The organism is Thermostichus lividus PCC 6715 (genome assembly GCF_002754935.1).
GTDB lineage: Bacteria > Cyanobacteriota > Cyanobacteriia > Thermosynechococcales > Thermosynechococcaceae > Thermosynechococcus > Thermosynechococcus lividus.
In genome coordinates, this window is record NZ_CP018092.1 from 1 (window position 1) to 55513 (window position 55513).

A 55513-nucleotide genomic window follows, 5' to 3' on the forward strand; every position below is an offset into this window, starting at 1 on the left:
ATGATTGTTGAACAGCAGTTGGAATCTTGCGCCCCACTACCTGTCAGAGCGATCTACAATCGTATCACTTCTTGCGAGGCACGGGTAGCCATTGCTAGGCTCACCGTGCGGTGGTGGGTTGTCGTTCCTTGACATTGCGATTAATGAGGTTTTTGTGATTAGTTCTGCCGAGGAACTTTGGTGCCAGATGTTAGAGCGGCTACAACTGCTGTTGAGTCGGCCAACGTTTGAAACGTGGATTAAAACGGCAACGGTACAATCCTTCGATGGGAAGGTCTTGAGCATCTGTGCCCCCAATCCGTTTGCCCGTAACTGGTTGCAGAAGTATTACCTGAAAACCATTGCCGATGTGGCGCGTGAAATTGTTGGCGAAGCCATCACCATTGAGTTAGCGATCGCCCAAGGCGCAGAGCACGACACCAGTATTCGCCCCATCAACCGTTCGGAGGTAGAGCCGGGGGTGAGTTCACCAGCGCGGCAGCGGGGCAGCGATCTAAATCCTAAGTATGTCTTTTCCCGCTATGTGGTGGGCCCCAATAACCGCATGGCTCATGCGGCCTGTTTAGCTGTTGCAGAGTCGCCGGGGCGAGAGTTTAACCCGCTGTTTCTTTGTGGCGGGGTTGGGCTGGGGAAAACCCATCTGATGCAGGCCATTGGTCACTATCGTCTCGAAATTGATCCCAACGCCAAAATCTTTTATGTATCGACGGAGCAGTTCACCAACGACCTGATTGCCGCCATCCGCAAAGACAGTATGCAGAGCTTTCGTGAGCACTACCGCGCAGTGGATGTGATGCTTGTGGATGACATTCAGTTTATTGAGGGGAAGGAGTACACCCAAGAGGAGTTCTTCCATACCTTTAACACCCTCCACGAAGCCGGCAAGCAGGTGGTGCTCGCCAGCGATCGCCCCCCCAGTCAAATTCCACGCTTGCAGGAGCGACTGTGTTCCCGCTTTTCGATGGGGCTAATTGCCGATATTCAACCCCCCGATCTCGAAACCCGCATGGCTATTCTGCAAAAAAAAGCCGAGTACGAAAATATCCGCTTGCCGCGGCAGGTCATTGAATACATTGCCGCCAGCTACACTTCCAATATTCGCGAGCTAGAAGGGGCACTGATTCGGGCGGTGGCGTACATTTCAATTTCTGGGCTACCCATGACCGTGGAAAACATTGCACCGGTTCTGAGTCCGGCAACCCGCAAAATTGAAACGTCGCCGGAGATCATTTTGCAAGTCGTCTCAGAGACCCTCAATGTCCCTATAAGCGATCTCAAAGGCAACTCGCGCCGTCGGGAAATTAGTGTGGCGCGTCAGGTGGGGATGTATCTGATGCGGCAATACACTGGCTTGAGTTTGCCAAAAATTGGCGAAGAATTTGGTGGTAAAGACCATACTACGGTCATGTATAGCTGTGATAAGGTGGCGGAACTGCAACGCAGCGATCCGGAAATGGGTAGCCTGCTGCGGCAATTGAGCGATCGCATCAACCTTGCCAGTCGGCCAACAGAACCATAACATCCTTACGGGTGTTCGGTGCTCTAAAATCTGCGGATTTGAGCGACTTGGTGTTCTTGCGCTAGGGTAGAGTTACACTGCCGAGGTTGTTGCCATGACTGCCACCACTGATCTTGAAGGCTGTGCATTTTTAGCCGCTCAAGCAAAAGTCAAGTCCTATTTGGCATCTTGGTTTCAGTTAGGCAAGCGCGTCTGTATTTGGGGTGGGAAACAGCGACTCCTACCGCAGCCAGTGCTGCAGGGCGATCGCTACAGTCAAGCCTTTGAGGCGTGCTGGGCATTCTTAATGTCTGAGCACTCAGGAGACTGTTTTTTAGAAGACACGAATGAAACCATTGCGCAACTGCTGACCCAGTGCTGGGACATTACCCCCTGTGCCCGCTGCCAAATGCCCATTGCCTTGCCTTGTAATGGCTTACCACCGATTCACTGTCCCTGCGCTAGCCTTGGGAACTGGCCGAATTTTGATCTGCCCCTTCCCCGTGCCCCCATCAACCCCCGTACGCATCTGCTGTCGCTACAAAAACGCCTAGGGGTCTAGAGGGAATGGTGTGGGACGCTCCCCTACCCCCCGTGCTGCATCCCCAATGGCAATCTAGGCCACAGGTTTTGAAGCCCCAGTCCCTCCATCTGTGGTGGGTTCTTTTGCCGCGCCATCAACCCCGGCAAGCAGTTCTCCGCCAGTATCTGCGCCTCTATCTGCCAGATCTAGACGAGGCGCCTCTGCCCACCACGGCTTCAGGAAAACCCTATTTACCCCAGTTGAACTTTAATTGGAGTCACTCCCAAGAGATTGCGCTCCTTGCTGTCAGTGGTGCATGGGCGGTGGGTGCTGATATAGAAGTGGTGCGCCCCCACCCCCATCGGCAGGCGATCGCGCGGCGTTTTTTTGGTGCTGGGCTGCAAACAGCTTTAGCGGCTGCGCCTGAGGAGGAGCGCGATCGGGTATTTCTATACGGGTGGACCTACTACGAAGCGTGGCTCAAAGCCCATGGCGGCTCGCTATGGCAGTTGCCACCAGCCCTAGAACCCCACTATGCCTATCGCTTTGGGGTTGGCGATCGCGCTGTGGCTACTGTTGTCACCCTTTGCCCTGATCCGCCCGATGTGCAGTTTTTCCGGCTGCCACCGCACAATTGCGCATAAAAAATGCTGATGAAATGCTCATAGGCTCTCGCTCCCCCGCGTAAGGAACAGTACGATCAATGAGACCGTCCAACCAGCAATAACTGCAGCAAGAACACAGCAGAGCCGTTTAGACGTTTTGAGGAGTTGACCGATGAAACGCTTGCAAAAACTGGGCTTAGGCATTTTAATGATGGCTTGTTTTGGTACGGCTGTCCCCCAGCCGGCTGAAGCAGGAATGTTTACCCAAACGGAGGTGGAGCAGTCGAACTATGTTGTCATGGCGGTTCCCATTGCCCGCGGGGGCTATCGTCTGTTAGTTGTGGAGCAAATCAAAAATACACGTCCCTGCTGGAGTGAATCTGGGAGCAATCCCATCGTTGTGGATCCCCTGTTGACCACCTTTGACTTTACGGGGATCTGTGGCCGTGCTACCGACAGCAATGGCTATTCCATTCGCGTTGCCCAGCAGGACTTAGGGTTGCAGTACAGCTTACGCATCGAGCAAGGCAACGGTGAACTCGTTCTTGTGGGCAGCAGCCACCGGGGTGGGCCTGCAATGGTGATTGGCCGCACCTATGGTATGCAAGAGGGGCAATTTCTGAAATTTATCTTGGAGCCGGGCTGGCGGCTAACCCGGCGTACCTACGAAGGGCGGGTTCTCGGCCATGTTTACTTCACAAACGATTCTTGGGAAGCGGCAACGGGTGCAGCCCCTGCCTCGGTGAGCAACCAAGAGGTACCCCCACCCGTGCCTGTCAGCAATAAAGTCAACCAATTACCGACGTCAGCTGCCCCGATCTCCATCCCTGTACCTAGCCCCCAAAGCTAAGCAACTTGGCGAAAATGCGCCAGAAACTCCTGATTGCCAGCAGGGCCTAAAAGGGGGGATGGGGTCAGCCCTAGGCACGTCCATCCTTGTTCTACCGCCGCTGCAATGACCTGAGCCACAGCGTCGCGCCGTGCTTGGTCATCGCGCACCACTCCCTTCTTGCCGAGGCGATCGCGCCCCACTTCAAACTGCGGCTTAATCAGCGCAATTAATTCTCGCGGGGGCAGCAATAGGTGCCAAAGAGCCGGTAGAACCTTGGTCAAGGAAATAAAGGAGACATCCACAACCCCCAGATCCGGACGCGGATCCTCAGGGGCATAGAGGTCTGCCGCAGTGAGATGGCGCAGATTTGTGCGCTCTTTAAGCACAAGCCGTGGGTCTTGGCGTAGTTGCCAAGCAACTTGGCCGTAGCCCACATCAACGCCATAGACCCGTTTTGCCCCTGCTTGCAGCAAACAGTCGGTAAAGCCGCCGGTTGAAATGCCGCCGTCAAGGCAGACGCGATCGCGCACCACGATGGCAAAGGTCTCTAGGGCATGGGCTAGTTTTTCACCCCCTCGCGACACGTAGGGGGATCGCGCCTTGATCTGAATTGTGGCATCGATCGCCACTAATGTGCCCGGCTTGTCAATGGGAACGTGGTTCACTTGCACGTCGCCCGCCCGAATCCAACGTTGTGCTTGTTGGCGGCTCTCGCACAGGTGCCGTTCTACCAAAAGGACATCGAGGCGTTCTTTTGCAGGGGTCATTGAGCGTTTTGGAGAAGGGCAAAGGAGAAGTACTGGTTCACATCCAGCGCCAGACCGCTAATGCTGGGCTGGCTAAAGAGGGTGGTTTGACTTTGCCACAACGGGATAAAGGCCACGGCCTCAGCATTTAGAACTTGCAGTTGGCGCAATAGCTCATCTCGCCGCTGGGGATTCGTTTCACGACGGCTGGCGGCAATGAGGGTATTGGCCTGGGGACTGTAAAAGAACGACCCCCAAGCGGCACTGGCACCACTGTCGCATCCCGCTGTGGTTGAACCGCGATCGCAGCTTAGAAATGGCTCTAAATAGTTATCGGGATCATAGAAATCCCCATACCAGTCCAGCATAACCAGCGGGTAAGCCCCCGTGTCCAGATTGCGGTAAATGGTGGCAGCGTCAGCACTGTCGAGTTGTACCCGCACGCGATCGCCCAAGTCGCGCTCTAAGGAAGCTTTGAGAACAGTAGCTGCCAAAACATTACTGGGAATGTTGGCGCGATACCAGAGGTTTACGACAAGGGGGTGTTCCGCCGTCACGGCAGCCGCCTCTAGCCACTGAGCCACTGTAGCGGGCTGACCGTCCCCGTAGCGATCGCGAAACACTGGCTCACTCACCGGAAATAAGGTAGGGACAAGGGAATAGAGCGGATCCACTGCCCCAGAAACACCCGTTCCTCCAGCCGTTGGCGATTGATGCTGGCCGCTAGCAGTTGCCGTGCCCCTAACTGATCCCAAGGGGGCTGCCGCAGGTTGAGGCTGAGCACCGTAATGGCATTTCCCTCGCCAGCGATCACCTGCCAGTGGTGGGTGCTGGCCTGCTCCGTGAGGGCGCGAATTTGATTCGGGTCCAAGGCTCCAGCGGCAATATCCACACTGCCCGTGCGAAAGGCATTGTAAAGATTGGCGCTACTGGAAAAGACTTGCAGGCGAATCCCTTGATTGCGAGGGGGATCACCCCAGTATTCCCTAAAGGGTTTGAGGTGCACCCCATCGGTGCCGTAGGCGGCTAATTGGTAAGGGCCTGTTCCCACAAACTGGTTGGGCAGAAAGCGATCCGCTGCCGCTGCGTAGGCCGTTGGCGAAATAGCACACAGGCCACTAAAGGCCAGTAGGTGGGGCAAGGCTACAAAGGGTTCCTTGAGTTGAATTTCAAGGAGATCCTCCCGCAGTGCCCGAATGGCCGCCACTCGCCCCGCCAACAGCGAGGAGGGTTGGCCACCACTGTCCATAAACCGTTGCAGCGAAAACACCATGGCCGCTGCATTAAAATCAGTACCATCGTGAAAGCGCACCCCCCGCCGCAGGGGAATCCGATAGGTTAGGCCATCCGCGCTGACCTCCGGTAACGCTGTTGCTAACTGAGGTACAAGTTCATGGCTGTTGGGGGCATAGGTATAAAGGCGATCGCCCATATTGTAAAGAAGTAACCCGGCAAGGGTTTCGTAGGCATCGGCAGGATCTAAGGTACGCAGGCGAGCCGTAGTGCCAATGACAATGGTGTCGCGCTCTGGAGTGCCCACGAGGCGATCGCCTCCACAGGCCCCCAAAAATATGGTGAAGAACAGCGCAAGGCCCAACCAAAAGAGTCGCTGCCAACAAGACCGAGACATCAACACCAAAAAAAACTTAGACGAAAGGGCGAGCGATGGGATTCGAACCCACGAATGGTGGAACCACAATCCACTGCCTTAACCTCTTGGCTACGCTCGCCATGCTTCTTAAGCTAGTCTTTGATTGTAACATTTTGGCTTTATATTTCTCCATGGCTCTGCCTCTTAATTCACGTTCTTACTATTCATGGTTAGCTGGGGGTGTTGCTCTCACCGCCGTGGCCGCCGGGGTCACCAACCCCACCCCTGCCGATTACCAGCGCCGTGCCACCACAGAAATTAATACGTTTCTGCTCACCCACGTGTGTCCGCAGTTGATGCAGCAAACGACGGCGATCGCGCCGTTAGTCATAGACACCTGCGAAGACTTAGAAGTGGGAGCGGCTGAGGAGATTGAGCGCTACATTGCTTACCATACTCGCGCCTATAATCTTGGGGTGGCCACCCTATTTGTGACCGAGTTACCGATCCAAACCGTTTGGAGCCTCGGTGCCTTTGGCCAGATTGTGCCCCTCCCCCTGAGCTAGCTACGGAACAGCCGACAGTACTGGGTTTCGTGCTGCATACTGGCCAAGGCCAAACCAAGGGTACAACTTCCTAAGTCATCATCCGTGCACTGCACACTCTGCTGCACAGCCGCACCTAACTCACCCTGAAGCTGCCGCAGGAGAACTTGCCCCGCCGTTTGTCCCAAGGGAATCAGTTTTACCCCAGCACCAATGAGGGTGCTCAACCAACTGTGGAGATACCCCAATACCGCCGTTTCCAGAGGAATGGCTGCCATGGCCGCAGCAATACTAAAGGCAATACTCGTATTCCACGGATAGGGATGCGCTGTGGGAAGTTCCGCCGGCAGGCGATCGCCCTCAAGGGTCTGTACCAGTTCCATCAACGCCGTCCCCATCTGCCAGTTCTGCGCCCGCAGTTCCTCAGTTTCCCGCGCCGCCGAAAGCCAGGCATTCCAGTACCGCAGCCGCTCTATATCGGTTGCCATAAACGCTCGATAGGCTCTGACCATCACCGCAGCCTCCAACTGGGCACTGCCCGCCCTCAGCTCAAAGGTCAGCCAGTCTTTAAGGGCATTGGCCGTGGTTAACTGCTGCTGCGCCACTAGCGTTTCTAACCCTTCAGAATAGTTAAAGCCGCCAATGGGTAGCGTTGGACTCACCCACTGCAACAGGGTTAAAAGCGATCTATCCGTGAGCATGGGAGGGGTAGGCTCCGCTTTCGGGGCAAAAGGCAGCGATCTCAAAGGTGACCGTTAGCCCCCGCTGCTCCAGCAATGTTTGCAGTACCGGATCCGCCGCAAGGCGCAAATGACTGGCATGGATCTCGAGGGGCACATGGCGATTGCCCAAATGGTAAGCAGCCTGTAGCAAGGACAATGCATCCGCCCCCTTGACCCGCAGTGTGGGTTCCGGCTTGGCCAGAATTTTGGCCACAACGGTACCATCGTCCGTCGCCACAAACTCTCCGGGGCGCAGGATCGTTCCCCGCGATAACTTTAAATACAATGCCTGCCCCTCCTCGCTTTGGCAGTAGAGACGACTGCGACACCGCTCTTCCGCCGTTAGGGCAAGGTGTAAGCAGCGGGCAGCCGCCAAGGGTTCCGAACAACGTTGGGTCAGCGTTAACATTACATTAAAGTTAATTCGACAATCTTATCAAAGCGAAACCCCTTCACAAGCTGCTGTAGCCCCTCAATCAATATCGCTTCTTCTAGGGAAATATCGGCAATTAATTCCTGAATCCGCTTGCTGTTGAGTTTCTTGGCCGCCTGTTGCAATTCGGCAATCCACGGGCGAGGCATCACCATGAGAGCGGCAGGATCAAGGGTCACCGGCCGGGGCGTGGCAGGAACCGCAGCGATCGCCAGCGTGTCATAGCGATACTCGAGAGCGAGGTGGTGGGCAAGGCGCTCAAGAATCGTTTGGGGACGGAAGGGCTTGGCGATATAATCGTCACAGCCAATGTGGAGCAGTTCTTGCTTATCGTGCTCAAAGCTACTGGCCGTCACGGCTAGAATTTTTGGAGACTGCTCGCCGCCGTGGGCTTTAATATAGCGGGTAGCGGCTTTGCCGTCCATCACTGGCATCCGAATATCCATTAAAATAGCGTGGGGGTGCCAAGCCTGCCACTGCTGAATGGCCTCCTGACCATTTTCGGCTTCGCGGCACTGAAACCCCAATGGCTCCAGCAACTGCACAAGTAGCTGACGGTTTTCCGCGAGATCGTCCACCACCAGAATTCGCACCTCAGCCGTGGGGTCTGCCAACCCAACAATGGAACGGGGAGTTTCCTCCCGTAGATCTTGGGTCTCCCCTAGGCCAACCGTAATCTCAAACGCAAAGTGGCTGCCGTGTCCTTTTTCACTGTGGACGTGAATATCCCCCCCCATCAGTTGCACAAATTGGCGACTAATGGCCAGCCCCAGTCCGGTACCCTCGCTCACTTTTTTTGCTACTGCTGGTTTGCACAAAGGGCTGAAAAAGCTGGCTCACCTCCTCTTCACTCATGCCAATGCCCGTATCGCTCACTTCAAAGGCTAGGCGCGGCGGATCGGTAGCGTGGTAGTGCACCTTGAGCGCCACCCCCCCGTCCTTCGTAAATTTAATGGCATTGCCAAGGAGGTTCACCAAGACCTGACGCAGTTTCATTTCATCAGTTTTGATGGCGGGGGGTAACTCTGGCGGCAGATCAAAGAGCAAGCGCAACCCCTTGGCTTCGGCGCGCACCCGTAACATGTCCCGCAGGGTGTCGAGCATCCGCTGCAAATCAAAGGTCGTTTCTTGCAACGTAATCCGTCCCGCTTCGATTTTGGCCATGTCCAACACATCGTTGATCAAGCCCAGCAGGTGCTCACCGCTGCGATTAATGGTTTCAAGGGTTTTGCGGTGCTGAGCGCCAACGGAGCGATCGCCAAGGAGAATTTGACTAAAGCCGAGAATGGCATTGAGGGGCGTACGCAGTTCATGGCTCATGTTGGCCAAGAAAATACTTTTGGCCTTATTAGCAGCTTCTGCGGCGTCCTTTGCTTTAATGAGTTCCTGTTCTGCCCGTCGTCGTTGATAGGCCGCAAGACTAATGGTGACAATATCCGCCACATTAGAGACAAAGCTGCGCTCTTCCACAAGCCAGACGCGCGGTTCCGCCACCTGCTCAACGCAGAGAATGCCGAGCAGTTGACCATTAAAGACAATGGGGGCATCAATCAGGGAGCGCACGTCATAGGTCAGGGCATAGTCCCGTAGTTCATGGGTGCGGGGGTCAGCAAGTAAATCGTCCACCACGAGTGGTTCGCCCTTTTGCAGCAGCTTGAGATACTCAGGATAGATGGGCTGGCGGTTGTGCTGTGGCTCTTGGCCAGTGGCAGCATCGTACTGAGCAATGCACAGGAGATGATCCCCCTGTAACTCCCATGCGGTCACCCGCTTCACCTTGAGGGTGGTAGCCGTGGCCTGAATAATTTCCTGCAGCGCCTTACGAAAATTGCCTTGCTGAACGTGGGGAGACTGGCTCAATCGCACCAAGGCTTCATTGTGGGTGTACAGAATCTTTTCTTTCTGGAGGAGTTGAGTGTTGGCCGCCGCCAGTTCCGCCGTGCGGTGAGCCACTTCCTCTTCAAGGCGTTGGTTAAAGCGATGAAGTTCGCTGAAATTTGCCTGAAGTTGCCCGGCCATATCCACAAAGGTGCGCCCCAAGTTGCCAATTTCATCTTTGCCAGTGGTATCCACACCCCCACTGATGTCTAAATCGCCAGCGGCAATTTTGCGAGCCGCGCTGTCCAGCTTTTGGATGGGTTGCACCATATAGCCGGTAACCAGCCATGTCACAATGCTAATCAGGCCAAAGGAGGTGACGAGAATCAGTAGGCCAAACCGGGTTTCTTGATGGACAAAGGCAAGAAATTCTGCCTCATCAAGGCGAATGGCTAAGCTCCACTGGGCTTGGGAAATTGGGGCATAAAAGATCCACTGTCGTCGGCTTGAGCTCCAGTCCTGCATCCAGCGATGACCGGTTTGGCCAGCTACCATCGCCGCCCCTAGTTCTTTCAAATCTGACCGATTCTGTGCCTGGGCAACCTCAAAAACAGACTGTCCGATGTAGGTCTGATCGCCATGGAAAATAACCTGTCCCTGATGATCCAGCACAAAAAACTGCGCTTCTTGCAACCCCTCAATATCTATCTGCTCTTCAAGGCTCTCTAGGGCAACATCTACGGTGGCAACACCACGAATTTGGCCGTTGCGACGAAATGGTGCTGAGAAGGTGACCATGAGGGCATTGCCAGCCCCCTTATCAAAGTAGGGTTGACTCCAGCGGGCTTGACCTGTCCGTACAGCCTCGCTATACCACTGCCATTGGGGCTCGGTGTAGTCATAGACTTGCCCTGTGTCCACCTTGCGCAGTTGATTCCCCTGCTTAAACACGTAGGGGCAAAAGAGGCGTTTTTGGGGTGAAAAGCTGTAGGGGGCAAAGGCGATCGCCGACCCGTAGGTCAACGGATTCAGTTGTACGTTTTTTGTTAAGAACTGATAAAGCTCTGCCTCACTAGCCGTGGGAAGCGCTTCAAGGGCATGAGCCGTTGTGCTGGCTAGCTCTGCTATCTGTCTCAAGTTGTCGTTAAACTGCGTCGCATACAGCACCACCAAATGCTGCTGCCATTCCTCGTAATCAAGGGTATTGCGGCGCACGATGCGGGAGCGAATGTACAAAAACAGCCCTGTATAGATCACCACAATGGGTAACAGCGTCCACAGCAAAAGTTTGTGGCGGAAGGATAATTGACCCACCATGGCGATCGCCCTCCAAGGATGCGGCGCAACTGAATGTCTCTATCCTAGGGTGAGACAGACTGCAGGGTGTTGCAAATGCCTACTGGTGAAAAAAGTCGAGGAGAATGCGCTGATGCATACTCCCCAGGGGGCGGGGTTCCCCAAGGGTGGTGGCAAAATGAACCCCCTGCACCACGGACGCATAGGGCACCAAATCCATCCCTTGGCCTTCCTGTAGATCAAGCGCATCGAGACCACAGGTTAAAGGGGCAACAAACACAGACCGCCGCGCATAGGGATCCACATACTCCCCAAAAAACCTGCATTCAGGAAGGCGATAGCCAATTTCTTCATAGACTTCGCGCACCACTCCCATTTCAGGGGTTTCGCCGGCCTCTAAGTGACCGCCAAATAAGCCCCAGTGCCCGGGGTAAAGAATCGTTGCAACGTCATCGCGCAACTGCATGAGGACGCGATCGCCTTGGTAGAGAATAGCAAGGGAAACGTGGATCAGGGGTGATGCGGCCATACATCTGAGGTATTTGGTATCCAGAGACACCTTAACCCATGACTGACATTTGTAAAGTAAAATGGAAGCTATCTATCCCCTAGATGTATCAGACCGTGCAGCGTAATCTTCCCTAACCCCTACCATTGAGACCTGTTTGAGACCCATGCGCTGCCTAGGGACAATCCAAGAAACCACCGTTAAGTGCCCTATCGTTACTCCTCCTATAGCAATTGTTGTACGAACTCATCCCTTGCATAAGATTTTACAAACTGGTATATAGTGGCACACTCTTAAGATTGTCTTAATATTTTCTTGGGGGTTGTCGTATCGGTTTATTCGTTTTGTGGAGTTTGTTGTGTTATGTTTTATCGCTTAGCCGAGCAACATCGCCAGTTTATCCGAGATCTGGTCTTGAATTTGCAAGCCTTAGCCACTGCCCTTGAGCATCGTGGGTTCATGGCCTCGTGCTACACCTGTGGTGGCGAGCTGAACAGTGCCTCCTTCATGGTCAGTTTGGCCGACAACCACCTCATCCGCTTTTTAGTGTCGGACTATGGCATTACCTGGACAGAAATGCGCGATGATCGCGAACTCATGAAATTAGAGGGGGCAGATGCCATTAATCAACTGCAAGAATTAGCCAACCTCTTAAAACAATCCCCCACCGTAGCAGTCACGGTCTAGGCGCTGCCGGTTATTCCTAGGGCTGACCATTCCCTGAGCTAGCAACAACGCTGTAGTGCTAGGTTAGAAATACACCTTGGCCCCTGCGTTGATCCCACGCCATAATCCATGACCGAATTGTCTTTTAATTGGCAGCATCAGTACCTCTACGTTAACCAAGTTCGCCTGCATTACGTCACCCAAGGCACAGGTGATCTCGTCGTTTTGCTCCACGGTTTCCCGGAATTTTGGTACTCGTGGCGATTCCAAATTCCCGTTTTGGCGCGGCATTTCAAGGTGGTGGTGCCAGATTTGCGGGCTATAACGACTCTGATAAACCTAGCCACGGCTATGATCTCGATACCCTCAGTCAAGATGTGGTTGCCCTCATTCAGGAACTGGGCTATGAGCGGGCACATATTGTAGGCCACGACTGTGGCGGGCTGATTGCGTGGCATGTGGCGGCTCGCTTCCCCCAGATGGTGCAGCACTTAGCGGTACTGAATAGTCCCCATCCTTACCGCACGGGTCAAGAACTATGGCAGCAGCTAGAGCAGTTTTGGCGCACTTGGCCACTGTTGGCCTGTCATATTCCTGGGTTGGCAGAATACTGGCTCGGCCAAAATTTACAGGGCTTTCTCCACGATCTGTTTCAGCGGTACTCCATTCGCAAGGCAGCTTTTTCCACAGAGACGCTGCAACTGTACCAAGCGGCTCTCGAAAAGGCGGGGGCGATCGCCGCTGTCCTCAAAAGTTATCGCCACCTATGCTCCCCCCAGCAATGGTGGCAGTTGTTGCAACAGCACAGAGAAGCCATTACTAGCCCCACCCTCGTCCTCTGGGGAGCCGATGATCCCCTTGCGCAACCAACCCTTGCAGACGGTATGGGACAGTGGATTCATGCCCCATGGCGACTCAAGTGGTTGCCGGAGTGTGGCCATTGGGCACAACAGGAAGTTCCCGGCCTCGTCAATCGTGAACTCCTCGCCTTTTTACGGGCATAAAAAATCCCTCCCCCACCTTGGGAGAGGGATGCCTGCCAAGGGTTCAGCCTAAGCTAACCACTCCAACACCGCTTCTTCTTTGGTATTAGTGCGGCGCTCAGGGGTTTCGCGGGTGAACTTCATGTGGATGGCACGGTTTTGCTCGCCATCTGCCGCCACCGCCAAAATTGGGAAGTCAATCAACCCATCTTGGAACGACATCTGGAAGCGGAAGGTGCCATCGGGGTTCAGCTTAATGGGGCGACCACCAATGGTGACGGTGGCATCCGGCTCAGTGGCACCATAGACAATGAGTTCTGCGTCTGCCACTAACCAGAACTTGCGGGGACGGATCGGTGCTGCCGAAGCTGAGAAGCCTACCCCTGACATTGTCAGGCCAGAAACAGTGGGGACTGCCCACAACCCCACGCCCGAGGGGAACACGTAGGAGCTAATGGCCATTTCTGGCAATTGCGAGATAGAACTGGGAACTTGGTGCATAGAACCAAAGAGAGACCCGGCGACCCGTTGTGCCTCTGCCCCTTCCGCCATGGCAAAGATGCCTTCGTAAATGGGGTTGGGTTCTGCGGTACCCGCTAGGGGTGCCCCTAGATCAAAGAGGGTCTTGCCCCGCAAATCCATGTCCCAATCCACGGTAATGAACTGATCCCACACCCAATCGGAGGGATAGGTCGGCGGGATATGAACCGGGGCAGAGCGTGCCAGCACTAACCAGCGCCCATCGGGGCAACGATAGCCAATTTCAACAACATAGTCGCGATCGCTGACGGGGATAGGTAGGTACCACTCCCGTGCCAATTCATCGCAGGGATACTCTTGAACACTGTGGGGAATTTGACGGTCGAGGTTGATATTGGTGGCATCGTACAGGCGCAGAGCCAGTTGCTGCCCGCCTTGGCGGCGCAGATCTTCACGGTGCTCGTTAGGCACATCCCAGTAGGCATAAGCCCACTGCGGATCCCGGGGCATCAGGACAATGCGGCTTTCGCCGTAGCCGCCGGGTAAATCCCCCAGCCCTTCATCCACTGTGGCTAAAAGAACCTCATCTTGAGCAGGACCGAGATCGAATTTTGCTGCTTCCACTTTTTCTTGCGACTCCAATTTAGAGGGGACAGGTTGTACCGGAATCGTAGTTGTTCCGTTGGCTTCTGCCTGTTTTTCACGGATGGCAGCGAGGAGTTGATCTTTACGCATACGGCTATAGCGGGACACTTGCAGTTCACTGGCGACTCGCCGCAACTGCCGCAACGTCATTTCTTCTAAGGGGGGGCGATCTTTCGGCATAGGTGCCTCCTAAGTAGTGTTGATAGACCTTGCTATCCCTTGCCCTTCATATTTGGCAAAAAAAATCCGCGCCGTCAAGGCAATAAAACGTAACATTGACCAACCGATACGTAATTCCCCGAAATTCGGGGATCGTATGTCATGAATCTATGACATTTATAGCGACTGGGGATCACACGCGTTTCATTCCTGCGGCGGCAGGGATGTCGTTGGGGTACGGGGACAAAGAGTATAGTAAGAACTAAGCCGTACCCGCGTGGGTCTATTTCGTTGCTGTGATGGGTTCAACCATGACAATTGCCTCTAGCCGCTGCCTCGCCGATCTGTGCCGCGCTGACTTCCCGATTTTGGCGCAGCGGGTTCACGATCGCCCCTTAATTTACTTTGACAATGCCGCCACCTCCCAAAAGCCTCTGGCGGTCTTAAATGCTCTTGAGACTTACTATCGCTGCTACAACGCCAATGTTCACCGTGGGGTGCATACCCTCAGCGCCCAAGCCACAACGGCCTACGAAGGGGCGCGGGAAACGGTTGCTCGCTTTATCAATGCGTCTAGTGCTGCCGAGGTCATCTATACTCGCAATGCTAGCGAAGCCATTAACTTGGTTGCCCGTAGTTGGGGGATGACAACGCTGGAGGCGGGGGATGAGATCATCCTCTCGGTGATGGAGCACCACAGTAATTTAATTCCATGGCAGTTTGTGGCACAGCAGACGGGTGCTTGCCTTAAATTTGTGGAGCTGACCCCAGAGCAGACCTTTGATCTGGCGCATTATGAAGAGTTGCTCAGCGATCGCACCCGTTTAGTGGCAGTAGCTCATGTCTCGAATACCTTGGGCTGCCTCAACCCCATTCCGGACATTGTCCGCCTTGCCCATGCCAAGGGAGCGCGGGTACTGGTGGATGCCTGCCAAAGTGTACCCCACCTGCCCATCGATGTGCAGCAGTTGGGCTGTGATTGGCTGGTGGCCTCTGGTCATAAAATGTGCGCCCCTACCGGGATTGGTTTTCTGTGGGGGCGGGCGGAGTTATTGCGGCAGATGCCCCCATTCCTCGGTGGCGGTGAAATGATTGCCGATGTTTTTCTTGACCATGCCACCTACGCCGATATTCCCCACAAGTTTGAAGCGGGTACCCCCGCCATTGCCGAGGCGATCGCCCTCGGGGCAGCTATTGACTACTTAAACCAATGGGGGATGGAGCGCATCCACGCCTACGAGCAAGAGCTAACAGCGTATCTGTTTGAGCGATTGCAGACCCTACCCAATGTCACCCTCTACGGCCCAACCGCTGGCGAGCGAGCAGCCTTGGCCAGCTTTACGGTGGCCCAGGTACATCCCCACGATCTCTCGACGATTTTGGATCAAGCGGGGATTGCCATCCGGGCGGGGCACCACTGCACCCAGCCGCTACACCGCTATCTAGGTGTGCAATCGACGGCACGAGCCAGCCTGTACTTCTACAACACCCGCGAGGAAATTGATCAGTTTATTGTGGCGCTTGGCGAAGCCATTGACTTCTTTGGGGAGGTTTTTGCCTAGGGGGTTAAGCGCAGGAGTTCCTTGGCCTGAGTCTCAAAGCCAGCACTGCTGAGGGCACGGTAGGCGCGATCGGCATCTTCAACCCGGAACTGTGCCCCCAAGCGCACGTACTGATGGTGGCGGCCATCGGTCACCTTCACGACCACCGGTACCTTGGGTAGCTCTCCTCCCTGTTGCTTGAGTACCTCCGCCAGACGATTCTGTGTCTGAATGTCACTGGCTTTTTTCAACCGGCAACTGTACGATAACCAGCTTCACCTCTTCCAGCGGTTCGGCATCTTCAATGACGAGTTGGAGGCGCTCATCCCGCTGATCCACGGTGCCCCACACCAGTAAGCGGTGATCCACACGCAAGTGCTCGTGAATCCGTTCGTAGGCTTTGGGAAAGATAACTGCCTCTGCTTGGCCGGTGAGGTCTTCTAGCTGGGCGATCGCCATGCGATCTCCTTTTTTCGTTGTGATCGGCTTTAACTCAGTAATTAAGACAATGGCACTAATCGTGCTATCGGCACTGGCGTGCTCTAAATCCCCCAAACTAACGGGGGCAACCATGGCCGCAGACCGATGTACATCCTTGAGGGGATGGTTCGAGACGTAAAAGCCAAGGAGTTCTTTTTCCTGCCGTAATTTCTCGGATTCGGGCAAATCTGGCACGGGCGGAGCCGTAGGAGCCGGATCATAGCTGCCCGTGGGTTCAGTGCTCGTGCTGCCCCCCAGCAGATCAAAGAGGTTGACCTGGCCAATCGCCCGATCTTTGGCTCGCCCTTGCGCCCACTCCAGCACCAACGGCAGATCCGCAAGGAGTTGGTTGCGGTTCCGTTGCGGATGCAACTCATCCATGGCACCACAGTTAATCAATGCCTCGATGGCACGACGGTTGAGGACACGGCTATCGACGCGATCGCAAAAATCCCCAAGGCTTTGAAACACACCACCGCGCTCTCGTGCTGTCAGGATGGCTTCAATGGCCCCCTGCCCCACATTGCGTACCGCCGATAAGCCAAAGAGAATTTTTTCGCCCACTGGGGTAAAGTCAATTCTGGAACGATTGACATCTGGGGGCAGTACCTCAATCCCCATACTCAAGCACGTGGCAATGTAGCGCTGCACCTTATCTTGATCACCGCTTGTGGAGGTGAGCAGCGCCGCCATGTACTCTACGGGAAAATGAGCTTTGAGAAAAGCCGTTTGGTAGGTGACGTAGCCGTAGGCGGTGGAGTGGGACTTATTGAAACAGTTGGCAGCAACCACCCCGTTGGCCAGCAAGAAGTTATGATCTCCGGCCAAACCAATATCGTAAACTGCCTCCCAGCCAATCACCCGTCGGCCAATAATTTTCATAGGTTTGCCCGCTCCAATAACCGCTGCTCTCTATTCTAGGCATGGCACCGCGGGCAGATCGGGCAGGCGCAGATCCCGCAAGGGCTGACCCGCTAGGCAACAGTAATAGGCCGTGAACCAATCAGGGGTTTGCACCCCCACACTGGCCAATGCCGCCACCGTCGGAAACGGCCACAGCCGATCAAAAATGACCCCCTGCTGCCAGCTAAATTGCAGAAAGTAACAACCGACCGGGGCATTGAGGGCGCTCAGTAATCGCCGCCCAAGACCATAGAGCTGTTGCCGGTCACGATCCGCTGTATGAATTGGCAATTGCCACTGCCCCGCCACCAGACCCAACACCTCGCCAAAGAGCGTTCCCTTAGCCGTTTGGGCAAGGGGTAACTGATAGATACCACCCTCGGCCACCCGAATCCCCCACTGCGCCACCTGAGCACGCAACGCTCCCACTTCCTGACACTGCTGCCACACTGGTAAGGCTAACGGTGCCATAAACGTGAGGCTATAGTCTAGCTGTTCTAGCGAGGGAGTGTAGGTGTTAGGGGCACTCAGCACGCCCACCTCAATTACGGCTGCCGGATGGGCTTGTCTCAGGAGCGGTACCACCTGATCCACCGTCTGCTCGTAGGACAGCTCGTGTTCGCTAGGCTGTGCGCTACACCAAATGTAAATTCTTCTGGCATTCGTCTGATGCATCATGGGCTGTCTCCAGTGTTTAGATGAAAACGTCAGTATCCTTCACCACAGACCCCAATGCAACCTTTTTAGGTGCCAAGAAGCAAGCCTATTGTCGTCTAGTACAGTTGTGTAAACTACTCCCAGCTAAAGCAGGGAGCTTTTAGTAGCCCTGCAGTTAGCAAGCCAACCACGAGCCTCTGGGGTGGTTTACAACACCCCCAATCGACCGTTACCAGTGCCTTGAACAACCGTTTCTGGTGTCCGCAGTACAATTATAACCTAAAACAACTGAAGTTGCTAAAGGAGCTTTCCTACCCGCACTGAAGTACGGGGCTTCCAGCCCTACCCGATGTGAATGTTTTGATTTGCAAAAATGCATCTAAAGCCAAACCAAATGCTATTAAAACATGATCGAGGAGCGCTGTTTCAAGCCTTCATAACCTTGATTGTGTATTTAATCTTAGTGTTGTTAGACAGTCCGAAGATATATCCACAGCAACTACTAAATAAATTGATATATACGCTCATTGTGACACGAGAGGAACAGAACGTGTACCGTTGGGGCAGGCGGTACCTGATAGGGGCTTCACTGTAGTAGAAATATTAAATTTTGTGCAGAATTTAACACCTGTGGTAGGTATCAATGAATTGATGATGACAACTGACACACATGTAATTTTGCTTACCTCCTCTCTTACCATTCTTACAGATATGAGTAGATTGGCATTCTGGGCATTGTATGAGAACTCATCCTAATTTCTCCCTTTATGATGCAACGCCGTATTTTGGGGCTAGGGTAACGATATTTTGCGGTGGGTAACATTCTGTATCGAAATTAGCTGTAATTTTTTTAAGCGTAGCAATCGCTTTACAATAAAGGTATGAACTAAGAAGGATCATGCTTTCTCAAACACTCATTAAATACTTATTAACAATAATTCTTCTGCGGGGGATAAACGTTCGTTCCTAGCTCCCTATAGTCTTTAGTTTCAACAGAAATACTAGGGCTTTTGATCATTTCTCAAACTGCTTTTGAGGAATTGAGGCAGGTAACATACGTCTCCGGCGGGGGAAGGCGGGGGTTACTATGCTGTATTCTATACTTTGGACGGCAGTCGTTTGCCGTGAGCTTTGTGGTGGCTTTATTAGCTGGGTTACAGATGTTCTGCATACCAATGGCATCTAGTCAGAACTCTGCGTCGGGAACCCTTAGCGTTGGAGCCGTAGTCATCAATAGTTGTAATATAAACCACTCGGTGGTGGCGGGATTACAGCGATCGCCCAATAATGATCGCCGTCTTGAATGTTGGCACCCTAGCAATCGCCAAAATAACGCAGTCAAACCGGAGGTTCACTTAATCAATGAAGGTGAGGGGCAACATCGAGTACTGGTGGTTTACTAATTGACCCAGCGGGTTAGGGAAACGTTTTTGCTGAAACGTCCCTCTATAATGCCAAGATACTGAATATTTCTAAGGTTCAAGGGATGAGGTAGCGGAACGTGTTGTTGTCTCAGCATAGTGACCTGTGGCGGCGGGGGGCAGTGCTCGTTGCGGTTACCGCTTCAACGCTATTGGCGACAGCGTCTTTACAGGCGCAAACTCTACAGGGCGATCGCCTCAATTTGAACGGGCGCGATTATCCTGTGGCCTGGAGTCAGTGGACGAACGATCAAAATCAACAGATCACTGGCATTAGCGATGGCGCCCTTGCCAATCGGTTTGGCCTACTCCTAGGTGATACCAGTGATCCGTGGCAGCAGCCCGTGGCTTGGTTTCAAGAGCAATTTAGCCCCTTGGCCGTTCGCTTTAGCCCAAATGGGATGTACCGCTACCTAGACATCACCCCACTGATCCAGCAGCACCAGTGGCAAGTGCAGCCTCAGGGTACAACGCTGCGGATTACTACGCCCCCCAGTCGCATCCTTAGTTGGCGGCAGGGTCGGCAACCCTGGGGCGATCGCTGGGTCTTTGAGCTAGATCGACCAACCCCTTGGCAGGTTAATCGCCTCACCTTTAGTCGCACGGGCACCACCCCCCGGGATCTCAGCTTAACCATTGAAGCCAGCGGTCAGTTGGCCGCTATTGCGGGGGTAAAAATTACAGCGGCAGCCAATCGAACCGTATTGGAAACCCAAATCGGTGGGACGACTCGGCCAGTGGCCTCCATGCTGTTGAACCCACCGCGCCTCGTGATCGATTTCCGCAATGATGCCCCCCCAGCCCGCACAATTCAGTGGGCACCCGGCCTTCGCTGGCAGGAGCAGACCGTCAATTTGGGGGCACGCCAGTTTCCCGTCAGCCTGTTAGTCATGACCCCCCAAACGCCCGGACTGCGAATCCGCCCGCTGTGGATGAATTCAGCCACCGTAGTGGGGCTGGCAACCCTACCAGAACTGGCACAACGCTGGCAAGCTGCGGCTGCCATTAATGCAGGGTTTTTTAATCGCGATCGCCAAGCTCCCCTTGGCGCCATTCGCAGTGAGAACCAATGGATCTCAGGCCCCATTCTCAACCGTGGCGCCATTGGTTGGAATGACACGGGTCAGATCGTCGTTGGTCGTCTGAGCCTGCGGCAAACCGTTACGACGCCGAGCGGTGCACTGCCCATCGTCACCGTTAACTCTGGCTATGTTCAGGCGGGTCTTGCCCTTTATACCCCGGCGTGGGGGGCAAGCTACACCCCCAAAACAGGGACTGAAACAGTGATTATGGTTCGCAATGAACAAGTCATCAGCCAACGTCCCGTCAGCAGCAACCAGCCCCAAGCCGTAGCAATTCCGCGGGATGGTTACCTACTGGTTGCACGCAACTTTGACTCTGCCCTCGGTAACTTTCCCCCAGGAGCTGCCCTCCAAATTAATACGAGTGCTGTGCCCGCTAGCTTCGATGGCTTTGCCAATATTGTGGGTGCCGGACCACTCCTTGTCGAGCAGGGACGAGTGGTTCTCAATGCAGCCCTTGAGCAATTTGGTGCCGGTCTAGATGCCCAAGCTGCCCCCCGCAGTGCCATGGGGAATCGCAGTGATGGCAGGATTGTTTTTGTAACCACCCATAACCGTGTGGCTGGCTCAGGCCCCACCCTAGGGGAATGGGCACAGGTGGTACAGCAATTAGGCTTAGTGAATGCGGTGAACCTCGATGGCGGTAGCTCAAGCGCCCTTTACCTAGGGGGTGTATTGGTGGATCGGCACTCAGTGACAACCACCCGGGTGAATAATGCCATTGGTGTGTTTTGGCAACCTACACCTTGACCCCCTCGGACTCTATCGGGATGACAGGATTTGAACCTGCGACCCTCTGCTCCCAAAGCAGATGCGCTACCAAGCTGCGCTACATCCCGCAACTACCTACCCTAGCTTAGCATTGAACCCACGCAACTCATCGTTGTCTATGGAGAGCTTTAAAAATTTCTGGAACAAGACCTGCCCCTATCCAATCCCGTCTGCGGTATGATAACGGAAGTCTTGCTATCCCAGTGTATGTGTTAGGAGAGTTCGCAATGACAACGGCTACTGCAACGACCGTACTGGACTACACCAGTGACAGCTATAAAGATGCCTATAGCCGCATCAATGCCATTGTCATTGAAGGGGAGCGGGAGGCTCACGATAACTATCTTCAACTGGGTGAACTGCTACCACAGCACACGGACGAGCTGGTGCGTTTAGCAAAAATGGAAGCCCGCCACAAAAAAGGCTTTGAAGCCTGTGGTCGCAACCTGAGTGTTACGCCAAACATGGAGTTTGCCCAAGCATTCTTTGCGCAGCTACACGGTAACTTCCAAGCGGCAGCGGCTGAGGGCAAAATTGCAACGTGCCTGTTAATTCAAGCCCTGATTATTGAATGTTTTGCGATCGCCGCCTACAACATCTACATTCCTATGGCTGATCCTTTTGCCCGTAAAATTACAGAGGGGGTTGTGAAGGACGAATACACCCACCTCAACTTTGGCGAAGTGTGGCTCAAAGCTAATTTTGCAACAGTGAAAGCAGAGCTAGAGCAGGCCAACCGCGACAACTTACCCATTGTGTGGAAGATGCTCAACGCCGTGGAGGCGGATGCCAAGGTGTTGGGGATGGAAAAAGATGCCCTCGTCGAAGATTTCATGATTCAGTACAGTGGTGCCCTAGAAAATATCGGCTTTACCACCCGCGAAATTATGAAAATGTCTGTTTATGGCCTGACTGCGGCATAATGGTGGCTTAATATACTGTTACGTTTAGTCACCCTATATGTTTGGATTAATTGGTCATCTGACGAATCTTGAGCATGCTCAGGCGGTTGCCCATCAGTTAGGCTATCCCGAATACGCTGATCAAGGTCTTGAGTTTTGGTGCATGGCACCACCGCAGATCGTCGATGACATCACGGTGACCAGTATAACGGGGAAAACAATTTACGGTAAGTACGTGGAGTCGTGCTTTTTGCCAGAAATGCTGGCTCATCAGCGGGTCAAGGCAGCGACCCGCAAAATTATCAATGCGATGGCTCACGCTCAGAAGCACAACATTGACATTACTGCCTTGGGTGGCTTTTCCTCAATCATTTTTGAAAATTTCGACCTCGAGAAAATGTCCCATGTGCGGAACATTGAACTCGATTTTCGTCGGTTTACAACAGGCAACACCCACACCGCCTACATCATTTGTCAGCAAATAGAACAGGCGGCTCCGCAGGTGGGGATTGATCTCAAGAATGCTACCGTGGCTGTGTGTGGTGCCACGGGGGACATTGGTAGTGCGGTGTGCCGCTGGTTAAACACGCAGTTAGATGTTCACGATCTGTTGCTGGTGGCTCGCAACCGCGATCGCCTTGAGGAACTACAAGCGGAACTGGGTCGGGGGAAAATTCTTGAGTTGATGGAAGCGCTTCCCCTCGCGGATATTGTGGTGTGGGTGGCGAGTATGCCCAAGGGGGTAGACCTCGCACCAGAGCAACTCAAGATACCTTCCTTAATGATTGATGGCGGTTACCCCAAAAACATGGGCAGTAAAATTCAGCACCCTGACATTCATGTGTTGAATGGTGGCATTGTTGAGCACGCCCTTGATATTGACTGGAAGATTATGGAAATCGTCAACATGAATGTGCCCTCACGGCAGATGTTTGCCTGTTTTGCGGAGGCTATGATCCTAGAGTTTGAAGGCTGGCACACCAATTTTTCTTGGGGGCGCAACCAAATTACCGTTGAGAAAATGAAACAGATTGGAGTGGTGTCTCGCAAACATGGTTTTCAGCCGCTGTTATTCAATATGAATTAGTTCAGTCAATCACTATTACAACTCACGTTTTAAGGAATTGAACGATCTATGGCAAATGAACGCCGCACGCTCCTACTGGAATTTGAAAAACCTCTTGTCGAGCTAGAGGCACAAATCCAGCAGGTACGAGATAAGTCTTCGGAGTTTGGCGTGGATGTCTCGGAGCAAATCCGCGATCTCGAAGAGCGCGCCAAGCACTTGCGCCACGAAATCTTTAGTAAGTTGACTCCGGCGCAAACCCTGCAAGTGGCACGGCATCCCCGCCGCCCCAGTACGCTGGACTATATTCAGGCCATTAGTGATGAGTGGTTTGAACTCCATGGCGATCGCCGTGGCAGTGATGACCCTGCCTTGGTGGGGGGGGTGGGTCGCCTTAATGGTCAACCTGTTGTGATGCTGGGGCAGCAAAAAGGCCGCGACACCAAAGATAATGTGGCGCGCAACTTTGGTATGGCCTCGCCTGGCGGCTATCGCAAAGCCCTGCGGCTGATGGAGCACGCCAACCGTTTTCAAATGCCGATTCTCACCTTCATTGATACCCCTGCGGCATGGGCGGGGGTGGAGGCCGAAAAGTTTGGTCAAGGAGAAGCCATTGCCTATAACCTTCGCGAAATGTTCCGTCTTGAGGTGCCGATTCTGTGTACGGTGATTGGTGAAGGCGGATCGGGCGGTGCCCTAGCGATTGGCGTGGGCGATCGCCTGCTAATGTTTGAGCACGCCGTTTATAGTGTGGCACCACCGGAAGCCTGTGCCGCCATTCTCTGGCGCGATGCCCAAAAAGCACCCCAAGCCGCAGAAGCCCTGAAAATTACCGCCCGTGACCTACTGAAATTAGGCATCATTGACGAAATTGTTCCGGAGCCGGTCGGGGCAGCCCATAGCAACCCCGTGGAAGCAGCCGAGAACCTAAAAGCTGCTCTGCTGCGTAACTTAGCGGATGTTCAAGCCCTTAGTAGCAGTGAGCGGCGCGAGCTACGCTATCAAAAATTTCGCCGCATGGGGGTCTTCAGTCAAGCAGTATGACCCAACAGGTTCTCATTACCGGAGCCAGTAGTGGCATCGGGGCAGCGACGGCTATTGCCTTTGCCAAAGCAGGGTTTAACGTAGTGCTCTTGGGGCGATCGCCGGCCAAGCTAGCGACTGTTCATGCCCAAGTAGTGGCCTGCGGTGTCAATGCCAGCAGCCATACCCTTGACTTTGCCGATCCACTGCCCGTGCGATCGCGCCTTGAAGAAATTTTAGCTGCCGTCGGTGAGGTGCACTGCCTCATCAACAATGCTGGCATCGCACAAACGGTGCCGTTGATTGCGCAGCCCCTAGCGGACTGGCAAACCATGCTCAATGTTAACCTCACCAGTGCCTTACTGTGTGCCCAAGCAGTTCTTCCCCAGATGCGATCGCGTCAGTGCGGTACGATAGTAAACGTGGTGTCGATCGCTGGAAAACAAGTCTTTCCGGATTGGGGAGCTTACTGCGCTTCTAAGTTTGCTTTAATGGGGCTGACCAAATCCTTAGCGTGTGAAGAACGCTCCCACGGCATTCGTGTCACCGCTATTTGCCTAGGCGCCGTTGATACGCCCATCTGGGAACAGGTAGAGGGAACCTTTGACCGCAGCGGTATGCTTACGCCCGACATCATTGCTGACACTATTTTGACTACTGTTTTACTCCCCCAAAACGCCTTCGTTGAAGAGCTAGTGATGATGCCCCTTGGCGGAACCCTCTAAGCTCATGCTGACCTTGCACCTGAATTTGCCCTAGTTTTATGACGAGTTCTTCTTCTAACCGCCTAACTATGTCTGAATCGATCGCCAACGGTAAAGTGACCACTCCCACTGTCCTCCCTGACCGGAACACCCACCAAGGGAAGGAAGCCATTCTCCACCCCCCCCATGCTGAAGCGGCCAAGGAGGAAATGATGGCAGCGGTGCGCAGCATTTTGCTGAATGTGGGCGAAGACCCAGAACGGGAAGGTCTGCTGAAAACGCCAAAGCGAGTGGCAGAGGCCATGCAGTTCCTCACCAGTGGCTACAGCCAATCCTTAGACACCTTGGTCAATGGGGCAATTTTTGACGAAGGCCACGATGAAATGGTCTTGGTACGGGACATTAACTTTTTCAGCCTGTGTGAGCATCATATGCTGCCGTTTATTGGCAAGGCTCACGTGGCCTATATTCCTAACCAGCGGGTGATTGGCCTGAGTAAATTAGCCCGCATTGTCGAAATGTATGCACGCCGATTGCAGGTGCAGGAGCGGTTGACGCGGCAGGTCGCCGAAGCCATTGAAACCGTACTTGATCCTAAAGGGGTGGCAGTCGTGATGGAGGCAAGCCATATGTGCATGGTGATGCGCGGGGTGCAAAAACCCGGCTCTTGGACGGTGACAAGCTCAATGCTAGGGGTGTTCCGTGATGATCAAAAAACGCGGGAGGAGTTCCTTAACTTGATTCGCCACCAGCCCAATTTTTAGCTTGCTGTCCCCAGCAGTTTCATTCAACGGAGCTGGCTTTGGGATTCATTGGAGGTGCCATTGATTTGCGCCGCCACGATTAAAGACTACGCCTATGGCTTGGGCGTTCATCGCGTGGGCATTGTTGATCTACGCACCTACTGCGATGATCATCCGTCAGGAACAGCGGCACTCCGGCGCTGGTTAGCTCAGGGGTACCATGCAGATATGGCGTGGATGAGTGCCCCCCACCGCCAAAACCTGCAAGCGGTATTGCCCGGCGCTCAGTCGGTGATTGCTGTTGCCCTCAATTACTTTCCGGGAGCATCTCCGCCTCAGGGCGATCGCCCCGGAAAGATTGCCCGCTATGCTTGGGGGCGAGATTACCACAAGGTTTTAGGAAAACGCCTCAAGGCGTTGGGACAGTGGCTTAAGGAGCAGGTTCCCGACGTTTCCTACCGCTGGTATGTTGATACTGGACCTGTGCAGGATAAAGTATGGGCGCAGCAGGCGGGAATTGGCTGGATCGGCAAGCACAGTAATGTCATTTCTCGTCAGTATGGCTCGTGGATCGCCTTAGGCGAGTTGATTACAACCCTAGCCCTCGAGGGCGATCGCCCCCACCTAAATCACTGCGGCACCTGTACCCGCTGCCTAGAGGCATGCCCGACAGGCGCCATTGTTGAACCCTACGTCGTGGATGCCAACTACTGCATTGCCTACCACACCATTGAAAACCGCCAACCGGAACTCCCCCCAGCGATTGTCCCTAAATTGGAGGGATGGGTCGCCGGCTGTGACATTTGCCAAGAGGTGTGCCCTTGGAACCAGCGCTTTGCCCAACCAACCGATATTGAGGACTTTGCGGCGCGATCGCCCCTCCTCGATACCAGCCTAGAGCAACTGGCCACCCTCTCCGACGCAGACTGGGATCACCTCACCCGTGGCTCTGCCCTACGGCGGATCAAGCCGGCGCAGTGGCGACGCAATGCCCAAGCTCTTCTGGCTAATGCCCAAAGGGAGACACCCTCGCATCCCTATTAAAGTCAACTAACGTAGCAATCACGGCTACCCCAGATGGTGGTTCGCTCTTTGCGGATGACGCTGACATCTGTGGCCGGGTCGCTATAGGTAGGGGTTGGGCTGGCAAACCCTTGAGCGGTTAGCTGTTTTTGCTCGAGAATGGCTTGCAACCGGGAACGCATATCTAGAGTCCTCAAAACATCTATACCCTTAGGATGCCAAGGACGGCAATAACTGCCAGTGATTGTGCCCTGCTCTCAAGGTGATTTTATCGACAGCAGTGGGTTGCTCCAGATCACAAGGGTAACTCACGCCGCAGGGCAACGGTAGGGCTTTCAGCCCCAGTGGCAGGATCAATGGCGATCGCCATCAGGGCAATGGTTCGAACTGTGGCTGGTACATCGATATGTAGCACCGCCTGCCACAGATCGCCATGGCGGTAAAAGTCAAACTCAACTAGCCAGCGTGGCCCAGCAATTAACTCTCCAGTGGCGGCATTGGTAATCCAAACCTTAACAGAGCATCCTCGCTGTGCTAGCGGCAAGTTAACCTTGAGGTGCAGCGGGGAGACCAGCGGATCGGGGGTAAGGGCGAGTTCGGGCGGCTTGAGCAGATAAGGCGTGGTGGTCGCGGTTGGTCTATCTTCCGGTGTAAAGTCCGGTGGCGGAGCTAACTCCGCTAACTGTTGCAAACGAGACCAAAATCGTTCTTGGCGATCGATCGGGAGTTGGGCTGGAGGGGGCACCGTGACTACTGAAAGAGGTTGACAAAAACTGGGGAGATCAACCGTTAAGGGCACCTTGGTGGGTTGCAATTGTGGTGGCAGTTGAAATTTAGCCGCAGGAACAGGTTCTAAGGGAATATCGGCCAGAATGGGTAACTGTGGGCCTGTGGCGATGAGGGAACGGGAGGCGGGTTCGGGGGAGTCAGGCTCCCTCGCGGGGGTAACGGGTTTAGGGGGAGGGCTAACCGTCTCTTCTGGTACCGGCAGCACCGTCACCATAAACGCCTGTACTTGGCACAGATCATTGCGTTCCAGAGGTTCACTGGGGAAGACCCGCGCTTCCCCCACCATCACTGGATAGGCGGATAGGTTGGGGAGTGTGCACGTAAACACCCATCCCGAGCCTTGGGCGATGGCCGCCACGGTCTGCTCATGCACCACATCGCGGGTAACGGGGTTGCGCAACCGAATGAGCACTGTTCCGGGTACCCCAAGGGTACCAGAAAGACTCAAGGTTTCATCGGCAAAAATCGTGTAGGCACTCTGGGACAGTTGGATAAGGGCTTGGGGCAACGGCGTGGCAGCGGCAACCCTAGCAGCCTCCTCCATCGTTGAACTGGCGGGTGAGGTGGTCGGCGCTGGGGAGGCCTCAGGGACAGGCAGCCAATCCCACTCTTCAACCGGGGCAAGAACATCAAGGCCAATGGTGAAGGTTTCAGGGGTCAGTACACCCTCCTGAGTTGCTCGACACTGAAATTCCCAGCGGCCTCCCTGAAGATAGGTAAAGGGCAAAATCCCCATTAGCCCCGTGGAACTACTGCGGTGAATGCGGCGCTGGTAACGCTGTTTAGGGACGCCATGATCATCGTAGAGGTGGGTAATTTGGACTTCAACGGACGTATCGGGAATTGGACAGCGCGCCATCAAGCGATAGCTACCCTCTAGTACCTCAGCCGATGGCGGCTCTAGGGGCAACCACTCGCGATCGCCCTCCTTTTGTAATAAAAATTCCCATGCACCCATAGTTGAACCATTACTTTCCCACTGCTTACGATATTGCATAGAAGACGCATATTTATGCAATCTTCACTGCAAATTGAGTGTCCTTGCCCGAACATCCTAGCCGGTAGCATGGGCGATCGCCAGAGCTTCAGCAACCGTGCAACTGGGCTTGAACAAGCGACACATCATCACTGCCAAACGCATAGGGAGCGGCATACTGCTGAACTTGGCGAATCAAGGCGGGCAACGAGGGCACGCCGTTCTGCTGATGGGCGTGGTGCAGCAGGTCTGCAAAGGCCTCTAGACCCCACACGGTGCTACTAGGGGTTTCAAACTCATAAATGCCATCACTAAAGAGGTAGAGCACAGCGTGCTCAGGAACCTGAAGGCTGTCTTCGTTAAAACTCATGTTTTCAAACATCCCAATGGGAATGCCTGCGGTTTTTAGCTGTTGGACGGAGCAGGTGTCATCGCCAAGGCTGACCAAAAGGGCAGGGGGATGCCCACCACTAGCGTAGGTGAGGATCCGCGTTTGGCAATCGTAAACGCCATACCAAATTGTAAAGTATTTGTCGTGCTGGTCACTCATTTGAAAACCATTATTCAGTGCTTCGAGCACCTTTGCCGGGTGTTGATAGTCAATGGTTGCCCCTGCATGCCGACTAGTGGCATTGCGCAAGAGATTCAAGACCGACACCGAGGGTAACGCCGCGCCAAGGCCATGCCCAGACACATCAAGGATATAGAGCACAAGATAGCGATCGCCGACCCAAAAGAAATCAAAACAGTCCCCCCCCAACTGGCTCGAGGGTAAAAAATAGTAATTGATTTTCAGGGGAGTATCTTGGGGAGCGGGCAGGAGCGATCGCACGTAGGCAGCAGCTTCATGGAGTTCTGCCTCAAGCAGTTGCGTCTGCTTCAGAAGATCCTGATTGAGTTGATAGAGGCGTAGCCCCGCTTGAATGCGCGCCCGTAACTCATTGGGATCAATGGGCTTGGCCAAAAATTCATCGGCACCCGCATCTAACCCCTGAATACGATCCTCTAATTCCCCCTTGGCGGTCAGGAGCACGAAGAAAATCCGTGATAGATCTGGGTTTTGCTTAATTTGGCGGCACACCTCTAACCCATCCAAGCCAGGCATCATCCAATCACAGATGATGAGCGCTGGTTTTGCTGTGGTGGCGATCGCCAACCCCTCAGCCCCATGACTTGCCACCGCAACACTGTAGCCCAAATCCTTCAGAGTTTTCCGCAGCAGAAGACGAGTGGTGGGGTCATCATCAATCACCAGAATCGTGTAGGGCTGCTGAGCAGGAGTTGGGGGGGTGCCACGCATAAAACCGTGCTGAGGTTGAGGCTCATCTCTACCAGTGTACGGTAGTGCTAAACAGATGAGGATGCATTGTAGTGGTGGACGAAGTACCAACTGGCTCCAATATGGTTCTCCAGCTTTTTGGAAAATGATAGCGTTTTCCTGACTCAACGCGACACTCGCTGACGCATCTGATTTTTCTGCTCAGAAGGTGACACGCTCCCGTGTATCCCCTAGGGATGAGCCTCTGAACTAACGCGATACATTAGGTATGTGCTAATAGCAATAATTAAGATTGAGGCAGCCAAAAGTAATAGGTCTAATGGGGTTTTAACCTTGAAGGAAATAAGCTGCTTAAAAAATGTCACCACCAAAGCCATAACAATAGTTTTTAGTAGTTTATCTTTTAATTTATCTAAGCTCTGGGACTGCATCAAGGAAATATCAGTATTTGTATCTCGAGATAAGCCTGCATCTATCTTAGAAATAAACAGTTCATAAATGCCGAGGGCAAATAGTAATAGAATAATCCCAATTAAATAAAGATCGATTCCGGTAATAATATACCCCAATGTTTTAACATAAATAGTCGAATCACCATAGTTACTAAATTGAACGCCCAAGCCTTGAAGAATTTCGTGACTGCCCAGAATAAACAGTGCGAAAGTACTCAGAAGACTAAAAATCACTGGAATAATCACAAAGATACGAAAATACCAGAGAACAGGCTCAACCAGTCTCTCTAGCTGGGACATTCGTCTCATGAGGTGAAAGCCTAAAATGATGGGGAAGGTGCTAACATCTTACCAGAGTCTTCATTATTAACTGGTATTAACTGCGATTAACTGTTACAGGATATTACAGGAGTCTCTGCGAGGCACTTACAGGGTGAGCTGTGCAATGAGTTGTTCCCCCATGGCTTGACAACCCACTAAGATACAGCCTTCGGTCATCAGATCGCTGGTGCGATACCCCTGCTCTAAAACAGCCAAGGTTGCCTGTTCAATAGCCGTGGCGGCAGCGGGTTGATTAAGGCCGTAACGCAGCATCATTGCAGCACTAAGTACCATAGCCAGTGGATTTGCTTTGTCTTGCCCGGCAATATCTGGGGCTGAACCATGGACGGGTTCAAACACTCCTGGGCCGCTGGCACCAAGACTGGCAGAGGGTAGCATACCAATACTGCCGGTGAGCATTGCTGCAATATCGGAAAGAATATCCCCAAAGAGATTGCCGGTCACAATGGTGTCAAACTGTTTGGGTGAGCGTACCAGTTGCATGGCGGCATTGTCCACGTACAGATGGGTTAGTTCAACATCTGGATACTCGGCACTCAATGCAGTGAGGCGATCGCGCCATAATTGCGACACCTCTAGCACGTTGGCCTTATCCACAGAGCACAACTTTCGTTGCCGCTTGCGAGCCGTTTCAAAGGCGACCTGCCCAATGCGATCCACTTCTGTTGCGGTGTAGGCCATCGTATTCACGCCGCGAGCCTCTCCCGACTCTGTTGTGAAAATACCGCGAGGCTGGCCAAAATAAATGCCGCCCGTTAACTCGCGCACAACCATGAGATCCACCCCCGCCACCACCTCTGGTTTCAGGGAGGAGGCATTGATCAATTGGGGCAAGATTTTCGCTGGGCGCAAGTTGGCAAATAACCCCAAGCCAGCGCGTAACTTCAGTAAACCGGTTTCTGGGCGCAAAGGTCGGGGGAGGGTATCCCACTTTGTGCCGCCAATGGCCGCAAGTAATACGGCATCGCTTTGACGACAACTCTCCAGAGTTGCTGCGGGCAAAGGCTCTCCCACGGCATCAATGGCACATCCTCCTATTAGGGCAGGGACAAATTCAAAGTCCAAGTTAAAGCGAGGGGCGATCGCCCGTAAAACGTTGAGGGTGACCTCCGTAATTTCCGGCCCAATGCCATCCCCAGCCAACACAGCAATTCGATACGCAGTGGTCATTGCCATCTTCAGAGCAGCAATCTCTTACTGTAGCGCATCTCGACAGTGTACTTGCGCTATCGACGGCATAACTGCCTGCTAGCTTGCCGATAGCTCCTGTTCTTGCCGTGCCAACGCAGTTATGGGGAAGAGATTACAAGCAAGCCCTAGGCATTGGCAGACACGGGCAGTCGCTGGGGCGAGGCACTCACGACTTCAACCGTTAGGGTGACACCGAATTGGCTTTCAAAGGGGGTTTTCTTGTAGTTCACGCTCCAAATTTCCAGCTCACAGCGATCGTCGGGATGGCTGGCATAAACGGAGAGAATGAGTTCTCTCTGGGGCGATCGCCACTCACAGGTAATGTGATCCACTGCGCCAATTTGGCGGCGATCCAAGGCTGAGGCAATGCGCAGGATGGCACTAAGTTCTTCCACGAGCTGCCGTTGTCGCCGTCCGGTTAGATGGCGAAAATTATCGTGCTTTTTCTTGGGGGGACTTTTGCGATGATAGCGACAGAGATTAGCAATCACTTCAATGTCCCCATCGGTGTAGCCCAGCAGCCCCCCGTGGCGCACAAGGTAGTAGGAGTGCTTATGGTGTGCCGAATGACTCACGTAGTGGCCAGCATTGTGCAGAATCGCTGCGGCCCAAAGCAATTCCCGCTCGGCGTCTGTCCACTGATGCAGCGTTCCTTGGGTGTGATCAAAAAGTGTTAGGGCAAAATCCGCCACCCGCTCACTACTAGCTAAGTTGACGTGGAACTTTTGCGCCATGCTATAGGTACTGCGCTGCCGCACCGAGCTTTGATAGCGCAGCCGATCCTCAATGAGGCCATGGGTGAGCATCCAATCCACAATAATGCCTTCCCGCAGGGCGCGATCGCAGGTGATCAGGCTAGACTGCCCCAGCATATCCATGGCTTCTGCCAAAATCACGGCTCCCGCCACAATGATTTCAGCCCGCCGCTCTGACATCCCTAGCAGTTGGCAGCGTTGGTTAATGTTCAACCGCCGTAGCTTGCCAAGGAGGTGTTGTAAATCCGCCAGAGTCAGCTCATACCCCTGTAGGGAGGTTGGGCAACTGCCGAGGCGAAGGCAGGTATGCAACATCATCAGGCTTTCAATGGTTCCTGACGTCCCCACCAATTGGGGGGTCTCGTCGGGCTGAAGGTGGTCGCGCAATTCTTCCACGGCCCGATCGAGCATCCCCCGTACGTAGGCACGCAGGGCGCTATAGTCATGGTCATTAATGGGATCACTTTTTACGAACAAATCCGTTAGCCGTACCGCACCCACTTTGGTACTGCTGAGATAGCGGGGTTCGTGGCCATCTCCCAAAATTAATTCTGTTGAGCCGCCGCCAATGTCGATGATGATGTGCGGCTTACCGTTCAACTCTAGTCCTGAGAGCACTCCCAAATAGATGCGTCGGGCTTCCTCTTCGCCAGAAATCAGATCAATGGTTAAGCCTGTTTGTTCCTGCACTCGCGCCAGAAACTCGCGACCGTTGGGGGCTTCGCGTACAGCGCTCGTGGCTACGCCAATGATGTCTTCGGCCTTTAGGCTAGTCGCTAGTTCTCGGCATCGCCGTAGAGTGGCGATCGCCCGTGCCATTGCCTCCTCGGTTAGTTGTCCGGTCAACTGGCAGCGCTCCCCCAGCCGCACCATATCTTTTTCGGCGGCAATAATTTTGAAGCTGGGTAAGCTGGGCTGAATTTGCACTACCACCATGTGGATCGAGTTAGTGCCAACATCAATAGCGGCGAGAATGCGATCGCTGAGATTGATCGGTCGCCACAAATGCAGATGTTGTTCAGCAGCCATGGGAGTTCAGCGGGGAGACAATCATCCCCTATACTACCGTAACTTTTGAGGGGTTCAGTTGGGGGCTGCACCGGTGCTTGCCTCTCAAATGGTTAGTCGGGTTCATTTTCTAGCATGGCTTTTGCCTCTTGCAATTGTTGTTTATGCGCCTCGCTCATGACCGGATAGTGCAGGTCTAGACTAGCCATCTTTTGATAGATAAAATGAGCTACCATTAGGCGGGCAAACCACTTGTGGTTCGCGGGAATAATATGCCACGGTGCCCACGCCGTACTGGTGTAACGAAACACATCAGCGTAGGCATCTTGGTAATCCTGCCAATGGCTGCGATCGCGGGCGTCGTCTAGGGAAAATTTCCAGTTTTTTTCCGGTCGGTTAATCCGCTCTAGGAAACGTTTCTTTTGCTCATCCTTAGAAATATTTAAGAAAAATTTCAAAATGAGTATCCCATTACGGCTTAGATAGCGCTCATAACAATTGATGTCCTTAAAGCGATCGCGCCAGATGTGCTTGCCCTTTGCCTCCGGAGGGAGTTGTTGCCGATTGAGGAGGTCGGGGTGCACCCGCACCACTAATACCTCTTCGTAGTAGGAGCGATTAAAAATGCCGATGCAGCCGCGCTCGGGAAGGGCGCGGTTAGCTCGCCACAGATAATCATGATCTAAATCTTCAGCACTGGGTGCCTTAAAACTATAGACACTACAGCCTTGGGGGTTCAGACCACTCATCACGTGCTTAATGGTGCTATCTTTGCCCGCTGCATCCATCGCCTGAAAAATAATTAACAGCGCATAGATATTTTGGGCATAGAGAATATCTTGGTAGGCGGCAAGTTTTTTAATGCCTGCTTCTAAAAGCTCCCGAGCTTCAACTTTACTTTTTAAGCCCGCAGTATCGGCGGGGTCGTAGTCCTGCCAATGAAATTTTTCACCAATGGGGACAATATAGCGTTTAGGATTAATCTGATCCAGAAAATCTTGGGGAATCATTACGGAGAACTCGGCGGTTTCACTGTATCCTAGCCTACATTCTCTGAAAGTATAAAAATCAAATCTCAGCCGCTTGCGACCTATGGTTAACAAATTGTATAGGTTGCCAGCAAAGGCGGATTCTCTTTGTATGCTGTATCAATAGGCGGGCATCGCCCCTCATGTTGCGAGTCTGTTGCTGGGGCGCAAAGGGGTAACCGCACTGTTGTTACTGCGTTAGAGACGAGACGACTGTGGCTCCAATCAAACCCCATAAACTGGATCTGGATGCGAGTTACCCCTGTCCCTGCCGCCGTCAAGGGGAATTGATGCCCATTGCCCTCACCGATGCCTTTGGCTGTCGCCGTTGCCAGCAAATTTTTGTTGTCCGCCCCGATGGGTTTTCCATAGAGCAGTTGGCCACCACCTACCCCTACAAGCGCGCTTGGTATTGGACAGGGCTACAGTGGAGTGTTTTGCAGCGTGGTTTTTCGGAAAACTACTGGTATTTCGCCATTGGCCTGAGCTTCTTCTTACTCATGCCTATCCTTTTGTGGTTGCCTTTGCTTCTACAATTATCCTTAAAACCGGAAGGGCTGCTATGGATTATTGCTTCCCTGCTGTTAGCACTCACCCCTGCCTTTTTGGTCTGGGTCGCTCTATCGCGCCGCTAGGTAGCGTCTCCTAATGCTATCGGAGTTGTTAGAGGCTGCGCGTTTTGCCAGTACTCAGCTTGCCCAAGCCTCCTACAGCAGTCGTCAGGAGGCATTGCTGGCTCTAATTAATGCCTTAAAGACGGCTGAGCCGCTATTGCTGGAGCAAAATACCCTCGACCTAGAATCGAGTCGAGACTTAGCGGTGTCTGGTATTGTTTTGGGCTGGCTACGGCTAACCCATGAGCGTTTACAACGGATTACCCGCTGGTTAGAGCAGCTCTACCAAGCCCCAGATCCGTGGGTACAGGCATTGCCCACCGGCAGAAACACCTTTCGCTATGCGGTTCCCTTGGGGGTGATCGGTTTAATCTATGAGGGGTTACCCACCTTAAGTTTGCTCATGGCAGGCTTGGCACTCAAAACGGGTAATGCTTTAGTGATATGGGGGGGAGCCAGTAGTCGGTTTACCGCTCAGGCGATCGCCAATGTTCTGCAGGATGCCCTCAGCCGCACCTCCCTACCCCTAAGTAGCCTGCAAACCTTACCTTTTGAACTACCCCCTGCCAGTTGGCTATCCCAGCCCAAGGCAGTGGATGTGGCGATCGCCCACGGGCGTTCTCGCTTTCTTGCAGAGCACCGCAGTGCCACTTGCTGTCCGTTTGTTCCCCTTGCCCTAGGCAATAGTTATCTGGTGTGGGATGGTTCAGTTTCGCCCGAGGTCATTCTTAGCTGTATTCAGCAAAGCCATGATGGCTCTCCCGATCGCCCCCTCGCCATTGAAAAGATCATTGTGCTTGCAGGGGTCAATCCTTCGCATCTCACCTTTGTGATGAATGAACTCGCCCAAGCGGGGTACAAGTCAGCGGTTGACGAGTATCTGCGGGCAACCTATCCCGAATTACCTATGGTGGATGCAACGGAGTGGAGCCTTCCTTACCTGAACCAACGGTTGGCTTGGCACTACGAAGAGGATTTAGGCAAAGCGATCGCTTGGATTAACCGCTACGGTACCACCGCCAGTGTCATTGCGACCACCAATTACCAAGACTGCTGTCAGTTTTATCAGCAGGTGCACACCCCCCTTGTCTATCTCAATCGATCCCCACAGTTAGAACGGCTGAGCGCCTTGGCGATCGGGGTTGTGGCCGAACGGGGTGCCTACCAAGGGGTTATGGGGATTGAGCAGTGGCTGAGCACGAAGCAAATCTGGCTTTAGTTGCCTGCTGGGGTTGGCGGATTGGCCTCTGGCAGTAAGGGGCTGGGAGCAGTAGTTGGCGGCGGTTGGTTGAGTTCTGGGTCTTCGGGGCGGCGTTGGGGAACTGGCATATGGAAGAACAGGGCGGCCATCACGGCTAGGCTGGCAGCGCCAATCCCCAAGGGAGTCAGTTGTTGCCGTAGGGGCACCGCAGGGGCGATCGCCCGGCGTGGCAACGAGGAAAAGGTAGGGGTAAGAGTGGGCAAGGTTTGACTATCACTACAGAACTGGTCAAGGGCTTCTACAAGATCCGCCAGTTGCAACCAAGTGAGGCAGATCTCCACCATCCGTGCCGATGTTCCCTCCGGCAGCAGCAACAGATCCACCGGAATCCGCAGCCACACCTGATTAAAGGACTGTGTGTCCACTTGAATAGCCTGCTGGGGCGATCGCCGCAGCTTAACCCCACTAAGCCACGTCTGGGCTGCGGCAGGCACACTGTTCAGTAACGCAACCAAGAAATCTTTTCCCCCTTGAGGGGAGCAGGTTGCCCCACAATCTCGCACTCACACACCGTCACCACATCTAATTGTCCAGCCCCATGACCTTGGCTGCTCAGCCCCTCAATGCGTAGCGTACAGTTGGGCAGACTATACTGACGTTGCAACAGCATTTAACTCACTTCCCCATCAAATAAACTAAACCATAGCCGCTCCATCCCCTTCGTTCCAGCGCACAACAATAACTGCACCAATAATTGCAGCGCCAATTCATTCAGGGCAGAGTTGTCTTTGTAAAGAAACAGCCCTGAGCGTTGAAGATTCATCCGTTTACGAAAATGCCGTCGAAACCGATCCAGATACTCCGCCAGCGGCGCATAGGTCTCTGGTGGGAGGTTTTGAGCGTGGAGTTGATCCAGCACCAACAACAAATGACGTAGTGTGGCCGTATGCCGTCGAGCCACCTGTACCACAATGGCGGTCAGTGCTTTGGTTTCGCTCAACGGTAAAGGGGTTCGCTGAGTCACTTGACGAAAGGGGTTTGTGCAGCGAATTTGCCAGAAGATCACACGATTGGGAATCATGACCTGCAGTTGTAGGTCTCGCACCACCTGCAGCATTAATTCCGATGCATTCAAATCCACCGACTCTAGGGCTAACAGCAACAGATCCAGTTGCCAGCGGGCACGCCGGGGACACACACTAATTCCGGGAGGATCCGGCAGCACCGCCAACATTGGTGGCAGTAACTCGGCGGGTGTCGATTCAATTGTTGCTGGCATCGAGTTTGCCGTTTCCATAAATCTAAAATGCCCACTATACAGCCCAAAGGTAACATTGGCCATAACCTAGACGATAATACCCTAAGGATTGCCCTAGGCCACAGCACCCATGACGATTGTTCCTTATCTCTATGTTGCGCAACCTCAGGGCTGTTGGGAAAGCAAGCTAGACTTGAGGAGTGTCTTGGGAGTCAGCTTGATGAGTAACGATATTCCTGCTAATGCTTACGTCATCCTTGGTCTTGCCCATTGCTTTGTCCAAGTGGACGGGAAATTACAACCTGTTCAAATTATTGAACCCATTCCCTCGGCAGCCCTCGAAGCGCTCCTACACGGCCTGCCCACCTCCTACAGTGAGGCTCATGCCCTGACCTACAGCCAAGCAATGGACACTGCCAATGTCCTGAGCCACTTTCCCAGCACAGCACACCTGTGTGATGACTACGGCGAACGCCTAGCGGCAGCCACCCGCACCTATATCGCCCGTCCCCAGAGTACGGCTCATATTCCCCTTGGCGATACCTATCGTGACTTTAATACCTCCACCGAGCGCAAGCGAGTCCTCAACTCTGAGCGCATGGTGACAGCCGCAGATAACATCAAGCAACACGCCTACACCCATCAAGTACTCTAGGGATAGATTGCGAGGACATACGTCATGGTGAGTGAAGTTCGCCCTTCTTCCCCTTCCTTGGCCGTGGATTCCACAGACTGGGTGGAAATTATAGAAACGGTGATTTCGGGATTACATCAGGGGGAGGCCCCCCTCGTCGGCCAGACAGAAACTGGCAAAATCTGGATGTTTCGCTATGGCAGTGCAGAGGTGTTTGTGCAGTTGAGTGGCTATAGCGAAGAAGACTTCCTCACGATTTGGTCTCCCGTCTTGGCTTTGCCGGTGGCGGATCTACTGGGGCTGTACCGTCGATTGCTGTCCCTTAATTGGTTGACCACGCTGGAGGCTCACTTTGCCATTGCAGAGGAACAGGTACAGGTGGTGGCAACTCGCACTTTAGCTGGGATCACTGCGGCAGAAATTGCTCGACTCATTACCATTGTAGCAACGTTGGCAGATGACTACGATGATGCCCTACAGGCAGAATTCGGCTAATCTCTGACCGTGAGTGATGGGGGAATCAGAGCCTCGCAGTAGGAATCTGCTGGATGCTATGGTAAAAAACGTTACCCAAGCCCGCTCGGCAATCCTCCTAAAAAGTCTAAGAAGTCAATGTCTGCCACCCTGCCTGCCTTTGTTGAACAGCTACTCACCGCTGCAGCGTATCCCCATCCGGTCGCTGCGCCGATTCAACTCCTGCAAACCCATATTTCCTACGTTTTTTTGACCGGAGACTACGCCTACAAGGTGAAAAAGCCGGTGGACTTTGGGTTCTTGAACTTTACAACCCTCGATAAGCGCCGGTTTTATTGTCAAGAAGAACTACGCCTGAATCGCCGTCTTGCCCCTCAGCTTTACCTTGAGGTGGTGCCGATCCTGCAGCGGGGCGATCGCTACTATATTGGCATTGGCGCTAACGAGGCGATCGCTGCTGACACCCCCATTGTAGACTACGCCATTCGCATGCGGCAGTTTGACCAGTCACAACTATTTTCACACCTGTTCGCTGCCAATGAACTCAGCCCATCCCTCATCGAGTCCCTTGGTAAAGAACTGGCATACTTCCACACCACTGCTACCACAACCCCTGAGATCACCAGTTTCGGTTCCCCCAGTGCCATTGCCCAAGTGATCAATAACTGCCATACCCTTGCTGAGCAGTTTATTGACCGCTGTCAACCGCGCAGCCAGTACGATGCCATCCAAGCCTTTACAAATCAATTTCTGGCCACGCATCAAGACTGGTTTGTTGAGCGCCAAGCGGCGGGCAAAATTCGTGAATGCCATGGCGATCTGCATTTGAACAATATCTGTGTTTACAACGGTCAGGTGCAGATTTTTGACTGCATTGAGTTTAACCAAGAGTTTCGCAATATCGATGGCATTTACGATGTGGCGTTCTTGATGATGGATTTGGAGTTTCGTGGCCGCTCAGACTTGGCGAATTTATTTTTGAATACCTATCTGGAATGGAGTAGTGACTACGAAGGGGCTAGGCTCTTGCCGCTGTACCTGTGTGTGCGTGCCTATATTCGCGGCAATGTGAATTCCCTTGCCCTCAATGATCCCGCCATTAGCGACTCTGAGAAAGCCCAGATTCAGGCCACTGCGGCTGCGTACTACGAGGCGGCCTACCACTACACCCAACCCCGTACCCCTAAGCTCTATGTCATGTCTGGCCTTTCGGGTGCAGGGAAAAGCACTCGGGGGCGGCGCTTGGCGCAACAGGAAAACGCCATTCAAATTCGCTCTGATGCAGTGCGCAAGCACTTGGCGGGGATCCCCCTCGACCGCCACAGTCGTGATTTCCCCGATGTAGATCTCTACTCTCAGGCCATGACCCAGAAAACCTACGATCAACTGCTGGCCTACGCAGAACTACTGCTTAAGCAGGGGCATACCGTGATTTTAGATGCCAAGTACGATCGCTGTGATCTGCGCCGCCCGGTGATTGAGTTGGCGGAACGTCTTGGGGTGCCCCTAGAAATTCACTACTGTAGTGCGCCACCGCAGGTGCTCTCCCAGCGCCTTAGCGATCGCCAAGGGGATATTGCCGAAGCCACCCCTGACCTCCTTCCTACGCAAATGGCCTCGTTTGAACCCTTTGAAGGTGCTGAAGAGCGTTACGTCCGCCATGTGTGTGAGTATCCTGAGGAGACTCTGGTTTAGCTTAATCGGCGGGAAGCCCCGCACTGTATCTTTAGGTCAGTGTCGGGATAACGCCGTGTTTGTTGAGCGTGGCTCAATAGCACCGAAGCAAACCATATTCAACGTATCAATTGCCAACACGTTGATGCCGCTTGCTCCGACAGACCTGATCGTAAGCGACTGCACACCTTACCATGGGCTACTAATAAGGGTAAAGGCTGACCAATAGCGGGGATGACGAAAGTCTAGGGAGTGATTGAGTTGCAGGGTTGTGGGTAAGGGAAGTTGGGTGTCTCCTAGCCAAAGATGGTCTCCGTTAGCCCTAACCTCTCCTCGCAAAAGCCGGATCTGAGCTTGGCGTAGAGCTTCACCTTTGGTGCTCCTGCGGGGAAGCTGACGATAAAACTCACTCATGAGGGCAAGCGTGCCAACGTCATCCACATACCACAGGCTAGCAACCGCAGACTTGACCCCTGCTTGGAGGGCAACGCCTGCAAACCCTAACTCGGCATTGCGATCGCCCACGGCAGTTCGACAGGCGCTCAAGACTAGCAGTTCAAGGGTCGGGCTACGCCAATTCAGGCGACTCATCTGTGACAAGGTGAGCCGTTGATCCCACAGTTGAATGTAGGAGTTGCTAGGTGCTCCCGGTCGAAATTCGGCATGGGTTGCAAAATGCACAATATCAAAGGATTGTCGCCGTAGCGTTTGCTCAAGATTACCGAGGGTAAATTGTTGATTAAATAGTTCACGGGAGGTCGGTGCCGCTGCGTTGAGAAATTGTTGTAGCGCCCGTAGTTCAACCGGCACAGCGGGTAGGGGAGTCAAGCCCGGAAAGGTAGATGCCCCCATTGCCAACACCCGTGGCCGCTGCAGGCGGCGATAGTCGTGGTCAATGAGGTTAAAGGCAGGGATGCGGCTCAGGCTATACTTTTCGATGAGAAACTGCTGACCATCGTGAAGCGCTGCCAACGGTAGAGTGCGGACACCACTACCCAGACAAAATAAGAGTACTTCAATGCCTTGGGGTTTGAGATAGGTCTGCTCAAAGGGTTCAATAATCCAACGGTATAGCTGTTGGCTACTGGTGAAATAGTCAATATTTTTCAGGGGATGGGAAACAGCCCACTGAAAGGATTGAGCCACAGGTAAAAAGATTTCCTGACGTGCTTCTTCCAGATCCACCACAATAGGGGGTTGGTTTGGGGTGATCAGGACAAGGTGAAGGTCTTGGGCTCGGGGAATAACCCACAGGACAGCGGTTTTCTGGCCAGTGGCACGACTAATCTGATCAAGGCTGCGGGCGATCGCCACCGGATCTTGGGTGACGTCAGCCAGATCTCGACCAAAATAATCATCGTACTCCTTCTTGATGCGGGTCTCCATGTTGAGTACGGCACGGCTGAGACTCTGTGGTACCCTAGGGGCGATGGTGGCTGCCTGGGCTGATGTCATACCAAAAGCCAAGCTCAGAGACGCGATCGCCCCCCACTGCAACAGGAACATGGCACTCACCCTTTAGATAGCGTCAGTAGTAGCATCAAAAACTAAAGTTTAGTCACGAGCTAGGTTTTCAAAACGAGTGTACTGGGGATCAAATAACAGTTTAACCGTGCCCACCGGCCCATTCCGGTGCTTAGCTACCAAAAGTTCACAAATTCCCCGATCTGGTGTATCAGGATTGTAATACTCATCGCGATAGAGCAGGATCACCAAGTCTGCATCCTGCTCAATTGAGCCGGATTCTCGTAAATCTGACATCAGGGGGCGCTTATTTTGGCGGGCTTCAACCCCACGGCTAAGCTGGGAGAGGGCAATGACCGGTACATTCAGTTCCCGCGCCAGTCCCTTTAGGGCACGGGTAATCTTCGAGAGTTCTTGCACCCGCCCTTCAGTGTTTTCCTCTCCCCCCATTAGTTGTAGGTAGTCAATGAGAATCAGTCCCAGCCCATTAGCATGTTCAGCATGGAGCCGTCGCGCGGTCGAGCGGATTTCTCCTAAGCTTGGGTTGGGCGTATCGTCAATATAGATCGGTAGCTGGGAGAGTAGGCCAATGGCGCGACTGAGGGGTTCCCACTGGTGTTGGCTAATCCGGCCTGCCCGTAGGTAGTTACTGTCAATGCGGGCTTCGCTGGCCAATAATCGCTGTACCAGTTGCTCTTTAGACATTTCCAGACTGTAAATCGCCACCCCCAAGCGATGAATTTCCGCAATGCGGCGGGCAATTTGCAGGGCGATCGCTGTTTTACCCATCGACGGCCGCCCGGCAATAATAATCAAATCCGAGCGTTGAAAGCCTTGAGTCATATTGTCGAGGTCGTAAAAGTTGCAGGACAACCCCGGTTGCACATTGCCGAGCGCCCGCTGCTCTAACTCTGTAAACGTGCGGGTGAGAATTTCGTCAGTGCGGGTTAACCCCTGCTGAATGCGATCCTGCGTCACGCTAAAGATTTGCTGCTCTGCTTGATCCAGAATTGTTTCTAAGCTGAGGCTAGTGTCGTAGGCCAATTTAACAACATTTGTACCCGCCTCAATGAGTTTACGGCGGAGGTACTTTTCCTTGACCAGTAGGGCGTAGCGATCGATATTGATGGCGCTGACGGTGCGATCCAGCAACTCGGCAATTTTGTTTTGCCCCCCCACTTTCTCCAGTAGGCCCTGATCTTGTAGCCACGCCGTTATACAGAGAAAGTCCGTTGGGCTGCCACGGCTGTGCAACGACAAGGCGGCTCGATAAATCTCGCGGTGAGCACTGAGGTAAAAGGCCTCCACCGGCAAAATATCAATAACACGGTTAATGGCCTCCGGGTCTAAGAGAATACCCCCCAAAATCCATTCTTCCGCTTCAAGATTCTGGGGGGGCAGCAACTGACTATCGGGCTGGAAGCTCGGCTCTTGCACCATTGAGCATTACAGCATTAGTCGGGAACAACTTGAATGCTGAGCTTGACACTCACTTCGGGGTGCAGCTTGATGTCAGCGGTATAGGTTCCCAATTTACGAATGTCCGGTAAGGTCATATTGCGGCGGTCAATGGTTTCGCCGGTAATTGCCTGAATGGCATCCGCCACATCTTGAGGGGTAACACTGCCAAAAAGAGCCTCGTTTTCGCCAACCGGCATTGAGATGGTGATGGTTGCTAATTTTTCGAGGGTGGCTTTTTGTTTTTCAGCAACCCCTTTCAGCTCTGCCAATCGCTGCCGCTCTAGTTCTTGCAGACGGGCAACCCGGCGCAGGGCACTGGGTGTTGCAGGTTCAGCAAGCCCCCTTGGCAAGAGGTAGTTACGGGCATAGCCAGGGGCAACCTCTACCACTTGACCCATTCGCCCAAGTTTATTCACGGTTTCATTTAAGACGACTTGCACCCGCTTTGCCATGGGTATCCTCTTTGCTCACGTACGATTAATCGGTTAAACAGCCATAATACTGTTTTGAGACAAATAACTATTTTACAGGATTGTGGCGGCGATCGCCTTGGTGCACAAAAAAGGGCAGAACCAGTGTTCCACCCTTGTTCTTGAATGAAGCAACGTTGAGCAGTCCCTAGAGGGGATGAAATAGCAAATCTGGGTAAAAGCGGTTGAATTCAATCAGAATCCCGGCAGTAATGGTCATCCACAATGCGGCTAGCACGGGAGCCGTTGAAAGGTAGGTTAAGAGGTGTTTAGTTTGCATAGAGCAGTCTCCTTAAGGGTTAGCGCGGGGAAACAGTAATTTCGTTGTCTTTGGCGGTCAGCTCACCAGAGGCTAACTCTTTCAGTGCGGCTAAGGGCCATGCAAACCCCGTGAGCATGCACTTAATGGCAAGGGGCACATCAATGATGATTTCTTTTTCATTCGCTTCGCCACTGTTGCGGACAGCGATTAGGTAGGCACGACCAACCCAGCCAATCCAGCCAGTGATGAACAGAAAGAGAGCGCTGGGAATTAAAAAGTCACCCGCACGGCTGAGACGACCATCAACGACGAGGTGGGGCAGCCCATCCTCACCACACAGCGCTTGGCTGTAACGCTCAAAACGCTTTTGTCCCGAGGCGGGATCCGCAGTGGTGTTAACAGCCGCAGCGGCACGCTTTTGAAAGGCTGGGGAATCTTTACAGGGGACGAGTCCGGCGACATCGGCAGAGGCAAGGGGCGTAAAGCCAATCCAGAGACTCAGGACTAGAAGTAGGGCTAACAATCGACGCATGGAAGTGTTGTCCTCAAATGCAGACAGGTCAAAGTGTTTTTCACAGAGTCAGCAGCGACTCGTTCAAGAGCCACACTGGCTATTGAGAGGTGGAAGCCCCCCAAACGCTGACATCATTCTAACGGATGGACTTGAACCCAACTCCCTTAAGAAAGTTAATAATTTTTACAACAACGTTAGATGGCGTGAAGGTTTTTGCAACCGTTGGCGCTGAACGTCAAGCCGTGGGGTTGATTCGTTCTGCGTAGGGCTCAGCGTCTGCCACAGTAATGATGGTTCCGTTAGGCTGCGTTAAAGGCTCATGCGGTTTTATGAGTGCTTGCTCCTTTACAAAGGATAAAACGATTGCCGAAGCTGCGGTCACAGCGTTCAACGAGCAGTATAGTGCGGGTGAGTTTACAGAGATTTTTGAGGCAGCGGATCCACGCTTCTAGGAAACTACGAGCCCTGAGGAACTAACGAACATTTTAGCGACTGTCCAAGAGCGCTTAGGGTCTGTTGAAGAGATCAACCAAGCCTCATGGACGGTAGAGGCTATCCCCGAAGGCTCCCTCGTCAAATTGGCCTACGATGTGGAATTTGCCGAAGCCAGTGGCACTGAAGAATTTGATTACCTGATTGCCGATGGAGAAGCCCGGCTCTTGCGCTTTAAATTTATAGTAGTGATGTGGGCGGGCTAAAACCCCTCCGCTTTAGCGAGGGGATACAGCCAACTCAGGGGGCTTTAGCCCTCTCTATGCGTTAAACTAGAGACGTGGAAAGTAGGCGTATCAACTACGCGAAGAAACATCCTAGTACGGAGAGATCCCGGCAAGTAAGTCACTACCGCTTTGGCGGCAAGCCTAAACCACTGCAAGCAATGGCAGGATGTTGAGCGTATCGAATTGGCTAGTGTTGAAAAGCGCGAAACCACAAACCGAAACATAAACGTAGTCCCAATAGCAGAGATGCTTGAGGTGAGTAGGGGGTCTTTGACTGCTCCCACCCGCATTAAGTTGTGGGTGACAGCTCAAGGGAAAAGCGAAGCAATGTGGCTTCAGCCCGTTGCGTAGCATCCTTTGGGGATCCCCTCTCTTTCAAAGAGGGGAGAAGTCAAATACCGATAACGTATTTACGCCACTCTTGGTGCGTCCCTGTACGTACGTGCTTGGTGACTTCAAAGTACAAACTGCTAATGGGGCGGCGGGGCGTTTGCCGCAGGGGCATACTGGCTTCTTTGGGGGTTCGGTTACCCTTTTTGACATTGCAGCGCACACAGGCAGTCACAATATTTTCCCAACTCTCACCACCTCCACGGGACTTTGGCACCACATGATCCAGAGTGAGTTCGTCACCTGTATAACCACAGTATTGACACGAATGATTATCACGGTGCAGGATATTGCGGCGAGTCAGCGGAATTTCTTTATAGGGGGTGACCACGTAGTGCCGCAGGCGAATGACTGTGGGCAATGGAAAGTTGTTATAGACCAGCTTCCCGTTGTGCTCAATTTGCTCTGCTTTGCCCTTAATTAAAAGAACAACGGCCCGCTGCCAACTCGTAATATTGAGTGGTTCGTAGGAGGCATTGAGTACCAGAACCTTTGCCATACTCGTTGACACACGGCATCCCTACCGATAATAGCATATTTTGCTGCTGCGATTTTAACCCAATCAGCTTTAGCGATTCATATGCTCGGCAAGAAGTGCTTGGGCACGGGGTTTATAGAGCAGATAAAACAGCGATTCCATGTAGCGCATCATATCTTCACGATTTTCTTGAGAGGAGAAGTTCCAGAATCCGTAGATTTTTGCGAGGGACAGTAAGCGGGTACAGTGAATTTTCCACGTGTAAGTGCTATAGACCCTCTCTATCCCTGCTTTAGAAATGCTGTGCCAGTAGTTGGGATCGCGATCGCACCGCTCTAAAAAGGCAACTATTGTGTCCGCCATTTCTTCAAGGTGGGTGGGGTTAATGTAAAAGCCGTTGATACCGTCTTGAATAATTTCCAACGGGCCACCAAACCGCGTACCAAAGGTAGGCAGGCCAGTGATCATGGCTTCTAAGATCGTCAGACCAAAGGCTTCAAAGAGCGCGGGCTGCACAAATACCCCTTGATGGTCGGCAATAATGCGATAAACTTCGCCGGAGTCGGCTTTGGGCAAGCGCACCCCTAACCAGCGAATTTTATCGTGGAGATCGTACTGGTGAATGATTTGATAGAGCTTTTCAATTTCACTGATTTCTTCGCGATCGCTAGACTCTTCGGTGCGCAGTTTGCCGGCCACCAGAATGAGATTACAGTGCTCCTGTAGGGCTTTACTGCGGCCAAAGGCTTCTGCTAGGCCGGTGAGGTTTTTAATGCGGTCTAAGCGAGCCATTGAAAACAGAGGGCGTTTTTCCGGGTGACTGAGGTGGCCATAGACCTGCTGGGGGTCATCTAGGGTAAAGAGTAATTCCTCTAACCGTTGGCGATCGCCCTCGAGGCGGTCTCCCTGTTGATAGTAGGGGAAATATACTTGCTCATTGACGCCGGGGGGCACCACATTAAACTTGGGGCTAAACAGTTCAATGCCATTGACGACATGGTACAAGTCCGGCATCGTGAAGGATTGGTAGGACTCGTACTGGCCAATGCTGTCGGGAGTGCCAACAATTTCTTGGTAGGTGCTGCTGATAATAAAATTGGCAGCATTCATGGCAATTAAATCCGCCGTAAACTGCAGGGAAAAGTGGTATTTATCCTCCAGATCTTGCCAGTAGAGGTTACTAAAAAGATACTTGGATTTTTCAAGGGCATGGGCAATATTGCACTGGGTGACCTTGAGGCGGCGCGCCAGTAAAAAATGCCACCAAATTGCCATCGGAATAGTTGCCAATAATGAGATCTGGCACATGGCCAAACTCAGCCCGTAGTTCGCGTTCGGCATCAATGGCGAAGGTTTCAAGGTACGGCCAAATTTCAAAGCGGGATATCCAGTTTTGGGTCACCGCGGGGTTAAACTCTCGGAAGGGCACCCGCAAAATCCATGCATCAGTGGTACCGTAAATTTTTTCGAGGCGCTGGTTGCAAAGGGTTCCCTCAGCATTGGGAATCAGGCGAGTGAGGACAATAATTTTCGGGTGGACATCAAGAACATCTAGCCCCGCCAGCTCCAGATCTTCACGGATTTGTTTTTCAAGGCTTTTCACCTGATCAAGGATATAGACAACTTGGCCGCCAGTGTCGGGTCGCCCCAGCACCCCCTCTTGGCCAAACCAACCGTGGGGCGAAATCAAGGCAATCCGAAAGATCATCGGAATCCGCGATACAAAGGCTTCGAGAACTTGGTGATCGGGAGAGTCCAGCAGTTGATCCAAAATTTCAAGGGTGTCGCGTACTCGCGCGGCGGTGTTCCCCCACCCCGGTTCAAAGCCGAGGGTTTGCAGGTCAAAGCGGAATTCGTTGTAGGGTTCAGCCGCTGGGCGATCGCCGAGGTGAATAATGGCTTGCTTCACCTGTTCTGAAAGATGCTGTGGTGAGCGTATCCGCTCGTTGATCAACAGTTGACAGCCGTTGTAGCGGTGAACTTGTAGGAAGTTAAAGAGGTTTTGCTGCCATTGGCGTGGATCTTGGAATAGCTTACTAGACAGATAGCGATTGAGGAAGGCCACGCCTTTGCCAATATTTTTGGAGTCGCGAATCGTGGGGGAATAGTCGTAGAAGGGCTGAACATCAATTTCAAACACATCCCCTTCGTTAGGATGGTAGCGATTCACAAAGCGATCGCGCAAGTCCAGTAGCTCTGGTACCGACATTGGCACAATGGTTAAGTCTTCAAGGAGTCGATACACCTCCTGTTGGGCAATCCGAGGACGAATAATCCAGCATAGGCTTTCATTATCAACAATAATTTCTTGGGTAAAGAAGATGAGCTTACCTAAGCGCGACTGAGTCATAGGAGTGTTAGGTTTGCCCTGTTCACGGCAGTACTCATCAAAGGCCGCTAAAATTTCGTTGCGCAGCAAATAGCGTTTCTCGCCAAGCTGCAAAATACGGACAAACTGACGCAGGTCACTGCGTTCGTCGCTTTCGACCACTGATTTGAGGAGTAGGGATGTCATCGAAAAAACCTAGATCACAACAACACCTTAAACTCTAGACGGGGCTGGAGTAAAGCACGTTTCTCCTGACGCTAAAACTGCCTTAGGCTGCATCATTCGACTCATTACAGGCTCAAAAATACGCCAAGAGAAGCCGCCCTCAAGCTTGTTCTTCAACCTCAGCGGCGGATGACGCTGAGTCATGGCTCAGCGGATTAAGCACTACAATAGCGCTATGCCTGCAATAGCGCCATGCCTGCTGAAGTAGTGGACATTCTCAGTGCCGAAGACCTGCGGCGCACAGTGACCCGGTTGGCCTCCCAAGTGGTTGAGAAGGCACGGGAGAACCTAGGGGCGATCGTCCTGCTGGGGATCCACACCCGCGGGATTCCCCTCGCACAATTATTGGCTCAGCAAATTGAGTCCCTCGAGGGGCTGTCTGTGCCGGTGGGGGCGCTCGATATTACCTTTTACCGCGATGATCTTGACCGTATTGGCCCGCGTACGCCTCAGCAAACCACCATTCCGGTAGATTTGAGTGGGCGCATTGTGCTACTGGTGGATGATGTGATTTTTAGTGGCCGTACTGTGCGCTCTGCCCTGAATGCTGTCCATGACTATGGGCGACCCAAGGCCATTTGGCTATTAGTCCTCATTGATCGGGGGCACCGCGAATTGCCAATTCATCCAGATTTCACCGGTAAAGTTTTACCCACTGCCCGCGATGAAGTGGTCAAGGTGCTGTTGCAGCAGACGGATGGGCGAGACGGGGTCGAGTTGTGGAAGCCTGCCGTCTAGGCGACGCCATCAGCCGTTAGTAAGACCTTGTACAGCCCCGGTCGGCGATCGCGAAAGAAGCCGTAGGCGGCGCGGAGCCGCTCAATAGCAGCCAGATCAAATGCGTGTACCAAGACAGCCTCATCATGGCGATCGGCGACTTCCACTAGATCACCACGCGGATCGGCAATAAACGAACTGCCGTAGAAGACGTGACCGTCTTCGTCCCCAACACGATTGGCGGCCACAACGGGAATCACATTGGCCACCGCATGACCCACCATCACCCGCTGCCATGGGTCTTTTGTATCCAAGGTGGGATCGTGGGGCTCACTCCCAATGGCGGTGGGGTACAGCAGAACCTCTGCCCCCATCAAGGTCATCGCTCGGGCCGCCTCAGGAAACCACTGATCCCAGCAGATCCCAACCCCTACCTTGCCGTAGCGGGTGCGCCACACCCGGAAGCCGGTGTTCCCAGGGCGGAAATAAAATTTTTCTTCGTAGCCAGGGCCGTCAGGAATATGACTTTTGCGGTACACTCCCAAGGTAGTACCATTGGCATCAATCATGGCCACACTGTTGTAATAGACGGTGCCGGCTTTCTCAAAGAAAGACACCGGAATTACAACCGCCAGTTCTCGTGCCAAGGCTTCAAAGTGGGCGATGGTGGGGTGATTCCTGACGGGGTGCGCCCGTTCAAAGTAGATGTCCCGCTCTTCCTTACAAAAATAATGGCCTTCGAAGAGTTCGGGTAAGACGATGACCTGTGCACCCTGACGGTGGGCTTGCCGAACTAGCTCACTCAGGTGCTCAATATTGGCATCTAGGTCGTCACTTAGTTTTGCTTGAACGGCAGCAACAGTTAGTATTTTCATAGCTCCTGCTGGGTGATGCAATGGAAGGCACCGCCCCCTTCTAAAAGGGTACGAGCACTCAAGCCAATTGTGGTGCGGCTAGGAAAAAGCTCTGCGATCGCGGCAACGGCTTTGGCATCTGCCTCAGTGCCGTAGGTGGGCACCACAACGGTGGTATTGGCAATATAAAAATTCACATAGCTGGCAGGTAAAATCTCCCCTTGGGTGCTGGTTACGATTCCCGGAGAGGGCAGGGGAATAATTGTGAGCGATCGCCCCCGGGCATCCGTAAGCTGCTGTAACTGTTGATAAATCGCACTGAGAACGTCGTAGTTCGGATCCTCGCGGCTCCAAGGCAGCATACACACCACTGTTGCCGGTGCCACAAAGCGCACCAAGGTATCGATATGGCCGTCGGTGTGATCGTTGGCAAGCCCCGATTCAATCCAGAGAACTTTTTCCACGCCGAGGGCATCCCGCAGGTGTGCCTCGACCTCAGCAACCGTCACACCCGGATTGCGGTTGGGGTTGAGTAAACATTGCTGGGTACTCAGGCAGGTTCCCTCGCCATCCACCTCAAGGGCACCCCCTTCTAAGGTCAGGGATAGGGTGCGGTAGGGCAACCCCATCAATCTAGCTAAGCGGGGGGCTAGCTCGGCATCGCCCGCTAGCTCGTACTTCTTGCCCCAGCCATTAAAGGGTAAGCACAGGAGTTGGCGATCGCCCTGCTCATTCACTAGGGTAATAGGAGCTGTATCCCGTAACCAAATATCGCCAAAGGGCACGCGGTGAAACTGTGGTTGCAATGCACCAAGGAGAGACTGTGCCTCACGCTCTCCGGCCTCATCGAGAACTAGGATGTTCAGTGGCTCACCGTAACAGTAACCCGTCCTAGGATCAGGGTTGGCGATCGCCCGGCACAACGCTGTAAACTCAGCGCGCACCCGCGGCAATAAATCTCCCCACAATGCTTCGTGGCTAGGAAACGCTAACCAACAGGCACGATGGGGCTGCCATTCCGCAGGCTGAAAAAACGAGGTCGGCGAGGTGCCCATTTACCTCTTTTTGCTTGCTTTAGGGGAATTGGTTTTAGCAACAGCCTTGTCAGTGCCTTTCTTGCCCTTAGGAGTTTGCTGAGCTTTGGTGCTACCACTGTACTTGCGGCGGAAGCGCTCGACCCGCCCCTCCGCATCTAGAATTTTCTGAGTGCCGGTAAAGAAGGGGTGGTTCCCCGACCAAATGTCCACATGGAGTTCTGGCTTCGTTGACCCGACGGTCATCACCACTTCACCATCACAATAAACTTTGGCCTCAGGGTACCATTGCGGATGAATGTTAGGTTTGGGCATAGGAACCTCGCAAAAACGATAGAACAACCAATGACAGCCAAATAATGCTAGCGCTTCGAGTATTGTGGCGCTTTCCGTGCCTTGCGTAACCCGTACTTGCGCCGCTCCTTCGCGCGGGGATCACGGGTGAGATACCCCTCAATTTTCAGGGGCTTGCGATTTTCGAGATCCAATTGACACAGTGCCCGCGCCACCCCCAAGCGGATGGCATCGGCTTGGCCGGTTAAGCCACCGCCACTCGCATTCACATAGATATCGTAGCTACTCTCAAGACCAAGGGTTTCGAGGGGTGCTTTGACCAGCCCTAAATAGGTAGGGTTATGCTGCAAGTAATCAGCGCCGTCCCGACCATTAACGATAAATTGGCCATTGCCGGGTATCAATCGGACGCGGGCAATGGCGGATTTACGACGACCCGTTCCCAGATAAACAACTCGTTTCGACTGATCAGCAATCTGCATGGCTTAAGCTCCCGGAATAGTGGTAATGGTTAAGAACTGAGGTTTTTGGGCTTGGTGAGGGTGCTCCGCCCCAGCATAGACTTTGAGCTTGGTGAACAATTTACGCCCAAGGGAGTTTTTCGGCAGCATTCCCTTGACAGCGTGCTCAATGATCCGCTCAGGGATGCGGGCTTGCAACTGATCAAAGGTCTCTGTTTTCATGCCTCCCGGACGACCGGAATGGCGACGGTAGAGCTTTTGGGAGCGTTTTTTGCCCGTAACCACCACTTTCTCGGCATTGATCACAATGACAAAATCACCGGTGTCCATATGGGGTGTATAGATGGCTTTGTTTTTGCCTCTGAGAATCCGGGCGATCGCCGTCGCAAGGCGACCCAAGCGCTGATCCGCTGCATCAATAACGTACCACTGGGGGTCAAGGGACTCCACGGTGGGTAGCGGCGTTTTCAGGGTATTGGTCATCACAAACTCCATAGATTCTTAAGCAATCGACAAGTGCGGCAAGGCGGTGGCCAACTGAAACTGTGGCATTGCATGGGTGCACAACCCATGGGGAAAGGGCGACTCAGGGTAGCCGACGCCTAGCAGACACAGACCCGCCGCCGGGGCTGCATACTTCACCAAATGGCGTTGCTCTTGCTGCCAGATCTCCGTAAAGCTGGCGGGCGATCGCCGCCCTTGGCCGACCTGCACCAAGAGACCCACCAGCAACCGCATCATCCCGTAGAGGAACCCAGAGGCCTGCACCTCAATTTCCACTAAGGCACCGCGGCGCTGACAGCTCACCTCCTGCACCTCTACCCACGAATGGCGGCGCTTCGACCCTGCACGATGAAATGCACTGAGGTGATGCCGTCCGACTAACGGCAGCAACACCGCCTGCATGATCTCTGTATCAAGGGGGTACTGGTAACAGTGCCACGTTAACCCCCGCAAAAACAGGTTGGGGCAAGGATCCGTGTAAAGGGTATAACGATAGCGCCGCCAAAGCGCCGAAAAACGCGCATGCCAATGCTCAGGCACGGCTGCCGCTGCTCGAATCAGAACATCCATCGGCAAACGCGCATTTAAGACCGCTGGCCAGCGATGGGCAGGAATCGGCGAGTTAACCGTGACGTGGGCAACCTGACCCGCTGCGTGCACCCCAGCATCTGTGCGCCCGGCCGCCACTACACTCACTGGATGATTTACGACACGGGCGATCGCCTGCTCCAGAACCTCTTGTACAGTCCGTTGCCCTACTTGGCGTTGCCAGCCGTGGAACGCCATCCCTTGGTACTGAATCAGCAGTGCAAGGCGCTGTTGCCCTGTCGTTGCCATCGCTGCCATCCTCAGGCTCAAACGAGTTCAATAACCGCTAGTTCAGCATTGTCCCCCCGCCGCCGCACGCTGCGAATAATGCGGGTATAGCCACCGTTGCGATCGCCATAGCGCTCAGTGGCTTGGGCAAAGAGGGCATGAACCAGTTGCTTATCGTAGAGATACCCCAATGCCCGCCGCCGCGCCGCCAGCGACCCATCCTTTGCCAAAGTAATCATTCGTTCTGCCTCTGAGCGCACAGCCTTCGCCCGAGCCTTCGTGGTCGTGATGCGACCATGGCGAATGAGTTCTGTTGTGAGGGAGCGCAAGAGTGCCCGTCGCTGATCCGCAGGCAACCCCAGTTGGGGGACACGACGTTGATGACGCATATCAAAAACCTCAACCTGATAACTTTAGTTAGTTAGAGCGAGCCGCTTTTTGGGGGGGCAGCGTAATACCCAAGTGCTTTTGTAGCGCCTCAATCACTTCTTCGGCAGACTTTTGGCCAAAGTTCTTGATTTCCAATAAATCTTCTTGGGAATACTCCAATAAGTCCGCAACCGTATTCACTTGGGCACGCTTCAAGCAATTGTACGCCCGCACCGAAAGATTCAATTGCTCAATTTGAATTTGACCCGTTTCATCGTATTCATCGGTTGCCGTTGTCTCTGAGGCATGCAGGGGCACTTCTTTCAACGGACTAAAGAGATCCAGCAAAATGCCCGCTGCTTGGTTGAGGGCATCCTGAGGGGTCAAGCTGCCATTGGTCCAAATCTCAAGCTTCAGATAGTCCTGTAAGGGGCGCTCTCCCTCAGTGCCACTGGTACGCATCGAATCAACACTGTAATTCACGCGCCGCACCGGCATAAACACCGCATCTAGCTGCAAGTAGTCCAGCGCCATGCGATCGTCACGTACCCGCTCCACCGAACGGTACCCCTTATCACGCTCCACTTTGAACTCTAGCTCTAAGGTTGCTCCTGGCATCAGCGTCGCAATGTAGTGATTGGGGTTGACTACCTCCACATCGGAGGACAACTCAATCAAAGCCGCTGTTACCGTTAGCGCCTCCGACTCAGGGGCTTGGGCGTAGATGCGACCCACCTGAGGCTCAGTTGTATGGCCGCGAACCACTAGCTGCTTCATTTGCAGCAAAATATCCATCACATCCTCACGCACACCGGGAATCGTAGAGAACTCGTGATTAACACCAGCAATACGCACCGCCGTCACAGCACTTCCCGGTAAATCAGACAGCAGCACCCGCCGCAGTGCGTTCCCCACCGTTACCCCTTGACCGGGCGCTAAAGGATGGAGCGCAAACTGGCCATACTGACTTTGATCCTCTTCAGTCCGTGTCTCTAAACATTCAATTTGATATGCCATAGCCATGCTCCCAGATAACCCAAACCCAAACCTTATCCTTAGACTCGCCGCCGTTTGGGAGGGCGACAACCATTGTGGGGAATCGGTGTGACATCTCGAATGAGGGTAATTTCGAGCCCAGCCGCTTGCAGTGCCCGAATAGCCGTTTCCCGACCCGACCCGGGCCCACTCACCATGACCTCAATTTGGCGCATACCCTGATCAATGGCACGTCGTGCCGCACTATCGGCAGCGGTTTGAGCCGCAAAGGGGGTTCCTTTTTTTGCGCCCTTAAAGCCACTGGAGCCAGCAGAGGCCCAAGCGATCACTTCACCGCCGGGATCGGTAATAGAAACGATTGTATTGTTGAAGGTTGATTGAATGTGGGCAACGCCACTGGGGACATTGCGCTTTTGCTTACGAGGGCCAGACCGTTTTGCAGAGGGTGCCATAATCTATCCAAATATGAGGGTCGAACAGGTTACAGAGACGGAAACAACTATTTTTTGGCAGCAGGTTTCTTCTTGCCAGCGACAGTGCGACGACCACCGCGGCGAGTACGGGCATTCGTGCGCGTCCGCTGTCCCCGTACCGGTAGCCCCAAGCGATGCCGCCGACCACGGTAACTGCCAATATCCATTAACCGCTTGATGTTCATGGCTTCAAGGCGGCGTAAATCCCCCTCCACTTGGTAGTCGTCAATGGCGGAGCGCAAGGCCGCCACATCAGCATCCGATAAATCGCGGGTGCGGGTATCAGGATTGACCCCCGTTTTCGCTAAAATTTCCTTTGAGCGGGTCAAGCCAATCCCATAAATATAGGTCAGGGCAATTTCAATACGCTTGTCCCGGGGCAAGTCAACACCAGCAATACGAGCCATGAATCTAGTTCCTATCTGTTAAACAACTAACGGGTTACCCTTGGCGCTGCTTGTGCTTGGGGTTGGTGCAAATCACCATCACCCGACCGCGCCGCCGAATAATGCGGCATTTTTCGCAAATACGCCGTACCGATGCTCTTACTTTCATATTAGTCGCTCATCTAGTCGCAAATTTTACATTCTAGCAGAGTAAAGGTCGTAAATCAAACAAATGCCTACTTCTTCCGCAGCCGAT

56 protein-coding genes, 2 tRNA genes and 7 pseudogenes (1 of these 65 cut by a window edge) are annotated in these 55513 nt (G+C 53.4%); 23 read left to right on the forward strand and 42 right to left on the reverse strand.

Annotated features, from left to right (window positions below):
- Window positions 1-187: 187 nt before the first annotated feature.
- The 4 genes from dnaA to BRW62_RS00020 all read left to right on the forward strand — a co-directional run bounded on the left by dnaA (window position 188) and on the right by BRW62_RS00020 (window position 3476).
- Window positions 188-1519, forward strand: a complete 1332-nt coding sequence (gene dnaA, locus BRW62_RS00005) for a chromosomal replication initiator protein DnaA (RefSeq protein ID WP_376787951.1) — start codon at window positions 188-190, stop codon at window positions 1517-1519.
- A gap of 94 nt (window positions 1520-1613) precedes the next feature.
- Window positions 1614-2060: a hypothetical protein gene (locus BRW62_RS00010; protein ID WP_099797542.1), complete on the forward strand. Its 447-nt coding sequence runs from the start codon at window positions 1614-1616 to the stop codon at window positions 2058-2060.
- 5 nt (window positions 2061-2065) lie between these two features.
- Window positions 2066-2665, forward strand: coding sequence for a 4'-phosphopantetheinyl transferase family protein (locus BRW62_RS00015; RefSeq protein ID WP_198406066.1), 600 nt, complete (start codon window positions 2066-2068; stop codon window positions 2663-2665).
- A gap of 133 nt (window positions 2666-2798) precedes the next feature.
- The gene (locus tag BRW62_RS00020) at window positions 2799-3476 is read left to right on the forward strand and encodes a DUF3747 domain-containing protein (RefSeq protein WP_099797543.1); all 678 of its coding nucleotides are present in this window, start codon (window positions 2799-2801) and stop codon (window positions 3474-3476) included.
- Here BRW62_RS00020 and BRW62_RS00025 read toward each other — a convergent pair.
- The 3 genes and pseudogenes from BRW62_RS00025 to BRW62_RS00035 form a co-directional block, all read right to left on the reverse strand.
- Window positions 3473-4225, reverse strand: a complete 753-nt coding sequence (locus tag BRW62_RS00025) for a TlyA family RNA methyltransferase (RefSeq protein WP_099797544.1) — start codon at window positions 4223-4225, stop codon at window positions 3473-3475. The two genes, BRW62_RS00020 and BRW62_RS00025, sit on opposite strands and share 4 nt — an antisense overlap.
- Window positions 4222-5834, reverse strand: a pseudogene (locus tag BRW62_RS14915) (ABC transporter substrate-binding protein). Before BRW62_RS14915 ends, BRW62_RS00025 begins: the two are co-directional and overlap by 4 nt.
- Before the next feature lie 27 nt (window positions 5835-5861).
- Window positions 5862-5934: transfer RNA gene (locus BRW62_RS00035), tRNA-His, on the reverse strand.
- A 52-nt stretch (window positions 5935-5986) separates the two neighbouring features.
- Here BRW62_RS00035 and BRW62_RS00040 point away from each other — a divergent pair.
- Window positions 5987-6361, forward strand: coding sequence for a DUF4359 domain-containing protein (locus tag BRW62_RS00040; protein ID WP_099799758.1), 375 nt, complete (start codon window positions 5987-5989; stop codon window positions 6359-6361).
- Here BRW62_RS00040 and BRW62_RS00045 read toward each other — a convergent pair.
- The 5 genes from BRW62_RS00045 to BRW62_RS00060 all read right to left on the reverse strand — a co-directional run bounded on the left by BRW62_RS00045 (window position 6358) and on the right by BRW62_RS00060 (window position 11138).
- A complete protein-coding gene (locus BRW62_RS00045) occupies window positions 6358-7041 on the reverse strand; it encodes an urease accessory protein UreF (protein WP_099797545.1) in 684 nt (227 codons plus the stop codon). The two genes, BRW62_RS00040 and BRW62_RS00045, sit on opposite strands and share 4 nt — an antisense overlap.
- Entirely contained in the window at window positions 7028-7471 is a 444-nt protein-coding gene (ureE, locus tag BRW62_RS00050; RefSeq protein WP_099797546.1) for an urease accessory protein UreE, read from the reverse strand. The genes BRW62_RS00045 and ureE overlap by 14 nt, the downstream gene beginning before the upstream one ends.
- Window positions 7471-8286, reverse strand: a complete 816-nt coding sequence (locus BRW62_RS13180; RefSeq protein WP_198406067.1) for an ATP-binding response regulator — start codon at window positions 8284-8286, stop codon at window positions 7471-7473. The genes ureE and BRW62_RS13180 overlap by 1 nt, the downstream gene beginning before the upstream one ends.
- The gene (locus BRW62_RS00055) at window positions 8252-10630 is read right to left on the reverse strand and encodes a PDC sensor domain-containing protein (protein WP_198406068.1); all 2379 of its coding nucleotides are present in this window, start codon (window positions 10628-10630) and stop codon (window positions 8252-8254) included. The genes BRW62_RS13180 and BRW62_RS00055 overlap by 35 nt, the downstream gene beginning before the upstream one ends.
- 79 nt (window positions 10631-10709) lie before the next feature.
- A complete protein-coding gene (locus tag BRW62_RS00060; RefSeq protein WP_099797547.1) occupies window positions 10710-11138 on the reverse strand; it encodes an NUDIX hydrolase in 429 nt (142 codons plus the stop codon).
- A gap of 342 nt (window positions 11139-11480) precedes the next feature.
- On the opposite strand from BRW62_RS00060, the gene BRW62_RS00065 reads away from it, so the two are divergent.
- Window positions 11481-11804, forward strand: coding sequence for a DUF1815 family protein (locus BRW62_RS00065; RefSeq protein ID WP_099797548.1), 324 nt, complete (start codon window positions 11481-11483; stop codon window positions 11802-11804).
- A 108-nt stretch (window positions 11805-11912) separates the two neighbouring features.
- A pseudogene (locus tag BRW62_RS00070) lies at window positions 11913-12787 on the forward strand (alpha/beta fold hydrolase).
- A gap of 48 nt (window positions 12788-12835) precedes the next feature.
- On the opposite strand, the gene BRW62_RS00075 reads toward BRW62_RS00070, so the two are convergent.
- Window positions 12836-14071 carry a DUF4912 domain-containing protein gene (locus tag BRW62_RS00075; protein WP_099797549.1) on the reverse strand — a complete coding sequence of 412 codons (1236 nt, stop codon included), beginning with the start codon at window positions 14069-14071 and terminating at the stop codon, window positions 12836-12838.
- Between the two features lie 290 nt (window positions 14072-14361).
- Between BRW62_RS00075 and BRW62_RS00080 the strand changes: the two genes are divergently transcribed.
- Window positions 14362-15612: a SufS family cysteine desulfurase gene (locus BRW62_RS00080; RefSeq protein WP_099797550.1), complete on the forward strand. Its 1251-nt coding sequence runs from the start codon at window positions 14362-14364 to the stop codon at window positions 15610-15612.
- On the opposite strand, the pseudogene BRW62_RS00085 reads toward BRW62_RS00080, so the two are convergent.
- From BRW62_RS00085 to BRW62_RS13570, 3 genes and pseudogenes are all read right to left on the reverse strand, one after another.
- Window positions 15609-16953: pseudogene (locus BRW62_RS00085) on the reverse strand (helix-hairpin-helix domain-containing protein). The gene BRW62_RS00080 and the pseudogene BRW62_RS00085 sit on opposite strands and share 4 nt — an antisense overlap.
- A gap of 30 nt (window positions 16954-16983) precedes the next feature.
- Window positions 16984-17652: a hypothetical protein gene (locus BRW62_RS00090; RefSeq protein WP_198406069.1), complete on the reverse strand. Its 669-nt coding sequence runs from the start codon at window positions 17650-17652 to the stop codon at window positions 16984-16986.
- A 612-nt stretch (window positions 17653-18264) separates the two neighbouring features.
- Window positions 18265-18372: pseudogene (locus BRW62_RS13570) on the reverse strand (IS1/IS1595 family N-terminal zinc-binding domain-containing protein); the annotation flags it as partial.
- Window positions 18373-18806: 434 nt separating this feature from the next.
- On the opposite strand from BRW62_RS13570, the gene BRW62_RS12985 reads away from it, so the two are divergent.
- Window positions 18807-19034, forward strand: a complete 228-nt coding sequence (locus BRW62_RS12985) for a hypothetical protein (RefSeq protein WP_157768298.1) — start codon at window positions 18807-18809, stop codon at window positions 19032-19034.
- A 104-nt stretch (window positions 19035-19138) separates the two neighbouring features.
- A complete protein-coding gene (locus BRW62_RS00100; RefSeq protein WP_227517448.1) occupies window positions 19139-20884 on the forward strand; it encodes a phosphodiester glycosidase family protein in 1746 nt (581 codons plus the stop codon).
- A gap of 15 nt (window positions 20885-20899) precedes the next feature.
- Here BRW62_RS00100 and BRW62_RS00105 read toward each other — a convergent pair.
- Window positions 20900-20973, reverse strand: a tRNA-Pro gene (locus tag BRW62_RS00105).
- A 159-nt stretch (window positions 20974-21132) separates the two neighbouring features.
- Here BRW62_RS00105 and BRW62_RS00110 point away from each other — a divergent pair.
- From BRW62_RS00110 to queG, 6 genes are read left to right on the forward strand one after another with little or no spacing between them, the layout of a single operon-like run.
- Window positions 21133-21828: an aldehyde oxygenase (deformylating) gene (locus BRW62_RS00110; RefSeq protein ID WP_099797552.1), complete on the forward strand. Its 696-nt coding sequence runs from the start codon at window positions 21133-21135 to the stop codon at window positions 21826-21828.
- A 37-nt stretch (window positions 21829-21865) separates the two neighbouring features.
- The gene (locus BRW62_RS00115; protein ID WP_099797553.1) at window positions 21866-22894 is read left to right on the forward strand and encodes a long-chain acyl-[acyl-carrier-protein] reductase; all 1029 of its coding nucleotides are present in this window, start codon (window positions 21866-21868) and stop codon (window positions 22892-22894) included.
- 48 nt (window positions 22895-22942) lie between these two features.
- Window positions 22943-23917, forward strand: coding sequence for an acetyl-CoA carboxylase carboxyltransferase subunit alpha (locus BRW62_RS00120; RefSeq protein WP_099797554.1), 975 nt, complete (start codon window positions 22943-22945; stop codon window positions 23915-23917).
- Entirely contained in the window at window positions 23914-24621 is a 708-nt protein-coding gene (locus tag BRW62_RS00125) for an SDR family oxidoreductase (RefSeq protein ID WP_099797555.1), read from the forward strand. Before BRW62_RS00120 ends, BRW62_RS00125 begins: the two co-directional genes overlap by 4 nt.
- A gap of 38 nt (window positions 24622-24659) precedes the next feature.
- Window positions 24660-25364, forward strand: a complete 705-nt coding sequence (folE, locus tag BRW62_RS00130; protein WP_198406070.1) for a GTP cyclohydrolase I FolE — start codon at window positions 24660-24662, stop codon at window positions 25362-25364.
- Between the two features lie 60 nt (window positions 25365-25424).
- The gene (queG, locus tag BRW62_RS00135; RefSeq protein WP_376787952.1) at window positions 25425-26387 is read left to right on the forward strand and encodes a tRNA epoxyqueuosine(34) reductase QueG; all 963 of its coding nucleotides are present in this window, start codon (window positions 25425-25427) and stop codon (window positions 26385-26387) included.
- Between the two features lie 2 nt (window positions 26388-26389).
- On the opposite strand, the gene BRW62_RS12990 is transcribed toward queG, so the two are convergent.
- The 8 genes and pseudogenes from BRW62_RS12990 to BRW62_RS00170 form a co-directional block, all read right to left on the reverse strand.
- Window positions 26390-26548 (reverse strand): hypothetical protein, encoded by a 159-nt coding sequence (locus tag BRW62_RS12990; protein WP_157768299.1) that lies wholly within the window; start codon window positions 26546-26548, stop codon window positions 26390-26392.
- A gap of 113 nt (window positions 26549-26661) precedes the next feature.
- Window positions 26662-28113 carry a hypothetical protein gene (locus BRW62_RS00140; RefSeq protein ID WP_198406071.1) on the reverse strand — a complete coding sequence of 484 codons (1452 nt, stop codon included), beginning with the start codon at window positions 28111-28113 and terminating at the stop codon, window positions 26662-26664.
- Between the two features lie 127 nt (window positions 28114-28240).
- On the reverse strand, window positions 28241-29431 hold the full coding sequence (locus tag BRW62_RS00145) for a PP2C family protein-serine/threonine phosphatase (RefSeq protein WP_099797558.1): 1191 nt from the start codon (window positions 29429-29431) through the stop codon (window positions 28241-28243).
- 47 nt (window positions 29432-29478) lie between these two features.
- A pseudogene (locus BRW62_RS14920) lies at window positions 29479-29598 on the reverse strand (IS1 family transposase); the annotation flags it as partial.
- Window positions 29599-29640: 42 nt separating this feature from the next.
- On the reverse strand, window positions 29641-30162 hold the full coding sequence (locus tag BRW62_RS00155; protein WP_227517450.1) for a YqhA family protein: 522 nt from the start codon (window positions 30160-30162) through the stop codon (window positions 29641-29643).
- A 126-nt stretch (window positions 30163-30288) separates the two neighbouring features.
- Window positions 30289-31374: a 3-isopropylmalate dehydrogenase gene (gene leuB / locus BRW62_RS00160; RefSeq protein ID WP_099797560.1), complete on the reverse strand. Its 1086-nt coding sequence runs from the start codon at window positions 31372-31374 to the stop codon at window positions 30289-30291.
- Window positions 31375-31520: 146 nt separating this feature from the next.
- Window positions 31521-33179, reverse strand: a complete 1659-nt coding sequence (locus tag BRW62_RS00165) for a Ppx/GppA phosphatase family protein (protein WP_099797561.1) — start codon at window positions 33177-33179, stop codon at window positions 31521-31523.
- A gap of 92 nt (window positions 33180-33271) precedes the next feature.
- Complete coding sequence (locus BRW62_RS00170) at window positions 33272-34168, reverse strand: polyphosphate kinase 2 family protein (RefSeq protein ID WP_099797562.1); 897 nt, start codon at window positions 34166-34168, stop codon at window positions 33272-33274.
- A gap of 233 nt (window positions 34169-34401) precedes the next feature.
- Between BRW62_RS00170 and BRW62_RS00175 the strand changes: the two genes are divergently transcribed.
- Together BRW62_RS00175 and BRW62_RS00180 are read left to right on the forward strand one after the other, a co-directional pair.
- Window positions 34402-34821: a hypothetical protein gene (locus tag BRW62_RS00175; protein WP_099797563.1), complete on the forward strand. Its 420-nt coding sequence runs from the start codon at window positions 34402-34404 to the stop codon at window positions 34819-34821.
- Between the two features lie 13 nt (window positions 34822-34834).
- Entirely contained in the window at window positions 34835-36019 is a 1185-nt protein-coding gene (locus BRW62_RS00180) for an aldehyde dehydrogenase family protein (RefSeq protein ID WP_099797564.1), read from the forward strand.
- Here BRW62_RS00180 and BRW62_RS00185 read toward each other — a convergent pair.
- A pseudogene (locus BRW62_RS00185) lies at window positions 36016-36671 on the reverse strand (DUF4335 domain-containing protein). The gene BRW62_RS00180 and the pseudogene BRW62_RS00185 sit on opposite strands and share 4 nt — an antisense overlap.
- Entirely contained in the window at window positions 36672-37298 is a 627-nt protein-coding gene (locus tag BRW62_RS00190) for a DUF3038 domain-containing protein (RefSeq protein ID WP_099799761.1), read from the reverse strand. It lies immediately after the preceding pseudogene.
- A gap of 181 nt (window positions 37299-37479) precedes the next feature.
- Between BRW62_RS00190 and BRW62_RS00195 the strand changes: the two genes are divergently transcribed.
- The 3 genes from BRW62_RS00195 to BRW62_RS00205 all read left to right on the forward strand — a co-directional run bounded on the left by BRW62_RS00195 (window position 37480) and on the right by BRW62_RS00205 (window position 40062).
- Window positions 37480-37914: a hypothetical protein gene (locus tag BRW62_RS00195; RefSeq protein WP_099799762.1), complete on the forward strand. Its 435-nt coding sequence runs from the start codon at window positions 37480-37482 to the stop codon at window positions 37912-37914.
- A gap of 24 nt (window positions 37915-37938) precedes the next feature.
- The gene (locus tag BRW62_RS00200; protein WP_099797565.1) at window positions 37939-38388 is read left to right on the forward strand and encodes a YbjN domain-containing protein; all 450 of its coding nucleotides are present in this window, start codon (window positions 37939-37941) and stop codon (window positions 38386-38388) included.
- Window positions 38389-38505: 117 nt separating this feature from the next.
- Complete coding sequence (locus BRW62_RS00205) at window positions 38506-40062, forward strand: bifunctional aminoglycoside phosphotransferase/ATP-binding protein (RefSeq protein WP_099797566.1); 1557 nt, start codon at window positions 38506-38508, stop codon at window positions 40060-40062.
- 168 nt (window positions 40063-40230) lie between these two features.
- Here the strand turns inward: BRW62_RS00205 and BRW62_RS00210 are convergent, their stop codons facing one another.
- The 5 genes from BRW62_RS00210 to BRW62_RS00230 form a co-directional block, all read right to left on the reverse strand.
- Window positions 40231-41496 carry a CHAT domain-containing protein gene (locus BRW62_RS00210; RefSeq protein ID WP_227517451.1) on the reverse strand — a complete coding sequence of 422 codons (1266 nt, stop codon included), beginning with the start codon at window positions 41494-41496 and terminating at the stop codon, window positions 40231-40233.
- A gap of 99 nt (window positions 41497-41595) precedes the next feature.
- Window positions 41596-42945 carry a replicative DNA helicase gene (gene dnaB / locus BRW62_RS00215; RefSeq protein ID WP_099797568.1) on the reverse strand — a complete coding sequence of 450 codons (1350 nt, stop codon included), beginning with the start codon at window positions 42943-42945 and terminating at the stop codon, window positions 41596-41598.
- A 14-nt stretch (window positions 42946-42959) separates the two neighbouring features.
- A complete protein-coding gene (rplI, locus tag BRW62_RS00220; protein WP_099797569.1) occupies window positions 42960-43418 on the reverse strand; it encodes a 50S ribosomal protein L9 in 459 nt (152 codons plus the stop codon).
- A gap of 166 nt (window positions 43419-43584) precedes the next feature.
- Window positions 43585-43716, reverse strand: coding sequence for a photosystem I reaction center subunit IX (psaJ, locus tag BRW62_RS00225; RefSeq protein WP_099797570.1), 132 nt, complete (start codon window positions 43714-43716; stop codon window positions 43585-43587).
- A gap of 19 nt (window positions 43717-43735) precedes the next feature.
- Window positions 43736-44230 carry a Photosystem I reaction center subunit III gene (locus BRW62_RS00230; RefSeq protein ID WP_099797571.1) on the reverse strand — a complete coding sequence of 165 codons (495 nt, stop codon included), beginning with the start codon at window positions 44228-44230 and terminating at the stop codon, window positions 43736-43738.
- A 311-nt stretch (window positions 44231-44541) separates the two neighbouring features.
- On the opposite strand from BRW62_RS00230, the gene BRW62_RS14690 reads away from it, so the two are divergent.
- A complete protein-coding gene (locus BRW62_RS14690; RefSeq protein ID WP_257790488.1) occupies window positions 44542-44664 on the forward strand; it encodes a hypothetical protein in 123 nt (40 codons plus the stop codon).
- A 658-nt stretch (window positions 44665-45322) separates the two neighbouring features.
- Here BRW62_RS14690 and BRW62_RS00235 read toward each other — a convergent pair.
- A complete protein-coding gene (locus tag BRW62_RS00235; protein ID WP_099797572.1) occupies window positions 45323-45820 on the reverse strand; it encodes an HNH endonuclease in 498 nt (165 codons plus the stop codon).
- Window positions 45821-45889: 69 nt separating this feature from the next.
- Window positions 45890-48314 (reverse strand): annotated as a pseudogene (locus tag BRW62_RS14925) (sucrose synthase).
- 231 nt (window positions 48315-48545) lie between these two features.
- Here BRW62_RS14925 and pyrR point away from each other — a divergent pair.
- Complete coding sequence (pyrR, locus tag BRW62_RS00245) at window positions 48546-49091, forward strand: bifunctional pyr operon transcriptional regulator/uracil phosphoribosyltransferase PyrR (protein WP_099797573.1); 546 nt, start codon at window positions 48546-48548, stop codon at window positions 49089-49091.
- Here the strand turns inward: pyrR and aguB are convergent.
- From aguB to infA, 12 genes are all read right to left on the reverse strand, one after another.
- Window positions 49088-49945: an N-carbamoylputrescine amidase gene (gene aguB / locus BRW62_RS00250; RefSeq protein ID WP_099797574.1), complete on the reverse strand. Its 858-nt coding sequence runs from the start codon at window positions 49943-49945 to the stop codon at window positions 49088-49090. The genes pyrR and aguB overlap by 4 nt on opposite strands.
- Window positions 49942-50979, reverse strand: a complete 1038-nt coding sequence (locus tag BRW62_RS00255) for an agmatine deiminase family protein (protein WP_099797575.1) — start codon at window positions 50977-50979, stop codon at window positions 49942-49944. The genes aguB and BRW62_RS00255 overlap by 4 nt, the downstream gene beginning before the upstream one ends.
- The gene (rpmE, locus tag BRW62_RS00260) at window positions 50980-51273 is read right to left on the reverse strand and encodes a 50S ribosomal protein L31 (protein WP_099797576.1); all 294 of its coding nucleotides are present in this window, start codon (window positions 51271-51273) and stop codon (window positions 50980-50982) included.
- A 47-nt stretch (window positions 51274-51320) separates the two neighbouring features.
- Window positions 51321-51734 (reverse strand): 30S ribosomal protein S9, encoded by a 414-nt coding sequence (rpsI, locus tag BRW62_RS00265; RefSeq protein WP_099797577.1) that lies wholly within the window; start codon window positions 51732-51734, stop codon window positions 51321-51323.
- Between the two features lie 3 nt (window positions 51735-51737).
- Window positions 51738-52196 carry a 50S ribosomal protein L13 gene (rplM, locus tag BRW62_RS00270; RefSeq protein ID WP_099799763.1) on the reverse strand — a complete coding sequence of 153 codons (459 nt, stop codon included), beginning with the start codon at window positions 52194-52196 and terminating at the stop codon, window positions 51738-51740.
- Window positions 52197-52214: 18 nt separating this feature from the next.
- Window positions 52215-53063, reverse strand: a complete 849-nt coding sequence (gene truA / locus BRW62_RS00275; protein WP_099797578.1) for a tRNA pseudouridine(38-40) synthase TruA — start codon at window positions 53061-53063, stop codon at window positions 52215-52217.
- Window positions 53064-53071: 8 nt separating this feature from the next.
- The gene (gene rplQ / locus BRW62_RS00280) at window positions 53072-53422 is read right to left on the reverse strand and encodes a 50S ribosomal protein L17 (protein ID WP_099797579.1); all 351 of its coding nucleotides are present in this window, start codon (window positions 53420-53422) and stop codon (window positions 53072-53074) included.
- Between the two features lie 28 nt (window positions 53423-53450).
- Window positions 53451-54419 carry a DNA-directed RNA polymerase subunit alpha gene (locus BRW62_RS00285; RefSeq protein WP_099799764.1) on the reverse strand — a complete coding sequence of 323 codons (969 nt, stop codon included), beginning with the start codon at window positions 54417-54419 and terminating at the stop codon, window positions 53451-53453.
- Between the two features lie 38 nt (window positions 54420-54457).
- Window positions 54458-54850 (reverse strand): 30S ribosomal protein S11, encoded by a 393-nt coding sequence (gene rpsK / locus BRW62_RS00290; RefSeq protein ID WP_099797580.1) that lies wholly within the window; start codon window positions 54848-54850, stop codon window positions 54458-54460.
- Between the two features lie 47 nt (window positions 54851-54897).
- Window positions 54898-55278 carry a 30S ribosomal protein S13 gene (gene rpsM / locus BRW62_RS00295; RefSeq protein WP_099797581.1) on the reverse strand — a complete coding sequence of 127 codons (381 nt, stop codon included), beginning with the start codon at window positions 55276-55278 and terminating at the stop codon, window positions 54898-54900.
- A gap of 34 nt (window positions 55279-55312) precedes the next feature.
- Window positions 55313-55426, reverse strand: a complete 114-nt coding sequence (gene rpmJ, locus BRW62_RS00300) for a 50S ribosomal protein L36 (RefSeq protein WP_099797582.1) — start codon at window positions 55424-55426, stop codon at window positions 55313-55315.
- 67 nt (window positions 55427-55493) lie between these two features.
- Window positions 55494-55513 carry the 3' portion of a translation initiation factor IF-1 gene (infA, locus tag BRW62_RS00305; protein WP_011055956.1) on the reverse strand. It continues 205 nt past the right edge of the window, so 20 of the gene's 225 nt are visible here — the last part of the coding sequence; its start codon lies off the right edge, out of view; it ends in the stop codon at window positions 55494-55496.

Coding starts and splice junctions, on each gene's coding strand:
- dnaA (WP_376787951.1), top strand. CDS start 188: ATGTTAGAGCGGCTACAACTGCTGTTGAGTCGGCCAACGTTTGAAACG.
- BRW62_RS00010 (WP_099797542.1), top strand. CDS start 1,614: ATGACTGCCACCACTGATCTTGAAGGCTGTGCATTTTTAGCCGCTCAA.
- BRW62_RS00015 (WP_198406066.1), top strand. CDS start 2,066: ATGGTGTGGGACGCTCCCCTACCCCCCGTGCTGCATCCCCAATGGCAA.
- BRW62_RS00020 (WP_099797543.1), top strand. CDS start 2,799: ATGAAACGCTTGCAAAAACTGGGCTTAGGCATTTTAATGATGGCTTGT.
- BRW62_RS00025 (WP_099797544.1), bottom strand. CDS start 4,225: ATGACCCCTGCAAAAGAACGCCTCGATGTCCTTTTGGTAGAACGGCAC.
- BRW62_RS00040 (WP_099799758.1), top strand. CDS start 5,987: ATGGCTCTGCCTCTTAATTCACGTTCTTACTATTCATGGTTAGCTGGG.
- BRW62_RS00045 (WP_099797545.1), bottom strand. CDS start 7,041: ATGCTCACGGATAGATCGCTTTTAACCCTGTTGCAGTGGGTGAGTCCA.
- ureE (WP_099797546.1), bottom strand. CDS start 7,471: ATGTTAACGCTGACCCAACGTTGTTCGGAACCCTTGGCGGCTGCCCGC.
- BRW62_RS00055 (WP_198406068.1), bottom strand. CDS start 10,630: ATGGTGGGTCAATTATCCTTCCGCCACAAACTTTTGCTGTGGACGCTG.
- BRW62_RS00060 (WP_099797547.1), bottom strand. CDS start 11,138: ATGGCCGCATCACCCCTGATCCACGTTTCCCTTGCTATTCTCTACCAA.
- BRW62_RS00065 (WP_099797548.1), top strand. CDS start 11,481: ATGTTTTATCGCTTAGCCGAGCAACATCGCCAGTTTATCCGAGATCTG.
- BRW62_RS00075 (WP_099797549.1), bottom strand. CDS start 14,071: ATGCCGAAAGATCGCCCCCCCTTAGAAGAAATGACGTTGCGGCAGTTG.
- BRW62_RS00080 (WP_099797550.1), top strand. CDS start 14,362: ATGACAATTGCCTCTAGCCGCTGCCTCGCCGATCTGTGCCGCGCTGAC.
- BRW62_RS00090 (WP_198406069.1), bottom strand. CDS start 17,652: ATGATGCATCAGACGAATGCCAGAAGAATTTACATTTGGTGTAGCGCA.
- BRW62_RS12985 (WP_157768298.1), top strand. CDS start 18,807: ATGGCATCTAGTCAGAACTCTGCGTCGGGAACCCTTAGCGTTGGAGCC.
- BRW62_RS00110 (WP_099797552.1), top strand. CDS start 21,133: ATGACAACGGCTACTGCAACGACCGTACTGGACTACACCAGTGACAGC.
- BRW62_RS00115 (WP_099797553.1), top strand. CDS start 21,866: ATGTTTGGATTAATTGGTCATCTGACGAATCTTGAGCATGCTCAGGCG.
- BRW62_RS00120 (WP_099797554.1), top strand. CDS start 22,943: ATGGCAAATGAACGCCGCACGCTCCTACTGGAATTTGAAAAACCTCTT.
- BRW62_RS00125 (WP_099797555.1), top strand. CDS start 23,914: ATGACCCAACAGGTTCTCATTACCGGAGCCAGTAGTGGCATCGGGGCA.
- folE (WP_198406070.1), top strand. CDS start 24,660: ATGACGAGTTCTTCTTCTAACCGCCTAACTATGTCTGAATCGATCGCC.
- BRW62_RS12990 (WP_157768299.1), bottom strand. CDS start 26,548: ATGCGTTCCCGGTTGCAAGCCATTCTCGAGCAAAAACAGCTAACCGCT.
- BRW62_RS00140 (WP_198406071.1), bottom strand. CDS start 28,113: ATGGGTGCATGGGAATTTTTATTACAAAAGGAGGGCGATCGCGAGTGG.
- BRW62_RS00145 (WP_099797558.1), bottom strand. CDS start 29,431: ATGCGTGGCACCCCCCCAACTCCTGCTCAGCAGCCCTACACGATTCTG.
- BRW62_RS00155 (WP_227517450.1), bottom strand. CDS start 30,162: ATGTCCCAGCTAGAGAGACTGGTTGAGCCTGTTCTCTGGTATTTTCGT.
- leuB (WP_099797560.1), bottom strand. CDS start 31,374: ATGACCACTGCGTATCGAATTGCTGTGTTGGCTGGGGATGGCATTGGG.
- BRW62_RS00165 (WP_099797561.1), bottom strand. CDS start 33,179: ATGGCTGCTGAACAACATCTGCATTTGTGGCGACCGATCAATCTCAGC.
- BRW62_RS00170 (WP_099797562.1), bottom strand. CDS start 34,168: ATGATTCCCCAAGATTTTCTGGATCAGATTAATCCTAAACGCTATATT.
- BRW62_RS00180 (WP_099797564.1), top strand. CDS start 34,835: ATGCTATCGGAGTTGTTAGAGGCTGCGCGTTTTGCCAGTACTCAGCTT.
- BRW62_RS00190 (WP_099799761.1), bottom strand. CDS start 37,298: ATGGAAACGGCAAACTCGATGCCAGCAACAATTGAATCGACACCCGCC.
- BRW62_RS00195 (WP_099799762.1), top strand. CDS start 37,480: ATGAGTAACGATATTCCTGCTAATGCTTACGTCATCCTTGGTCTTGCC.
- BRW62_RS00200 (WP_099797565.1), top strand. CDS start 37,939: ATGGTGAGTGAAGTTCGCCCTTCTTCCCCTTCCTTGGCCGTGGATTCC.
- BRW62_RS00205 (WP_099797566.1), top strand. CDS start 38,506: ATGTCTGCCACCCTGCCTGCCTTTGTTGAACAGCTACTCACCGCTGCA.
- BRW62_RS00210 (WP_227517451.1), bottom strand. CDS start 41,496: ATGACATCAGCCCAGGCAGCCACCATCGCCCCTAGGGTACCACAGAGT.
- dnaB (WP_099797568.1), bottom strand. CDS start 42,945: ATGGTGCAAGAGCCGAGCTTCCAGCCCGATAGTCAGTTGCTGCCCCCC.
- rplI (WP_099797569.1), bottom strand. CDS start 43,418: ATGGCAAAGCGGGTGCAAGTCGTCTTAAATGAAACCGTGAATAAACTT.
- psaJ (WP_099797570.1), bottom strand. CDS start 43,716: ATGCAAACTAAACACCTCTTAACCTACCTTTCAACGGCTCCCGTGCTA.
- BRW62_RS00230 (WP_099797571.1), bottom strand. CDS start 44,230: ATGCGTCGATTGTTAGCCCTACTTCTAGTCCTGAGTCTCTGGATTGGC.
- BRW62_RS14690 (WP_257790488.1), top strand. CDS start 44,542: ATGAGTGCTTGCTCCTTTACAAAGGATAAAACGATTGCCGAAGCTGCG.
- BRW62_RS00235 (WP_099797572.1), bottom strand. CDS start 45,820: ATGGCAAAGGTTCTGGTACTCAATGCCTCCTACGAACCACTCAATATT.
- pyrR (WP_099797573.1), top strand. CDS start 48,546: ATGCCTGCTGAAGTAGTGGACATTCTCAGTGCCGAAGACCTGCGGCGC.
- aguB (WP_099797574.1), bottom strand. CDS start 49,945: ATGAAAATACTAACTGTTGCTGCCGTTCAAGCAAAACTAAGTGACGAC.
- BRW62_RS00255 (WP_099797575.1), bottom strand. CDS start 50,979: ATGGGCACCTCGCCGACCTCGTTTTTTCAGCCTGCGGAATGGCAGCCC.
- rpmE (WP_099797576.1), bottom strand. CDS start 51,273: ATGCCCAAACCTAACATTCATCCGCAATGGTACCCTGAGGCCAAAGTT.
- rpsI (WP_099797577.1), bottom strand. CDS start 51,734: ATGCAGATTGCTGATCAGTCGAAACGAGTTGTTTATCTGGGAACGGGT.
- rplM (WP_099799763.1), bottom strand. CDS start 52,196: ATGACCAATACCCTGAAAACGCCGCTACCCACCGTGGAGTCCCTTGAC.
- truA (WP_099797578.1), bottom strand. CDS start 53,063: ATGGCAGCGATGGCAACGACAGGGCAACAGCGCCTTGCACTGCTGATT.
- rplQ (WP_099797579.1), bottom strand. CDS start 53,422: ATGCGTCATCAACGTCGTGTCCCCCAACTGGGGTTGCCTGCGGATCAG.
- BRW62_RS00285 (WP_099799764.1), bottom strand. CDS start 54,419: ATGGCATATCAAATTGAATGTTTAGAGACACGGACTGAAGAGGATCAA.
- rpsK (WP_099797580.1), bottom strand. CDS start 54,850: ATGGCACCCTCTGCAAAACGGTCTGGCCCTCGTAAGCAAAAGCGCAAT.
- rpsM (WP_099797581.1), bottom strand. CDS start 55,278: ATGGCTCGTATTGCTGGTGTTGACTTGCCCCGGGACAAGCGTATTGAA.
- rpmJ (WP_099797582.1), bottom strand. CDS start 55,426: ATGAAAGTAAGAGCATCGGTACGGCGTATTTGCGAAAAATGCCGCATT.